Annotated in this window: 43 protein-coding genes and 1 pseudogene (1 of these 44 running past the window's edge); 24 read left to right on the top strand and 20 right to left on the bottom strand. The window is 70.2% G+C overall.

Annotation, left to right across the window (positions count from 1 at the left end):
• The first annotated feature begins 295 nt into the window (after positions 1-295).
• From ACFWHU_RS24890 to ACFWHU_RS24855, 8 genes are read left to right on the top strand one after another with little or no spacing between them, the layout of a single operon-like run.
• Positions 296-619: a gas vesicle protein gene (locus ACFWHU_RS24890; RefSeq protein ID WP_387227265.1), complete on the top strand. Its 324-nt coding sequence runs from the start codon at positions 296-298 to the stop codon at positions 617-619.
• A gap of 41 nt (positions 620-660) precedes the next feature.
• Positions 661-1,119 carry a gas vesicle structural protein GvpA gene (locus ACFWHU_RS24885; RefSeq protein ID WP_387227263.1) on the top strand — a complete coding sequence of 153 codons (459 nt, stop codon included), beginning with the start codon at positions 661-663 and terminating at the stop codon, positions 1,117-1,119.
• Positions 1,120-1,122: 3 nt separating this feature from the next.
• Positions 1,123-1,863 (top strand): GvpL/GvpF family gas vesicle protein, encoded by a 741-nt coding sequence (locus ACFWHU_RS24880; protein ID WP_387227261.1) that lies wholly within the window; start codon positions 1,123-1,125, stop codon positions 1,861-1,863.
• A 1-nt stretch (position 1,864) separates the two neighbouring features.
• A complete protein-coding gene (locus ACFWHU_RS24875) occupies positions 1,865-2,119 on the top strand; it encodes a gas vesicle protein GvpG (RefSeq protein ID WP_387227259.1) in 255 nt (84 codons plus the stop codon).
• On the top strand, positions 2,116-2,487 hold the full coding sequence (locus tag ACFWHU_RS24870) for a gas vesicle protein (protein ID WP_387227257.1): 372 nt from the start codon (positions 2,116-2,118) through the stop codon (positions 2,485-2,487). Before ACFWHU_RS24875 ends, ACFWHU_RS24870 begins: the two co-directional genes overlap by 4 nt.
• Positions 2,484-3,383, top strand: coding sequence for a GvpL/GvpF family gas vesicle protein (locus ACFWHU_RS24865; RefSeq protein ID WP_387227255.1), 900 nt, complete (start codon positions 2,484-2,486; stop codon positions 3,381-3,383). Before ACFWHU_RS24870 ends, ACFWHU_RS24865 begins: the two co-directional genes overlap by 4 nt.
• The gene (locus ACFWHU_RS24860; protein ID WP_023536998.1) at positions 3,367-3,597 is read left to right on the top strand and encodes a gas vesicle protein; all 231 of its coding nucleotides are present in this window, start codon (positions 3,367-3,369) and stop codon (positions 3,595-3,597) included. The genes ACFWHU_RS24865 and ACFWHU_RS24860 overlap by 17 nt, the downstream gene beginning before the upstream one ends.
• A complete protein-coding gene (locus tag ACFWHU_RS24855) occupies positions 3,594-3,878 on the top strand; it encodes a gas vesicle protein K (protein WP_242573490.1) in 285 nt (94 codons plus the stop codon). Before ACFWHU_RS24860 ends, ACFWHU_RS24855 begins: the two co-directional genes overlap by 4 nt.
• Positions 3,879-3,915: 37 nt before the next feature.
• Here the strand turns inward: ACFWHU_RS24855 and ACFWHU_RS24850 are convergent, their stop codons facing one another.
• A complete protein-coding gene (locus ACFWHU_RS24850) occupies positions 3,916-5,457 on the bottom strand; it encodes an FAD-dependent oxidoreductase (RefSeq protein WP_387227252.1) in 1,542 nt (513 codons plus the stop codon).
• Positions 5,458-5,667: 210 nt separating this feature from the next.
• Here ACFWHU_RS24850 and ACFWHU_RS24845 point away from each other — a divergent pair, with 210 nt between their 5' ends.
• The gene (locus ACFWHU_RS24845; protein ID WP_387227250.1) at positions 5,668-5,820 is read left to right on the top strand and encodes a hypothetical protein; all 153 of its coding nucleotides are present in this window, start codon (positions 5,668-5,670) and stop codon (positions 5,818-5,820) included.
• Between the two features lie 49 nt (positions 5,821-5,869).
• On the opposite strand, the gene ACFWHU_RS24840 is transcribed toward ACFWHU_RS24845, so the two are convergent.
• From ACFWHU_RS24840 to ACFWHU_RS24825, 4 genes are all read right to left on the bottom strand, one after another.
• Positions 5,870-8,164: an FdhF/YdeP family oxidoreductase gene (locus tag ACFWHU_RS24840; protein ID WP_387227248.1), complete on the bottom strand. Its 2,295-nt coding sequence runs from the start codon at positions 8,162-8,164 to the stop codon at positions 5,870-5,872.
• A gap of 45 nt (positions 8,165-8,209) precedes the next feature.
• Positions 8,210-8,722, bottom strand: a complete 513-nt coding sequence (locus ACFWHU_RS24835) for an SRPBCC family protein (protein ID WP_385792648.1) — start codon at positions 8,720-8,722, stop codon at positions 8,210-8,212.
• A 275-nt stretch (positions 8,723-8,997) separates the two neighbouring features.
• Positions 8,998-10,245, bottom strand: a complete 1,248-nt coding sequence (locus tag ACFWHU_RS24830; RefSeq protein WP_387227246.1) for an aromatic acid exporter family protein — start codon at positions 10,243-10,245, stop codon at positions 8,998-9,000.
• 276 nt (positions 10,246-10,521) lie between these two features.
• A complete protein-coding gene (locus tag ACFWHU_RS24825; RefSeq protein WP_387227244.1) occupies positions 10,522-10,977 on the bottom strand; it encodes an SRPBCC family protein in 456 nt (151 codons plus the stop codon).
• A gap of 389 nt (positions 10,978-11,366) precedes the next feature.
• Here ACFWHU_RS24825 and ACFWHU_RS24820 point away from each other — a divergent pair, with 389 nt between their 5' ends.
• Positions 11,367-11,720 carry a PRC-barrel domain-containing protein gene (locus ACFWHU_RS24820; RefSeq protein WP_385792652.1) on the top strand — a complete coding sequence of 118 codons (354 nt, stop codon included), beginning with the start codon at positions 11,367-11,369 and terminating at the stop codon, positions 11,718-11,720.
• 657 nt (positions 11,721-12,377) lie between these two features.
• Positions 12,378-12,713 (top strand): DNA-binding response regulator, encoded by a 336-nt coding sequence (locus ACFWHU_RS24815; RefSeq protein ID WP_385792653.1) that lies wholly within the window; start codon positions 12,378-12,380, stop codon positions 12,711-12,713.
• 28 nt (positions 12,714-12,741) lie between these two features.
• On the opposite strand, the gene ACFWHU_RS24810 is transcribed toward ACFWHU_RS24815, so the two are convergent.
• From ACFWHU_RS24810 to ACFWHU_RS24790, 5 genes are all read right to left on the bottom strand, one after another.
• Positions 12,742-14,616: an ATP-binding cassette domain-containing protein gene (locus ACFWHU_RS24810; protein ID WP_387227242.1), complete on the bottom strand. Its 1,875-nt coding sequence runs from the start codon at positions 14,614-14,616 to the stop codon at positions 12,742-12,744.
• A complete protein-coding gene (locus tag ACFWHU_RS24805; RefSeq protein WP_387227239.1) occupies positions 14,613-16,496 on the bottom strand; it encodes an ABC transporter ATP-binding protein in 1,884 nt (627 codons plus the stop codon). The genes ACFWHU_RS24810 and ACFWHU_RS24805 overlap by 4 nt, the downstream gene beginning before the upstream one ends.
• A 220-nt stretch (positions 16,497-16,716) precedes the next feature.
• Positions 16,717-16,845, bottom strand: a complete 129-nt coding sequence (locus ACFWHU_RS24800) for a SapB/AmfS family lanthipeptide (protein ID WP_023536623.1) — start codon at positions 16,843-16,845, stop codon at positions 16,717-16,719.
• A 35-nt stretch (positions 16,846-16,880) separates the two neighbouring features.
• Complete coding sequence (lanKC, locus tag ACFWHU_RS24795; protein ID WP_387227236.1) at positions 16,881-19,655, bottom strand: class III lanthionine synthetase LanKC; 2,775 nt, start codon at positions 19,653-19,655, stop codon at positions 16,881-16,883.
• Between the two features lie 298 nt (positions 19,656-19,953).
• The gene (locus tag ACFWHU_RS24790) at positions 19,954-20,502 is read right to left on the bottom strand and encodes a TetR/AcrR family transcriptional regulator (RefSeq protein ID WP_387227235.1); all 549 of its coding nucleotides are present in this window, start codon (positions 20,500-20,502) and stop codon (positions 19,954-19,956) included.
• 116 nt (positions 20,503-20,618) lie between these two features.
• Between ACFWHU_RS24790 and ACFWHU_RS24785 the strand changes: the two genes are divergently transcribed.
• Positions 20,619-21,344, top strand: coding sequence for an alpha/beta fold hydrolase (locus tag ACFWHU_RS24785; protein WP_387227232.1), 726 nt, complete (start codon positions 20,619-20,621; stop codon positions 21,342-21,344).
• Positions 21,345-21,561: 217 nt separating this feature from the next.
• Entirely contained in the window at positions 21,562-22,923 is a 1,362-nt protein-coding gene (locus ACFWHU_RS24780; RefSeq protein ID WP_387227230.1) for a glycoside hydrolase family 18 protein, read from the top strand.
• A 99-nt stretch (positions 22,924-23,022) separates the two neighbouring features.
• Here the strand turns inward: ACFWHU_RS24780 and ACFWHU_RS24775 are convergent, their stop codons facing one another.
• Positions 23,023-23,286, bottom strand: coding sequence for a GlsB/YeaQ/YmgE family stress response membrane protein (locus ACFWHU_RS24775; protein WP_385792660.1), 264 nt, complete (start codon positions 23,284-23,286; stop codon positions 23,023-23,025).
• Between the two features lie 238 nt (positions 23,287-23,524).
• Between ACFWHU_RS24775 and ACFWHU_RS24770 the strand changes: the two genes are divergently transcribed.
• On the top strand, positions 23,525-24,559 hold the full coding sequence (locus ACFWHU_RS24770) for a sporulation protein (RefSeq protein ID WP_385792661.1): 1,035 nt from the start codon (positions 23,525-23,527) through the stop codon (positions 24,557-24,559).
• A gap of 92 nt (positions 24,560-24,651) precedes the next feature.
• Here the strand turns inward: ACFWHU_RS24770 and ACFWHU_RS24765 are convergent, their stop codons facing one another.
• Positions 24,652-24,888 carry an RNA polymerase sigma factor gene (locus ACFWHU_RS24765; protein WP_387227227.1) on the bottom strand — a complete coding sequence of 79 codons (237 nt, stop codon included), beginning with the start codon at positions 24,886-24,888 and terminating at the stop codon, positions 24,652-24,654.
• A 341-nt stretch (positions 24,889-25,229) separates the two neighbouring features.
• Here ACFWHU_RS24765 and ACFWHU_RS24760 point away from each other — a divergent pair, with 341 nt between their 5' ends.
• A complete protein-coding gene (locus tag ACFWHU_RS24760; RefSeq protein WP_385792663.1) occupies positions 25,230-25,676 on the top strand; it encodes a nitroreductase family deazaflavin-dependent oxidoreductase in 447 nt (148 codons plus the stop codon).
• A 169-nt stretch (positions 25,677-25,845) separates the two neighbouring features.
• On the opposite strand, the gene ACFWHU_RS24755 is transcribed toward ACFWHU_RS24760, so the two are convergent.
• Together ACFWHU_RS24755 and ACFWHU_RS24750 are read right to left on the bottom strand one after the other, a co-directional pair.
• Positions 25,846-26,937 (bottom strand): Gfo/Idh/MocA family protein, encoded by a 1,092-nt coding sequence (locus ACFWHU_RS24755; protein WP_387227226.1) that lies wholly within the window; start codon positions 26,935-26,937, stop codon positions 25,846-25,848.
• A gap of 86 nt (positions 26,938-27,023) precedes the next feature.
• A complete protein-coding gene (locus ACFWHU_RS24750; protein WP_387227223.1) occupies positions 27,024-28,004 on the bottom strand; it encodes an aldo/keto reductase in 981 nt (326 codons plus the stop codon).
• A 251-nt stretch (positions 28,005-28,255) separates the two neighbouring features.
• Here ACFWHU_RS24750 and ACFWHU_RS24745 point away from each other — a divergent pair, with 251 nt between their 5' ends.
• Positions 28,256-28,963, top strand: a complete 708-nt coding sequence (locus ACFWHU_RS24745; protein ID WP_387227221.1) for a MarR family winged helix-turn-helix transcriptional regulator — start codon at positions 28,256-28,258, stop codon at positions 28,961-28,963.
• A gap of 132 nt (positions 28,964-29,095) precedes the next feature.
• On the opposite strand, the gene ACFWHU_RS24740 is transcribed toward ACFWHU_RS24745, so the two are convergent.
• The 4 genes from ACFWHU_RS24740 to ACFWHU_RS24725 all read right to left on the bottom strand — a co-directional run bounded on the left by ACFWHU_RS24740 (position 29,096) and on the right by ACFWHU_RS24725 (position 35,684).
• Positions 29,096-33,388, bottom strand: a complete 4,293-nt coding sequence (locus ACFWHU_RS24740; protein WP_387227219.1) for a trypsin-like peptidase domain-containing protein — start codon at positions 33,386-33,388, stop codon at positions 29,096-29,098.
• A gap of 20 nt (positions 33,389-33,408) precedes the next feature.
• Positions 33,409-33,783, bottom strand: a complete 375-nt coding sequence (locus tag ACFWHU_RS24735; RefSeq protein WP_387227217.1) for a CU044_2847 family protein — start codon at positions 33,781-33,783, stop codon at positions 33,409-33,411.
• 392 nt (positions 33,784-34,175) lie between these two features.
• Entirely contained in the window at positions 34,176-35,171 is a 996-nt protein-coding gene (locus ACFWHU_RS24730; RefSeq protein ID WP_385792670.1) for an aldo/keto reductase, read from the bottom strand.
• 141 nt (positions 35,172-35,312) lie between these two features.
• Positions 35,313-35,684 carry a VOC family protein gene (locus tag ACFWHU_RS24725; protein ID WP_387227214.1) on the bottom strand — a complete coding sequence of 124 codons (372 nt, stop codon included), beginning with the start codon at positions 35,682-35,684 and terminating at the stop codon, positions 35,313-35,315.
• Between the two features lie 308 nt (positions 35,685-35,992).
• On the opposite strand from ACFWHU_RS24725, the gene ACFWHU_RS24720 reads away from it, so the two are divergent.
• From ACFWHU_RS24720 to ACFWHU_RS24700, 5 genes are all read left to right on the top strand, one after another.
• Positions 35,993-36,397 carry a PGPGW domain-containing protein gene (locus ACFWHU_RS24720; protein WP_385792673.1) on the top strand — a complete coding sequence of 135 codons (405 nt, stop codon included), beginning with the start codon at positions 35,993-35,995 and terminating at the stop codon, positions 36,395-36,397.
• 302 nt (positions 36,398-36,699) lie between these two features.
• Entirely contained in the window at positions 36,700-37,494 is a 795-nt protein-coding gene (locus ACFWHU_RS24715) for an SDR family NAD(P)-dependent oxidoreductase (protein WP_385792674.1), read from the top strand.
• A 122-nt stretch (positions 37,495-37,616) separates the two neighbouring features.
• On the top strand, positions 37,617-37,934 hold the full coding sequence (locus ACFWHU_RS24710; RefSeq protein WP_387227211.1) for a hypothetical protein: 318 nt from the start codon (positions 37,617-37,619) through the stop codon (positions 37,932-37,934).
• 31 nt (positions 37,935-37,965) lie between these two features.
• The gene (locus ACFWHU_RS24705; protein WP_385792676.1) at positions 37,966-38,253 is read left to right on the top strand and encodes a hypothetical protein; all 288 of its coding nucleotides are present in this window, start codon (positions 37,966-37,968) and stop codon (positions 38,251-38,253) included.
• Positions 38,254-38,476: 223 nt separating this feature from the next.
• Positions 38,477-39,700 carry a Clp protease N-terminal domain-containing protein gene (locus ACFWHU_RS24700; RefSeq protein WP_387227209.1) on the top strand — a complete coding sequence of 408 codons (1,224 nt, stop codon included), beginning with the start codon at positions 38,477-38,479 and terminating at the stop codon, positions 39,698-39,700.
• Between the two features lie 531 nt (positions 39,701-40,231).
• Here the strand turns inward: ACFWHU_RS24700 and ACFWHU_RS24695 are convergent.
• Positions 40,232-40,384 (bottom strand): hypothetical protein, encoded by a 153-nt coding sequence (locus tag ACFWHU_RS24695; protein ID WP_385792679.1) that lies wholly within the window; start codon positions 40,382-40,384, stop codon positions 40,232-40,234.
• Between the two features lie 293 nt (positions 40,385-40,677).
• Between ACFWHU_RS24695 and ACFWHU_RS24690 the strand changes: the two genes are divergently transcribed.
• A complete protein-coding gene (locus ACFWHU_RS24690) occupies positions 40,678-41,688 on the top strand; it encodes a MerR family transcriptional regulator (protein WP_387227284.1) in 1,011 nt (336 codons plus the stop codon).
• 173 nt (positions 41,689-41,861) lie between these two features.
• Positions 41,862-42,868, top strand: a pseudogene (locus ACFWHU_RS24685) (serine hydrolase domain-containing protein).
• Positions 42,869-42,897: 29 nt separating this feature from the next.
• On the opposite strand, the gene ACFWHU_RS24680 reads toward ACFWHU_RS24685, so the two are convergent.
• A complete protein-coding gene (locus tag ACFWHU_RS24680; RefSeq protein ID WP_385792680.1) occupies positions 42,898-43,485 on the bottom strand; it encodes a TetR/AcrR family transcriptional regulator in 588 nt (195 codons plus the stop codon).
• A gap of 72 nt (positions 43,486-43,557) precedes the next feature.
• Here ACFWHU_RS24680 and ACFWHU_RS24675 point away from each other — a divergent pair, with 72 nt between their 5' ends.
• Positions 43,558-43,937, top strand: partial view of an SDR family NAD(P)-dependent oxidoreductase gene (locus ACFWHU_RS24675; RefSeq protein WP_387227207.1) — the start only. The gene runs 466 nt beyond the window's last position; only the first 380 of its 846 coding nucleotides appear in the window; its start codon is at positions 43,558-43,560; its stop codon lies off the right edge, out of view.

Raw genomic sequence — 43,937 nt, 5'->3', positions numbered from 1 at the left:
CCACGTTGTCGGCGATCGTGGTCGTGCCGCCCGGTCCCCCGTTTTTGGCGCTTGTACCGGTAGAGGTGCTGCTGGCGGTGTCGGTGCTGGCCATCTGATCCTCCAGAACGAAGAGGGGAAATGTCTGTGAGTGGCCCGGCGACGTGGCAGCGAGCGCTGCCCGCATCGCGGTGGGCACTCCCTCATCCACTGTCCTCCGGACCTCGCAAAGCCGCCATTCGTGTGGTTTCCGGTGGCCGCCCGTTCGGTCCATCACCGCATGCGGAGCCGCCACGGGGTCGGGAGGCTGGGGAACATGTCAGAGCAGCGTGCCGGGCATGCCCGGACCTCCCGATCCACCCGTTCCTCCGCGGGCAAGCAGCGCCTGAGGGGAGCGGAGGAGGCGGCCGAACGCGCGTGCCAGAGTCTGGGAAAGCTGATCAGGCACCGGCCCGAAGGCGTCTCCGCGGTCTCGCGGAACGACGACGGCTGGCACGTCGACGTCGATGTGCTGGAGCTCCCGCGCATCCCCGACACCACCAGCCTGCTCGCCACCTACGAGGTGGACATCGATGAGGACGGCTCACTGCTTCAGTACCGCAGAGTCCGTCGCTACCGCCGCGGCCAGGCGGACACGTGAGCGCTCAGAACTGGACCCAGATCCCGAGAGACGGTCATTCCTTGAGCACATACAGCGAGGAGGTTGTCCGCGTTCCCCGCGCCGGCACCCTCTACGACGTCCTGGAACTCATCCTCGACCGCGGCATGGTCATCGACATCTTCGTACGGGTGTCTCTGGTCGGCATCGAAATCCTGAAGATCGACGCGCGGATCGTCGTCGCCAGTGTCGACACCTACCTTCGCTTCGCCGAAGCCTGCAACCGGCTGGACCTGGAGAACGATTCGACCAGCAGGACGGTGCCGGAGCTGTTCGGCGGCGGTATGACGAAGAGCGTCGGCAAGGCCGGGGCGAAGAAGGCCGCGCGTTCCGTGGGCGAGAAGGTCAAGAAGGCCGTGGGCCCCGGCGGCGACGATGACGAGGACGAGGACGAGCCGGAGGAAGAGGAACGCCCCCGCAGGTCCAGGACATCCCGCTCCAGGAGCTCCGAACGAACCCGACGCCGCAAGGAAGAGCGCTGACCCATGACCGCTTCAGGTATCTACGTGTACGGCATCGTGGGCCGCTCCCATCCTCTTCCCCCCACCACCGACGGCATCGGCGAGCCGCCCGCACCGGTGCGGCTGCTGCCGGTCGGGGACCTCGCTGTCGTGGTCAGCGCCGCGCACCCGGGGCTCAGGGCCCGGCGACGCGATCTGATGGCACATCAGAGTGTCCTCCTGGCGCTGGCCGAAGCCGGCCCCGTGCTGCCGATGCGCTTCGGCATGGTGGCGCCCGACGAGGCGGCGGTAGTGGCGGGCGTCGCCGCACGCCGCGACGAGCACGCCGCCGTTCTGGAGCGGCTGGACTCCCGCGTCGAGATGAACGTCAAGATCATGCCGGTGCAGGACAACCTGGCCGCACTGATCCGTGAGGACCCGGTGGTCCGGGGAATTCGCGAGGAGACGCGCCGCCACCCCGGTTACGAGGCCAACGTCCGGCTCGGCGAGGCGGTGGCGGCGGGTCTGCGGCGCAGGGCCGCGGAGGCGGCGGCCCTGCTGCCGCCCCAATTCGCCGGGATCGCCGACGACATGTGTCCGGGGCCGGACGTGGAGGGGTGCGTCCTGAACGCGTCCTTCCTCGTGCCCCGGCGCGAAGAAGGACGTTTCCGCGGTGTCGCCGAGCGGTTCGCCGCGGACCATCCGGACCGTCTCGAACTGCGGGTGACCGGCCCGCTGCCCTGCTACAGCTTCGTGGCCCGCGAACCCGTCCCGGCCAGGGCCTGACATGGGTCTGCTCTCCGGTGTGCTCCTTCTCCCCCTGGCGCCGGTACGCGGCGTGGTCTGGATCTCCGACCGGCTCATCGACGCGGCGGAGGCGGAGCTCTACGACCCGGCGGTGATCCGCGTGCGGCTCTCCGAACTGAACCGCGCCCTGGACGACGGTGAGATCGACCTCGCGCGCTTCGAGGCCGAGGAGGAGCGCCTGCTGGACATTCTCGACAGGAAAACCCCGGTACCCGTATCTGGAGTGAGACCGTGACGGAACTGGACAGCTGGACCACGGAGTCCCGGTCGCACCCGCCCGCCACGGCCAACCTGGCCGAGATCCTGGAGCGGGTGCTGGACAAAGGCATCGTCATCGCCGGTGACATCAAGATCGACCTGCTGGACATCGAACTGCTGACCATTCGCCTGCGGCTGTTCATCTCGTCCGTGGAGACGGCGAAGAAGGCGGGCATCGACTGGTGGGAGACCGATCCCGCGCTGTCGTCGCGAGCCGCCCACGACGCGCTGTACGAGGAGAACAAGCAGCTGCGCGAGCGGATCGAGGCTCTGGAGGGCGACGACTCCCAGGAAGCCGACGGCATCCCGCGGGCCGGTGGCAGAAGGGAGCTGCGCCGCCGATGAACGCCGTCCCGCACCCCACGTCAGCGGCCACGTCAACGGCGACGACCTCGGCATCGGCCTCGGTCGAGGGCATCGGCTCTCACGCCACGTACGTCTTCGCCGTCTGCCGATCGGACCACCCCGGGGCCTTCTCCTCCGCCGACGGGCACCCAGGTGGCGGGCCGCTACGCCTCCTGGCAGTCGGCTCGCTGTCCGCCGTGGTCCAGGACGTACCGGCGGCGGAGTTCTCCGAATCGGCGCTGCGCGAGCGGCTCGGCGACGCAGCCGAACTCGAACGCTGCGCACGCGCCCACCACGGCGTCGTCACCGCCGCCTCCGCCTGCGGCCCCACCGTGCCGATGCCGCTGGCCACCCTCTACCTCGGCGACGAGCGGGTGCGCGCGGCCCTCGGGGAGAACCGGGAACGCTTCCGCCTGGCGCTGGACCGCATCGCGGGCCGGGCCGAATGGGCAGTCAAGGTCCACCTGACACACGCCGGCACGACGGCCACGTCCGCCGCGCCCGGCACTTGGGAGCCCGCCGCCCCCGGCGCGGACCCCGAACCTCGACGTGTCTCGGGCCGTGACTACCTGGAGCGTCTGCGCAGCCGCCGGCACCTGCGCGAGCAGCACCGGGAGAACGCAATGGCCGCGGCCGAGCAGGTGGACGTAGCCGTACGGAAACTGGCGGTCGGCACGGTCCCCCGCCGGCCGCACGGCCCCGGGGTCACCGGCAAGGACCGCACCCAGATCATGAACACGGCCTATCTGATCGCCGAGGACAGGAGCGAGGAACTGACGGCCACGATCGCCGGGCTCCGCGCGTCCCCGGAATTCGACGGCATCGAGATCGACGTCTCAGGGCCCTGGGCCCCTTACTCGTTCACGGACGGAGGAGATCTTGCAGGGCACCCGTAACCCCGTTCCGTGGCAGGGCCCGGAAGCCACGGCCCCCATCGGCGTCCCCCTGGTCGACCTGCTCGACAGAGTGCTCGGTACCGGTGTCGTCATCAGTGGGGATCTTGTGATCGCCATCGCGGACGTTCCGCTGGTCCGGCTCTCCCTGCACGCCCTGCTGGCATCCGTCAGCGAGCGCGTTCCCGCGCCGTGGGCCGACAGCGGGCCCCTGTGAGCGACACCCGTGTGGACATCGATCCGCACAGCGCGGGCCGCGATCTGGCCTCTCTGGTACTGACCGTCGTGGAACTGCTCAGACAGCTGATGGAACGCCAGGCGATCCGCCGCTTCGACAGCGGAGAGCTGACGGAGGAACAGGAAGAGCGCGTGGGGACCACCCTGATGCTCCTCGACGAGCGCATGACGGAACTCTGCGAACTGCACGGTCTGCGCCGCGAGGACCTCAACCTGGACCTCGGCCCGCTCGGAAATCTGCTCTCCCACGAAACGCGCTGACGGACCGCCGTCCCGGCCTCCCCGCGCGGGGGCGGTGTCAGCCGCCCGATACGTCCCGCGTCTCCAGCGGGCGGACGGCCGGCCCCTGGAGGACCGAGCCGTCGACGCCGAAACGCGAGCCGTGGCACGGACACTCCCACGCCGTCTCGGCACCGTTGAAGGCCACCAGGCACCCCAGATGCGTACACCGCGCGGATACGGCTTGAGCCACGCCATCCACGTCCCGGTAGACGGCGCAGCGCTGTCCGTTGACACGTACCACCGCTCCGGTGCCCGGCGGGACCTGCGCGACCGAGTCCACGTGCGTGGTGCGCAGCCGGTCGCCGACGAAGTGCCTGGCGACATCGGCCTGTTGCTTGAGCAGGGCGGGCGCTTCGCGGATGGTGCTCGCCAGCCGGCGCGGGTCGTAAAGGGCTGCCCACGGCGGCTCCTCGCCCCGGACGAGGTCGGTCAGCAGCCGACCTGCCATGACGCCGCCGCTCATCCCCCATCCGCCGAACCCGGTGGCCACGTACGTGTGGCGGGAGCCGACGTGGAAGGGGCCGACGAGGGGGACGGTGTCGGTGGAGTCGTTGTCCTGGGCGGCCCAGCGGTAGGCGGTGGCACCGACAGGGAATCTGGCGCGCATCCAGGCGTCCAGCCGCCGGAACCCCTCGCGGGGGTCGCCCGTGCCGGGCGTGAAGCTCTCGCCGGTGACGATGAGCAGGCGGCGGTCGTCGTCTAGCGGTGCGGTGCGCACCGACCGCTTGCCGTCCTCCCGCGTGATGTACATGCCGGTCGGCGCGATTCCGGCGGCGATCGGGGCGGCGACCACCAGTTCCCTGCGCGGGGAGAGCCGCGCGAAGGTCAGGGCCCTGTCGAAGACGGGGAAGTGAGTGGCGATCACCACGTCGCGCGCCGTGACGGTGTGGCCGGACTCGACGGTGACCCGGCAGGGGGTGCCTTCCGAGAGGCCGGTGGCGCGCGAGCGTTCGAAGATCAGACCGCCCTTGGCCCGGAGGTCGGCGGCAAGGGCGAGCAGGTACTTACGGGGGTGGAACTGCGCCTGCGCGTCCGCCCGGACGGCGCCGCTCACCTCGTAGGGCAGATCGGTGCGGTCCACGTACGCCGCCGCGAGCCCGGCCTCCGCGGCCGCTTCGGCCTCGGCCCGCAGTTCGGGAACGGCGGCGGGTTCGGTGGCGTAGGTGTAGGCGGGGGCGCGCTCCAGGTCGCAGGCGATGCCGAGCGTGGCGACGATCTCGGCCACCCGTTCCACCGCGCCCTGCTGCGAGCGCGCGTACAGCCGCGCGGCGTCCTGGTCACGTGTCCGGCGCAGCCGGTCGTATACCAAGGTGTGCAACGCCGAGACCTTCGCGGTGGTGTATCCGCTGACCCCGGCCGCGATCCGGTCGGCCTCCAGCACGGCGACCGTCCTGCCGGTGCCGGCCAGCTCCCACGCCGTGCTCAGCCCCGCGATGCCGCCACCCACCACGACCACGTCAACGGTGACGTTCTCGTCCAGCGCCGGGTGATCGGTGGCACCGGCGGTCGCCATCCAGAAGGATTCGGCCTGTCCGGGCAGGGGCTGTGACTCGGTCATGTCAGCCTTTCAGAACGTGCTTCCGATCGGTCGCGAGGCGTCCGCGACGGGCCATCCAGGTACCCGGCGCCCGGGTACCGACACACCGTAGGTCGTGGCCTCGCGCTGCTCCGGGACGCCGGGGCGTGGTGCCGGCGGATTGCCCCGCGGGAACGCGACCGCCCGGACGCGGCACGCGGGGGCCTGGAACCTGGATGGACCGACACGGACATGATCCGCGACGCCGACCAGCACTCCGTACTCCGCGAACTGCCGACCCTCGTCTCCAGGTTCGCGCGCCGGGAACTGACGCGCTCGGAGTTCTCGGCGACGGGCCTGCTCGGGCCCGGCGGCCGTGCGGCGGAAGCGCGCCGCGCCTCGTGAGGGCGGTGGGCCGCCCGGGCTCCCCGTACGCGAGCGGCTCGGACGGGTGTCATCCCCGTGGTTCCAGGCGGACGACGATGCCTTTGGAGGTCGGTGTGTTGCTGGTGTCGGCCACGCTGTCCAGCGGTACGAGGACGTTAGCCTCCGGGTAGTAGGCGGCGGCGCAGCCGGGGGCCGTGGGGTAGGAGACGAGGCGGAAGTCCTCGGCGCGGCGTTCGGTGCCGTCCTGCCAGACACTGACCACGTCCACCTGAGCACCGTCCTCGAATCCGAGGGCGCTCAGGTCGGCGGGGTGGACGAGCACGATCCGGCGGGATCCCTGGATGCCCCGGTACCGGTCGTCGGTGGTGTAGGGCACGGTGTTCCACTGGTCGTGCGAGCGCAGCGTCTGGAGCAGGAGATGGCCTTCCGGGGCGCTCAGCGCCTCGAATTCGTTGCGGGTGAACAGCGCTTTACCGCTGGGAGTGGGAAAAACGCCCTCGTTCACCGGGTTGGGAAGTTCGAAGCCGCCCGGCTTGCGGACCTTGGTGTTGAAGTTGTCGAAGCCGGGCACGACCCGCGCGATGCGGTCCCGGATGTTGCCGTAGTCCGCCTCGAAGTCCTCCCAGGGCACGGGCACTTTGTCGCCGAGTGTCCGGCGGGCCAGCCTGCTGAGGATCGCGACCTCGCTGAGCAGATGGCTGGACGCCGGTTCCAGGCGCCCGGACGAGGCGTGGACCTGGCTCATGGAGTCCTCGACGGTGATGAACTGCTCCTCGCCGTTCTGGCAGTCCTTCTCGCTGCGCCCGAGGGTCGGGAGGATCAGTGCGGTGTCGCCGCAGACCGTGTGGGAGCGGTTCAGTTTGGTGGAGATGTGCGCGGTGAGACGGCACCGGCGCATCGCCTTCTCGGTGAGGTCGCTGTCGGGGGCGGCCCGTACGAAGTTGCCCGCGAGTCCGAGGAAGACCCTGGCCCGGCCCTCCAGCATGGCCCGGATGGAGTCGACCGTGTCCAGCCCGTGGTGGGCGGGCGGGGTGAAGGAGAACTCGCGTTCCAGCGCGTCCAGGAACGCCTGGGGCATCTGCTCCCAGATGCCCATGGTCCGGTCGCCCTGGACGTTGCTGTGTCCGCGCACGGGGCAGACTCCCGCGCCGGGCCTGCCGATGTTCCCCCGCAGGAGCTGGAAGTTCACCAGCTCGCGGATGGTGGGCACGCCGTGCTTCTGCTGGGTGAGTCCCATCGCCCAGCAGACGATGACGCGCTCGCTGGCCAGGACGCGGTCCCGCAGCTCCTCGATCTGGTCCCGTGCCAGGCCGGTGGCCGCCAGGACGTCCGGCCAGGAGACGGTGGAGCGGATGTGCGCGGCGAACTCCTCGAATCCGGTGGTGTGCCGGTCGATGAAGTCCCGGTTCAGGACCGTCCCCGGCGCGGCGTCCTCGGCCTCCAGCAGGAGCAGGTTCAGTGCCTGGAAGAGGGCCAGGTCGCCGCCGAGCCGGATCTGGAGGAACTGGTCGGCGATGTTGGTGCCCCGGCCGACCACCCCGCGCGGTTTCTGCGGGTTCTTGAAGCGCATGAGGCCCGCTTCGGGCAGGGGATTGACGGCGACGATCCGCCCGCCCCCGCGCTTGGTCTCCTCCAGTGCGGAGAGCATCCGGGGGTGGTTGCTGCCCGGGTTCTGACCCACCGTCAGCACCAGATCGGCGTGGTGGATGTCCAGCAGGCTCACGTCGCCCTTGCCGATGCCCAGCGTCTCGTGCAGCGCCGCGCCGCTCGACTCGTGGCACATGTTGGAGCAGTCCGGCAGGTTGTTGGTCCCCAGGGCACGGGCGAAGAGCTGGAGCACGAAGGCGGGTTCGTTGCCGGCCCGGCCCGACGTGTAGAAGATCGCCTCGTCCGGGGAGTCCATGGACCGCAGCTCGTCGGCGATCAGGCCCAGGGCGTCGTGCCAGCTGATCGGCTCGTAGTGGTCCGCGCCCGGCCGCTTGACCATGGGCCGGGTGAGCCGGCCCTGCTGGTTCAGCCACCGGTCCGAGGCGCGCGCCAGCTCGGAGACGGAATGCCGCCGGAAGAACTCGGGGGTCACGCGTCGCGTCGTGGCGTCGTCGTTCGCGTGCTTGGCGCCGTTCTCGCAGTACTCGTTTCTGTGGCGCTGCCCCGGCGCGGGGTCGGGCCAGGCGCAGCCGGGGCAGTCGAAGCCCTTGGTCTGGTTGATGTCGAGCAGGTTCAGCGCCGTACGGCGGGCCGACGTCTCCCCGAGGGAGTACTGGACGGCGTGGGCGACCGCCGGGACACCGGCGGCCCATGTCTTCGGCGGGGTGATCTTCGCCTTTTCGCCGCCCGGGTCACCGTTCGATGATTCCCTCAACGCCTCAACCTTCCGTTTCGGCACTTCACTCTCGTACGGGGTGTCTCAGCCGGTCGGCCAGTCCGGCACCTGCGGCGGCGGATGGTCCGAGTCCGGTTTCACATGGCCGTCGCTGATGGTTCCCCGCCACTGCCCGGTCTCCCGGCCCTGGCCCTCGATGTACTCCTTGAAGCGCCGGAGATCGTCGTACACCTGCCTGCGGATCACGCCGAGGGCGTCCCCGACCCGCTCGGCGGGGCCGCGCGGAGTGAAATCGATGCGGAAATCGACCCGGCAGCGGGTGTCGCCCAGCGACCGGAAGCGCACCGAACCGGTCAGGTGGGGCGTGCCGACCGTGCGCCACACCACGCGGTCGTCGGGACGCTGCTCGGTGATCTCCGCGTCGAACTCACGGGTCACGCCGCCGAATCTGGTCACCCAGTGCGTCATGGAGGAGCGTGAGCGCTCCACCCGCCGTACGCCACGCATGAACTGGGGGAAGCACTCGAACTGAGTCCACTGGTTGTAGGCCATACGGACCGGGACATCGACGTCGACAGCGCCTTCGATGACGCTCATAGCTGCCCTGCCTCTCCACGACGGACCTGGGACGCGGTACACCCGGCCGTACACCACGCGACCGGGTGCCCGATCCGGGGACTCTCAACCGGGCGATGCCGTTCCGCGGCCGACGGCCAGCGACGAGGATTCCCCTCCGCGGCCGTCTCACCTCCTGAACTCGCCGAACACGGGCACCGTGACCGTCCGTCTGGTCGTACGGGCCGCCGGGTGGAACGGGCCGTACGGGCCGGCCTCCGGGCGGCGGACCGGAGCGTGTGGGGCACCGGAGCACATCAGCGCTCCACGTACTCCCAGTGCTCCCCCAGGACGTCCGTCGTGTGCTCCAGTTCCTCCATCAGGCGGGTCGCCTCGACCACCAGCACCCCGTAGGGGCGCGCCGGGTCCATCAGCGGGAGGGACCGGTGTTCGGCCTCCTCGGTCATCTCGCGCCGACGGCGCCGCGCCCGGGCGACGAGTCCGTAGAGCTGCTGTCCCTGGCCGTCCAGGGCGTCCTCGTCGAGACTCCCCAGAAGCCGGGTGATCTCCGCGAGCGCGTCGAGGAAAGCGCCGTAACGTGTCAGGAAGGGGCCGTAGTGGTATTCGTGCTCCTCCTTGCGCCACTGGTCCAAGCTCCGTGTCAGCGAGGCCAGTTGGTACAGAGCGCGCTCCAGCGCCGACAGCACGGCGGCGTACCCGTGGAAGGTGGCACGGGTGTGCTTGCGGGTCCGGCGGCTGCCGAACAGCCGCAGTGGGTTGTAGAGCAGGCTCTCCTCGGCGGTCCGCAGGTCGGTCCGGGCCTGGTCGATGCTGGCTCCGATCCCCTCGGCGCGCGAGCGCCATCGCGCCGTGTGCTCCCGGTCGGCCCGCCCGTCGCCGAGTACGGGTCCGATGTCTTCGAGGAGGTCGCTCATGGCGTCCGCGAGCAGGTGGATGCCGTACTCGGCGCCTCGGTAACGAAGGGGCGGCACGATCGTGCCGTTGACGACGACGGCCACGACGGCGCCGATGAACACCAGCAGGATGATCTGTCCGAGCTGGAGAGCGGTGTCGCGTTCGTCACCCGCGCTGGTGTAGGTGGAGAAGGCGAAGAACGCCGCCGTGGCGACCTGGTTGCCCTGAGGGCCGAGCGCGGGCCACCGCCCGATGAACAGGGCGATCAGAGCCACCAGGACGAAGGTGAAGAGGTCGGGGCCGGCGAGATACACGAGTCCCGCCTGCACCAGTACACCCGCGGTGACGGCCCCCACGTAACGCAGCGCCTGCGCCAGCGACCGGTAGATGGTCACGTGCATGAGCAGGACCGCAGAGAACGGGGCGAACGCCGGCGACGTCGCGTCCAGCAGGTAGTAGGCGATCACCCACGCCACGGTGGCCGCCAGGACACTCTTGGCGGTCAGCAGCAGCGACCGCCGCTCGTCACCCGCCCCGTCCCGAGCGCGCCGGAGCCACTGGCTAGCGCGCCGTACGACGCCCTTCCCCCGGTCCGCGATCCGCGCGCGGCGCTCCGGGGAGCGCCGCCCGTCCCGTACGCCCGCCGTCAATTCGGACCCTCGAAGGGGACGGGGGCCGGGGGTTTCGTGTCGTCCATGTCCCCCGAGTACCCGTACGCGTCGGTGCAAACGTCCGTTGGATTCACTCAGCGGCAGCACGTCCGCCCACCCCGGCCCCGCAGTGCGGCGCGGGCAGCGGATGCGCCAGGACTCGCGGTGCGTGCTCCCGGTCGAGCCCCTCCCGCTGAAGCCATGGTCGGGATGGACACCCCGATCGCTGCGGACCGCCCCCGCGCGATCGCTGCGGACCGCCCCCGCGCGGTCGCTTCAGACGGCCCCGCGCGCGTGCGACGGAGCGCTCTCCACCGCTTCCGCCAACCGGGCGAGCATGCTCCGGTGACGCAGCTGGATCAAGGCGTCCACGGCCGTGTTGTGGAGCAGCCCGCCCGGCCCGCGCAGCGGGTGTTCGTCAATGATCACCAGGGCGTTCTCGCCCCAGGGCCGGACCTCGACCGCGATCCGCGCCGTGCCGAGCCGGCCGCTGTCGGCCTCCAGCTCCAGCACACCGGGCTCCTCGCACCGCCGCACGACAGTGCTGCCCGACGCCGACCACCGCCCCAGCCGGATCGTGTACGTGATGCTGGAGCCGACCTCCGGCCACGCCCCTTCCTCCGGGCGCGACTCGGACGTGCCGACCACCCAGTCGCCGTAGCGCGAACCGTCGGCGAGCACCGCCCACACATCCGCCACGGGCCGCTCGATCAATCGATGTCGTACGGCCATCGGCCCTCCAGCCCTGGACAACGGCCCCGAGTGGGCCGGCCGCCAGGTACCCGGCGCGCTCGACCGCATGTCTCCCACTGTCCCAGGGGTTCGGGAAACCCGCCGCCCGTCGGATACCGAACGTACGGGTCCCGCGGGCAATCCGGAGGCCATAGCGTTGCAGACAGTTGCCTCGGGGAAATTTTCGGCATCTCACCTGCGAAGACGGGGCGGATCGTTGTGGCCGGGACCGAATTCATTCCGTGGAGCGCGTGTGTGAGACCTGAATCGCCGGGCACGTGACGGCCAGGAGAAAGCGTCACCGCCCCGAACGGCGGAGCGTGAATCTCGCCCGGTCCATAGCGCTTTTGGTGCCGGGAAAGCATTTCTATGCATGAGGGAGACGTTTCATGAGTGACGACATCTGGGGTTACCAGCCGACCACCGGCCACACCGCGGGAACCGACCTGATCGGATACAAGGTCGAGGCGACCGACGGCAGCGTCGGCAAGGTCGACAAGCACTCCGACGACGTCAACTCCTCGTACCTCGTGGTGGACACGGGCGTCTGGATCTTCGGCAAGCACGTTCTGCTGCCGGCCGGCGTCGTACGGGCGGTCGACGAGGCCACGCGTACGGTCTTCGTCGACCTCACCAAGGAGCGGATCAAGGGCTCCCCGGAGTTCGACAAGGACAAGCACGTCGGCGACGTGGGCTATCACCAGCAGCTCGGCGGCTACTACGAAGGCCACCGCCCTCGCTGACGCGGCACACCATGACGGGCACGACACGAGTGGGGCGGACCGGGTACCTTCCGGTCCGCCCCACTCGCATGTCGTCCCGCGTTACCCGGCGGGCATATGCGGTTCACCGGCGAGGATTGGCCATGTCCTTAATTTCGACTTGATTCAATCGCCGATTGACCGGAAGTCTCTTTTCCTTTCCGTCCGCCGGGTCGATGTGACAGCTTTTCCGAGAGAGGACAGGGACCGGATATAACCAGGGGGGCGTACTGGGGAGCACGAGCGCATGCCGGGGGCTCACGGCAATCTGAAAAGTGCCTCAGCTTCCGGTCGGCAAGGAGTTCCCGTCGGCGTATGACGGGCAGTGGATGTGATGCCGACCGGCGACCCACCACCTACAAGGGGACGTGCATGATCCATGTTCAAGTCGTACACAGGGTCGGACTGTTCCGTTCAGCTCTTGTGGCGCTGTTGCGCTGCGAGGAGACACTCCATGTGTCGGCGTCCCACAAGCGCCCGGCCCATCAGGAGGCGCTCTGTCCATCACCGCATGTATGGGTGAGCGATATCGACTGTCTCGATGACCCGGCGCGCACGGGAATGCCCGGACCCGGCAACGGGCAGGGCGGCATGGGGGCGTTATTGGTGCTCACGTCGGAGAGAAAGCCCGGAGCGCTGATGAGGGCATTCGAGGCGGGGGCGCTGGGGTATGTCAACAGAGACGGGGACCCCAGCCGGTTGATCGAGGGGATTCACCGGGTGGCGCGCGGTGAGCGGTATGTCGACGACTCCCTCGCCTGTGATTTCCTCCAGGCGACCAAACTGCCCCTGACGCCAAGGGAGTTGAGCGTTCTGGCGCTCGCGGCGCAGGGCTCGCCGATCGGCGACATCGCGGCCTCGCTGCATCTGTCGAGCGGGACGATACGCAACTACCTGGCCTCCGCGATACGCAAGGTCGGCGGGCGCAACCGCATGGACGCGATACGCATCTCCCAGGACGCGGGGTGGCTGTAGCTCCCGCCGGGCTCCCGCCCTCGGCCGTTCAGCGGCCGACGGGCGGCGGTGTGTGCTGCCAGTGGCCAAACAGGTCGCGGTAGAGCGCCGAGCTCGTCAGCAGTTCCTCGTGCGTGCCGAACCGCGGCGTGGTGCCGTCCAGTACGAGCACCCGGTCCGCCCGGCGCGCGGACGACAGCCGGTGGGCCACGACGATCAGGGCGCCGTCACGGGCGCGGATCCCGTCGGTGAAGGCCCGCTCGGCGAAGGCGCGTTCGGCGCGAGCTTCCGCGGCCGGGTCCAGATGGCAGGTGGCCTCGTCGAGCAGGACGAGTGGCGCGCAGGAGAGATACGCGCGGCACAGCGCCAGGAGTTGGCGCTCACCTTGGGACAGGCCCCGGGGGTCGAGTACGGCGTCCGGGCCGCCGAGCCGGTGGACGAGTGGCCCGGCGCCCAACGTCCGTACCGCGTGCGCCAGTTCGCCGCTCGTGGCGTCCGGCCGCAGATGCAGGAGGTTGTCGCGGACACTGCCGGTGAAGACGTACGCCTGCTGCGGGATGAGGACGCGCCGGTCCGCGAGGTCCTGAGCGGTCCTGCCGGTCACCGGTTCCCCGCCGAGCAGCACCGTTCCGCTGTCGGGGGCGACGAGCCCGGAGACGACACCCGCCAGCGTCGACTTGCCGATACCGCTCGGGCCGACGACGGCGATGTGCTCACCGCGGCGGACGGTGAGGTGGAGGCGTTCCAGCACGGGAGGTGAGTCGGGGCCGTAGGCGTGGGTGACGGCGCGGACCTCGACCGCCGGCGCGGTGCGCGAGGGGCGTCGGCCGCTCGGGCGGTCGGCGTCGGCGGCCGGGGCCGGGTTCGGGGCCGGAGCCTTCGGGGGCACGGGAACGGCAGTGGCGTCGTGGAAACGGTCGACCACGACCAGCAGCCTCGTCCCCGCCGCTCCCAGCGCGGTCATCATGCTGTGCAGCGCGGGAAGCAGCGCCTGAAGCAGATACGTGAGCGCCCCCGCCAGCGCGCCAGTCGTCACCCCCTGCCGCAGCAGCCACGGAGTGGCGACGAGCAGGAGGAGTACGGGCAGTTGGCCCGCGACGCCGAGCGCCACCGTACGCAGCGCGGCCCACCGCGCGAGCACGCGCGACGTCCTCTCCGCGGTGTCGATGAGCCGCCCCGTACGCTCCGCCGCGTCCGCCTGCGCGCCGCAGGCCACGAGGTCACGATGGCCGGCCGACACCGCGCCCACGCCTTCGGCCACCGCCTCGTCCGCGTCCAGGAAGGAGCGCTGGGCCGAGGCCATCGGGAGCAGCGTGGCGAGGAAGAGCGCGATGCCCAGGACGAGCGGGGGCAATACGACGAGGAGCAGTTCGGGGGCGAGGGCCAGCAGGCCGACCAGTGCGCCGACGGCGTTGAAGACGAACGCCCTTACGGTGAGGACGAGTCCGGCGAAGCTGTCGCGGACGATCTCGGTCTGATGGGTGAGCCTGGAGACGGCGCCGGTGTCCGAGCGGTCGTCGGTGCGGGCCGGATCGGTGACCGCCCGGCGCAACGCCTGGCGGACCGCGCGCCGTACGAGCGCGTCCCGCAACGGCTCGGTCAGCTCGGCGAGTTGGGCGAAGACGCCGCGCATCGGAGGTCCGGCGCCGAGGATCGACACGGCGGCGACGGCGAGCCAGAGAAGACCTGTCCCCGTCTGTCCGGCGAGGAACCCGCGGTCGAGGGCCTGGGCGAGGCAGTACCCGCCGAGGAACGTCTGCGCGGACTCCAGCAGCGACCACCCGCCGAGCCGTAGGAGGACCCGCTTCCTGGCCGCCAGGAACCGCCGCGCCGGAGGCAGGTTCCGGCGCAGCGCCCCCCTGCCGGGGGAGGTGTCGGCGGTCGGCGGCTCGGCGGCGACCGGTGACTTGGCGGCGGCGCTCACCGGTCGGCCCGTTCGGCGGCGGTGTGTCCGGGGGCGGGTACGGGTGCGCGGTGCGCGTACTCGTCCGTCTGCGAGGCCGCCGCCGGCACGAGATCCGGAGCGGCGGGTTCCGTGGGTGCACCGTGCGGGGGTGCGAGTTCCGGAGACGCCAGTTCCGGAGACGTCAGTTCCGGTGGCGCGAACAGGGCGCGGTACTCCTCGGAGCGCCACAACTCCTCGTGCGGGCCCGTCGCCCGCACCCGGCCCTCCTCCAGCCAGATCACCAGGTCACAGCGGGCAGCCGAGGAGAGGCGGTGGGCGACGATCAGCCGGGTGCCGTGCCGGACGTCCCGTGCCAGTGCGCGCTCCACCTGATGCTCCGTCACGGTGTCCAGGCTGGACGTCGCGTCGTCGAGCACCAGCAGCCGTCCGGCCCGCGCGAACGCCCTTGCCAGGCCCAGGCGTTGAAGCTCTCCCCCGGAGAGCGGCGCGGCATGCGGCGCGGTCGCGTAACCCCGCGGCAGGAGCCGTACGAACGAGTCCGCGCTCGCCGCGCGTGCCGCCGCACGGACACGTTCCTCCGTCATCGGCGAACCGCCTGCCAGCGCCTCGCCGAGCGTGGCACCGAAGAGGACGGGGCGCTCGAAGGCATGGCCGACCTCGCGGCGCAGCTCGTCCCGCCGGAGGGCGCCGAGCGGGACGCCGTCCAGCAGGACCGTCCCCCCGTCCGGTTCCGTGAGCCGCCCGGCCACCGCCGCCAGCGTGGACTTCCCCGCCCCCGAGCGGCCGACCACCGCCACGGACGTGCCGCCGGGAATCGTCAGATCCACCCCGGCGAGGACGGTGCGGTCCTCGCGCCGCACGCTCACTCCGCGCAGCTCCAGCGTCCCGCGCCCCTCGGGCGGCAGTGTCCGGGCTCCGTACGTCATGGCGGGCAGCGCCATCAGTTCGGCCGCCCGGCGGGCCGCCGAGCGGCTGCGGATCAGGGAGCCGAGCAGGCCGGCGGCCGTACCGACGCCGGCGGCGAGCGCCGCGTACCGGCCGACGGCCAGCAGCTCACCGACGCTCATGTCGCCGGACGCGAGCCTGATGCCACCGACCGCCAGGACCGCGACCGTGAGCAACGGCATGAGCACACCGCTGCGAGCGACGGCCGCGCCGTGGATCCGCCACATCCGGCTGCCCTGTGCGGCCAGTTCGGGCAGCGGGGCGAGGACGCGGTCGCGGTCGCGTGCCTCCGTTCCGGCGGCGGCGATCGTACGGGCCCCGGCCAGCGCCTCCACCAGACGAGTGGCGATGTCGGCCTGGACGCGCTGGTAGCTCGCGACGCTGTCGGAGGAGCCGCGGGCGAAGGCCCGCAGGACCAGCACCAGCAGCGGAAGCCCCGCGAGGAACGTGAGAGCGGTCCACGGGTCGATCAGGAACAGCGCGACGACCGCTCCCGCGGGCGCGAGTATCGATGCCCCGAGCGTCGCGGCGGAGACGGGCGCGGTGGACGCCTCGGTGGCGTTCGCCGTGAGCCGGACGGCCACGTCGCCGGGCGGGAAGCGGGAGGCGTGGCCGGGCCACGCGGCGAGCAGACGGCCCACGCCGCGGGCGCGGAGCCAGGCGGCGGAGCGGGCGCTGGTCGTACCGCCGAGCAGGGCCACCGCGGCGTCCAGCAAAACTTCGGCGATGATCACGGCGGCGCAGGCGAGCAGCCAGGGGTCGGCGTCCGGGCTCCGCCGGAGCAGGAGGTCGAGTGTGCGGCCGAGGACGGCCGGCAGCGCGAGGGACGCGACGGCGGAGGCGGCGGAACAGAGGAAGACCGCCGTGGTCCGGCCCGCGCTGTGGCGCGCGGCGCCCAGCAGGAGACCGGCGGCTGTCGCTTCACGGTCCTCCGGGACGGACGGCGTCTTCAAGAAGGGGTCCCCTCGGTTCGGGCGGCGGCCGGTGCTGATGTCCCCGGTGGGTGAAGCGGGCAACGCGCGTGCGGTGCGTGGTGCGCGCCGCGTGTACGTGCGAGATGTGCGCGCGTCGCGCAGGACGTACGTGTACGGACGGACGCCCGCGAGCGCCGGACGGGCTCGGAAGCCCGTCCGGCGCTGCAACAGGTCATCGGCCTGCCGACGACCAGCGGTGTCAGTTACAGGTGGTGATGCTCAGGCTGCTGTCACCGCAGAGCAGCAGGCTCGCCCGGCTGCCGGTGGCGACGTCGCCCGTGGCCTCTTCCTTCGGGGTCTCCATCGACTGCAGGTCAAGAAGGTTCATGACAGTGCCTCTCTTTTTTGGGGACGGTGTGCTGGTCACGACTCCAGGAGGAGCCGGTTCATGGGCCGCTTCTTCAGCGGCGGGAGGAACGGCAGTCGCGCGGGTTCGTCCGCGTGGGCGGCGGCGACTGCCAGCAGACAACCGGCGGTGCCGGTCGCGAGGTCCATGGAGAGCCGCATCATCTGCTCTCCGGGGAAGGCGAGATGCCCCTGGTAGGGCAGGGCGTGCCAGGCGAGCGCGTCCATCTGCCGTGCGATGTCGGCCGGTTCGGTGCCTGGGCCCGTCGCCGACGTACGGCTGAGGTGGAGCACCATGCCGGCCGCGCCGCGGAAGAGTCCGGGCTGCGCGTAGAAGGTCGCCTGCGCCGCCCACACGATGTCGCCGCGCGCCCGCGCGAATCGCTCGTCGGCGCGGTGGACGAGATAGTCGTCGAGGACCATCCCGATACCGACGCTGCCCGCGCCCAGGTAGGGCATGGTGCGCCAGCCCTCGTCCACCTGGAGCGTGCCGCCCGCGCTCTGCACGCACCGGTCGAGGTCGTTGTGGAGCGCCTTGGCCGCGAGGTCGAGCAGCGCGGTGTCGCCGGTGCGTTCGTACAGGCGGATGAAGAGGAGGGCCGTGCCCGCGCCGCCGTACAGCAGCCCGGCCCGGCGCGTGCCGTCGGCGGCCGTGTCTCCGGGAGCCGCGTCCATGGCACGGGCGGCGAGCTGTGCGCAGCGCATGGCCCCGTCGGCCAGTCCGCTCTCGCCGGTCGCCGCGCCGAGAGAGTCGAGCGCGAGTCCCAGGCCGGCGGCGCCGCCGTGCAGATCGGCGGGCAGCTCGTCCCAGGATTGACGGAGCGTCAGTTCGGCGAGTTCCAGGGCACGGTGGGGATGGCCGAGTCGGTGCAGAGTCCAACTGAGGCCCGCGAGACCGTCGTAGAAGCCCAGCGGGGTGCCCGACTCGGGCTGCTTGGTCCGCTCCAGCAGCCATTCCTCGGCGTGCGGGCAGGGGTCGGCGCCGCTCTCGGCGAGGGCGTAGAGGACACCGGCCGCGCCGTATCCGAAGGAGAGACCCCCGCCGGTGGTGGCGAACTGGGCGATGTCACCCGGGAAGTAGCGGTCGTCACGTTCGGGGGTCGCGGAGGCCAGGATCGCGCGGACCATGGAGTCGCGGCTGTACGGCCAGTCGGCCGGCTCGGCCGGCAGATAGGGGCCGGACGTGGCGGGTACCGGGATACGGAGCCCGGTCGCCACGGTCGTACCGATGCCGGTACCGATACCGGTGCTGGTGTCGCGGCCCGGCTCGCGCACGATCTCCGCCACCGCCGCGTCCAGGAAGCCACGGTCGACGGGGAACTCCCGTGCCACCACCTCCGCCAGATGCGCCGCCTTGCCACGGTCGATGGCGAAGAGGCTGGTCAGCGGTATGAAGAGGGCCAGGCGCAGACAGGCGAGGGCGTAGCGGTCGACGTCGAATCCGCGTCGGCCGGCAGGAGCGACGAACGCCGGATTGGCGACGGTCTGCCGCCCGTTGTCGGCGGCGGGCGCCGCGGCCTCGAAGTCCAGCAGCACGACGGAGGTCTCGTCCTCGGAGACCATGATGTTGAACAGGTGCAGGTCGTTGAAGACGATCCCGCGTGCGTGCACCGCCTGGACGGCCTCTTCCACCAGCCCGTACACGCGCAGCGCCCACTCGGTGTATTCGGCGAGCCGCTCCGCGCCGGGGTCCGCGTCGATCAGCGGATGTCTGCGGGCGAAGAAGGTGTTGAGGGGTCTGCCCTCGATGAACTCCAGCACCAGGAAGTGGTGGCCACCGAGCTCGAACGCGTCGAGGACCTCCGGGGTGCAGGCGAGCCCCGACAGCTGTTCCAGCGCGTACCGCTCCCGGGCGAGCCGGGTCACCGCGTCGGCGCCGTCCGCCGCCAGACCGGCGTGCGGCCTGGCCTCCTTGAGGACCACCTTCGCGCCGGTCCTGCTGTCGCGGCCGACGTACACACCACCGCCGTTGGAGAAGTGCAGGGCCTGTTCGACGACGTACGGCGACGCCTCGACGGTCGTCGCGGCGCGCGCTTCGAGATGGGGCCGCAGGACGTCGGGCGGGGTGATCCAGTCGGGCGTCCGGAAGACGGGGCCGCGGGGATCGGGTACAAGCTTGCCCTCGGCGTTCTCGATCGCCGGGCGCAGCATGCCGCCGGCGTAGCAGTCCCGACGCGTGAAGCTGCCGTAGCGGACGTGGACGGGGCCGGCGTTCCACCGGAGGTCGCTCAGGATGTACGGGCCGGGCTCGCCGGCCAGCAGTGCGTCGAGTTCACCGGCAATGCGCCCGAACTGCTCGTCGTCCGCCGGGTAGATGGTGATGAATTTTCCGCTGGCGCCGCGGTCGGCGTATTTGGCGTTCCGCGTATGCAGCAGATATCTGCTCGGCACGAATTTGAAAGCGATGCGACGGTCGACGCAGTAGGCCATCGTCCGGTCGAGAATCGACTCGGCGTTGTCCAGACAGGCTGAGACATGAATCTTCCAGCCCTGGGCCGGGAGTTCGTGCTCCACCGGACGGAAAGCCAGCCAGTCACCGCTGTGATGACGCTGCCATCCGTCGGGCACGGGGCGCCGGGCGGCCTCGTACCACTCGCCCGTCCTGGGCGAGGAGGTGCCCGCAGATTCGGCGGCGCCCGGTGCTTTGGCATTGCCTGTCGATATGGCGGTGCCCGTTGATTCGGAGGCCGCCGATTCGGCGGTTCCGGTCGGTTCATCAGCCGGGGAAAGGTGGTGCGGCGAGTCGTAGAATTGCCGGTCCGCATCGCAGAACACGGCGTAACCCTTGTTCACACACCCTCCCTCGTCGGCGACAACGCCAACGTTGCCACGGTGCCGAGGGCGGCCCATAGTCGCCGATGTCACCGACACGGCGTGCATTACGCACGAGTAACAAGGGTGTTTCGTCGAGCGTCCTTCCGGCACCGCGAAGGCGGCCACACCCGAACGCCCGCTCCGCCTCCGGCGGCCCGACCCCTCCGATCACGCCCGCGAACGCGCCGCCCGCACGAACGACGGGCCGACGGGCAGCACAGGGACAATGCCGCCCAACACGGCGCGCGCGAACCGGAGTCCAGCATTTCCGTCGCGCCTACGAGGCCGGGCTGGATGTGAGGCCGGCCCGGAGGATGCCGAGGTAGGCGTCGATCGCGGCGGGCTGTCGGCCCGCCGGGTGTTCGTTGATGGCGTGGATCAGTCCGCACAGGAGTTTCAGCAGGTTCTCGCCGGTGAGGGCGGGGGCCGGGCGGATGCGGCCAAGCAAGCGGGAGGTGACAGCGGCCAGTTCGGCCTTCGCCTGGCGCAAGGAGTCCGTCTCGTCGGTCGCGGTGATCAGGACGTCGATGAGGCCGGGCCGGGCGAGCGCGGCCAGCAGTGCCGTGTGGAGCACGTCGACGAGGGCCTGGACGGGCTCCGGGCGGTGCTCCGCCTCGGTCGCCGCGGCGCTGAGGTCGCGTACCGAGTCCTCCAGGACGGCCTCGAGCATCGCGCGCCGGGTCGGGAAGAGGCGGTAGACCGTGCCGACCCCCACGTCGGACCGGCGCGCCAGTTCGTTGAGGGTGAGCGTGATCTCCCCCGCCCTGACGGCACGTTGGGCCTCGTCGAAGATCCTCTGCCTGTTCCGCACGGCGTCGACCCGCACATTCCCTCCCTCACGATGCGATGTGGATAGGTTATCAGTTTGGGTGCTACGGTGAAGTCGATAGCTTATCCACTTCTCCCCCGGGGGCAGCCCTGACCGTCGCGTTCGCGCACGGAGTGCCGGAGACACCGACCATCTGGAACGACATCCGGGAACGGATCGAGCAGCCGAGCGTGGCCCTTCGGCTGCCCGGCTTCGGCAGTCCTCGCCCGGCCGGCCTACGGGACAAGGAAACGTACGCGGCCTGGCTCGCCGACCAACTGCGCGCCGTCGACGGGCCGGTCGACATCGTCGGCCACGACTGGGGCGGCCACCTCGCGATGCGGGTCGTCTCCGCGTACGACGTACCCGTACGCAGCTGGGTGTCCGACGTCGCCCACGGCTGGCACCCCGACTACCAGTGGCACGAGGCGGCCACCCTGTGGCAGCGGAGCCCTGAGGGCGAGGAGTCGCTCGCCGGACTGCGCAAGTCGCCCACCGGCGGCGGATACACCTTCGGCGACATGCTCCAGCCGCGGGGCATGAGCCCCCAACTGGCAAAGGAGGTCGACGACATCCACGACGAGGAGATGAGCGCGGCCATCCTGGCGCTCTACCGCTCGACCTGGCCCAACTTCCACGCCGACTGGGGCCGAGACTTCGACCGCCCCGTCACGGCCCGGGGACTGATCCTGACCCCGGCCGGCGACCCCGGGGCCCAACCCGCACGGGACCGCGACATGACCGCCCGGCTCAGGACCCAACTGACGGAACTGGACGGCCTCACCCACTACTGGATGCTCCAGGACCCCGAACGCGGCGCCGGCGCACTGCGCCACTTCTGGGCATCACTCCCCGACTGAGAACCGCGGCGCTTGGGGGCGTTGCCGCGTATGAGGCGGCGCGGGGTCCGCCCCTTGCGCGCGAGCACGGGGCGGAGTTCCGCCAGGAATGGCGGTTTGGCTCCGTACGCACACTTACCCGCGGTAGAACTGCCGCACATCTTGACGTTAATGGTCCAGACCAATACGTTCCTGTGCGCACCGCTCCCTTCCGGCACGCGCACAGGAAACGAGCCTCATGCCTCGAAAGAACCTTTCCCGGCTGGCCATCGCCGCCCTCTCCCTCGGCCTTGTGGCCACCCTCGCCCCCTCCGCGGGCGCCGACCCCGCCTCGCGCGGCGACAAGCACGGCTCGCACCCCTCACACGGCTCGTACAAGCAGGTCGGCTACTTCGCCCAATGGGGTGTCTACGGGCGGAACTACCAGGTCAAGGACATGGACACCAGTGGGGCGGCAGCAAGGCTGACCCACATCAACTACGCCTTCGGGAACGTGAGCGCCGAAGGCAAGTGCTTCACCGGCAACACCCCGGGAGAGGCGGACGCCTGGGCCGACTACGCGCGCCCGCTGGACGCGGCCGGCTCCGTCGACGGCGTGGCCGACACCGACGACCAGCGCCTCGCCGGCAACTTCAATCAGCTGCGCGAGCTGAAGGCGAAGCATCCCGGTCTCAAGGTCCTGATCTCGTTGGGAGGTTGGAGCTGGTCGAAGCACTTCTCGGACGCGGCACTCACTCCCGCCTCCCGCCGTGCGCTGGTCTCCTCCTGCATCGACCTCTACATCAAGGGCAATCTGCCCGTCGACGGCACTCGCGGCGGCGCGGGAGCCGCTGCGGGTCTCTTCGACGGAATCGACCTCGACTGGGAGTGGCCCGGTTCCGCCGGCGATGTCGGCACCGTGTTCCGCCCCGAGGACAAGAAGAACTTCACAGCGCTCGTGCGGGAGTTCCGCAAGCAACTCGACATGTACGCCAAGTCCCGGAAGGGCCACGCGAAGCGCAAGCACTACGAGCTGACCGCGTTCGTCCCCACGGCCCCGGCCAAGATCGACGCGGGTTTCGAAGTCTCAAAGATCATGCGGGACTTCGACTTCGTGAACCTCCAGGGATACGACTTCCACGGCACCTGGGAGCCCACGACCGCCCAGCAGTCCGCGCTCTTCGCCGAGCCCGACGACTTCAGCGTCAGCCAGACGGTCAACGACTGGCTGCGGCGCGGCGCGCCGGCGCGCAAGCTCGTGGTCGGCATGCCCTTCTACGGCCAGGGCTGGACCGGCGTCTCGGGCGGCGGCACCGGCATGGGCCAGCCCGCGACCGGCCCCGCCCCGGGCACCTGGGCGAACGGGAACGAGGACTACAAGGCACTGAAGAAGCTCGCGGACTCGGGGGCGTACACCGTGCACCGCGACGCGAAGAACGGCCACGCCTGGCTGTTCGACGGCAAGACGCTGTGGACGTACGACGACCCGCAGGTACTGCGAACCAAGTCGGCGTATGTCCGGGCCAAGGGACTCGGCGGCGCGATGTTCTGGTCGCTGGACGGGGACACCCCCGACGGCGAGCTGATCAAGGCCGTCGACCGCACCCTCGGTCGCCGCTGATGGTCTGAGTATCGAAGAATCCCCAACTCGGTTCACTGGCAAGGGATCCCCGGTTACCGCAACCGGGGATCCCTCGCGCACTCCTCGCGAACCCCGGCCTCAGCGGCGTGCCTTGGCGCGATCGAGAGCGACGACGCCGACCGCGGCGAGGCCGATCTGGATGAGCCATTCGATCCAGTCGGGACCGTCCGTGTCGCCGACGCCGAGAGCCGAGGCGAGAGCCGTACCGATCAGAGCGGCCACGATGCCGACCGCGATGGTCCAGAGAACACCGATGCGCTGGCGCCCGGGGACGACGAGCCGCCCCAGGACGCCGATGATGATGCCGATGATGACCGCGGTGATGATGCCTGAGATCTCCACGTCGTCTCTCCCGTCGCACGCGAGTTATGTGTCGGTTCGTCTTCCCGCCGCACCGCTGTTCAGTCAAGGGCAGAGGCTTTTCGGACTTTTCCCGGCGACCCGGCGGGATGCGAGGTCCACGCGAGGTGCCACCTCTATTGTTCTACAGACTTGTAGAGGTGCCCAGACCTTGGTCGCACCCGGACTCGGCGGTTCGCGCTGCCACGAATCGCGCGTATGTGAAGGAGTGAACGCCACGATGGTGTTCAAACGGCTACTCGGCTCACTCGGTGTCGGCGGTCCCACGGTGGACACGGTCCTGGACCCCGGTGTGGCGGTGCCAGGTGGGACCCTGCGAGGCCAGGTACACCTCAAGGGTGGAAGCTCCAGCTTCGACATCGAGCAGATCACCCTCGAACTCGTCGCCCGGGTCGAGGCGGAGACCGAGGACACGGAACACGAGGGCACCGTCGTCTTCGACCGGTTCACGGTCGGCGGCGGCTTCCGGCTCGCCGAGGGCGAGCAGCACAGCGTCCTCTTCTCCGTGACGCTGCCGTGGGAGACACCGGTCACGGAGCTGTACGGCCAGCCGCTCGGGGTCGTGCTCGGACTGCGTACCGAACTGGCGGTGGCCGGCGCGAAGGACAAGGGCGATCTGGATCCGCTCGCGGTGGGGCCGCTGCCGGCCCAGGAGGCGATCCTGGAGGCACTGGGGCAGCTCGGTTTCGACTTCAGGTCGGCGGATCTGGAGTACGGCCGAATCGGCGGCACGGGTCAGCAACTGCCGTTCTACCAGGAGATCGAGCTCTCACCGGCCGCGCGGTACGCGCACGCCGTGAATGAGATCGAGGTGACCTTCCTCGCCCATCCCGGCGGCATGGAGGTGGTGTTGGAGGCCGACAAGCGCGGCGGTCTCTTCTTGGGCGGCCATGACGCGCTCACCAGCCACACCGTGAGCCACAGTGACGTCACTCAGCAGGACTGGAACACGGAAGTCGACGCGTGGGTGCGCCAACTCGTCGAGCACCGGGCCTCGTACGGCACCCACAGCGGGTTCGGCCACGGCGACGCCCACGGCGGGTACGCGGACAAGGATGACCACGGACACGGCGGGCACGGGCACGGCGAACACGGCGGTCACCGCTCCGGTCCTGGTATGGGCACCGTCGTCGCCGCGGGCGCCGCGGGCCTCGCGGTGGGAGTCGTCGGTGGGATGGTCGCCGCCGAAGTGGTAGACGAAGTGGGCGACTTCTTCGAGGGGGACGAGGAGGAGGAAGAGGGCGACGAGGGCTGAGGTGGGGCGGCGGCGGGCGTACCGGGCTCGCGCGTCCACCGGTGGGGTGCGGGGGCCATGGAGCCGCCCGCGCCCCGTCCGGGCGCCGGTGTTCAGCTCGCCGGAGTGGGCATCTGCTTGATGCCGTCCGGCCGCGGCGCGGTAACGCCAGCTGCTGCGCGTGTGGTTGCGGGCGCCACGTTGGTGGCGACGCCCAGCAGCCACGGACGCAGCGACCCACCGTCCGCGTCCGTCCTCTCCCGCGTACGCCAAGCCGCCACGAACGTCCCCGACATGACGTCCTCCTCGACGGACCAGTCAGCCGTCAGCCGGAAGGTGCGGTTGTACACGACGCGCGCGTGGCGTCGAACAGCTCCGCGAAGGCGTCTGGGTCGCCGCACGCGGCTGCGGCCGGCCCGTCCCCACGCCGCGCCGCACCCGGCGGGAGATGCGACCGTCGTCACAGAGGTCGTTGTGTCGAGAACGTCGCGCCCGCTCCGTCCCGGGGGCACGAGCGGCCACGGCCGGCCGCGTGACACGGGAGGCACTTCGCCGTTGGTGACATCCCCGGTACTGCACGTCCGCGGCCCCGACGGCATCATCATCGGACTGGTCGAGAAGCTCAACTGAAGTGGATCGCCGGTCAGCACGTTCCGAATCCAGACTTCCCTTCCAGAAAGGACCGCCTGTCATGGCTGTCGCCGATGACCTTGACCACGCCACCGATTCGCAGTGGGACTGGGTCGCTGAGCAGACCCGTACGTATCTGGCCTCGGGTGGCACCGAGGGACACGAATCGAACGGCGTCTACACGCTCGTGCTCGCCACGACCGGACGCAGGACCGGCACCGCGCGCCGCACGTGCCTGATCTACGGCACCGCGGGCGAGGACTTCGTCGTCGTCGCCTCCAAAGGTGGTGCCGACGAGGACCCTGCGTGGTTCAAGAACCTCCAGGCGGAGCCGAGCGTCGGGGTGCAGGTCGGCGGCCGTCGGTTCACCGCTCGCGCCCGGGTCGCGTCCCCGGCCGAACGTGAGCCGCTCTGGCTCCAGATGGCGGGCATCTTCCCGTTGTACGACGAGTACGCGCAGAAGACCGACCGCGAAATCCCGATCGTCCTGCTCACTCCCCAGGACTGACCCCGACAACCGCCCCGCCGCCTGTCGTTCCCTCCCACCGCCCGCTCCTGCGCGCCGCCCGGCCGGGAGGGCACCACAGGCGGCTCCTTCAACTCCCCCGGCGCCGGATCGACTTGGCGGGACATCGAGGACCGGGCCGACGGCCGCCGACGGGGTCTTCGCCGGTGAGTCACTGACGGACACCGGTCTGCGCGGCCCGGCCGACCCGGGCGATCAGGCGGCTGTTGTGGGCGGCGTGCTTGAACCCCGGGGTGTGGTGGGTCCCGTTCGCGATGTCGCGGGCAAGACTGGAGTACACCTCGCCCACATTGATGGACGCACCCGTCCAGATCTCGGCGGCAGTGGGTCCGGTGCCGGTGGCGACGGGGCTGTCCGGTACCGCGAAGTCCACGCTCGACGACAGCACGAGGTCGCCGACCTGAACGCCCGCGGGGTGACTGCCGGTCAGCTTCAGCCAGCCGTCCGATCCACGGACCTCCATACTGAATCGGGCGTCCGGCACAGGCACGCCGGCCAGGATCTGCACTCCCACCGGGGCGCCCGACGAGGTCTTCATGATGGCGTCGAGGTGATCCGGGACCTCCCGGACGGTCGTCGTGCCGGTGTCGACCAGCTTGACCTCCGGCCACAGGAGTTCCGTGCGGGCATCGATTTCGGTGATGTCACCGAGCACCGCCTCGATCACATCCAGAACGTGGCCGACCGCGATCGTCAGGAAGCCGGCACCGGCCGCCGCCTTGTCGAAGTACTCGTAGGTGCTCACCGACTCCGGGCCGTTTCCGAATGTCGTCGCGGTGACCCGCGCCGAGAGCGGTCGCCCGAGCCGGCCCTGCGCGATGATCTCCGCCGCGCGACGTACCGACGGATTGAGCCGGCCCTGCAGACCGATCGCGGTGTGCAGCGAACCGGCCGCGTCGGCCATCTCCTCCGCCTCCGCCACGGTCGTGCCCAGCGGGGACTCCGAGTACACGGCCTTGTCCGCCGCCAGGGCGGCGAGCACGAGTTCGCGGTGGGCCGGGACCTTCACCGCGACCGTGACGAGGTCGATCGAAGGGTCGCCGATGAGCTCGTAGGGGTCCGCGAACCACCTCTTGGCACCGAAGGTCTCGGCGGCGCGGCGTGCGCTCTCTTCGTGCCGGGTCGCCACGGCCTCCAGGGAGAACTGCGGCTGCGCCGCGAGTGCGGGAATGTGGGATGCCCCCGCCCAGCTCGCTTTCGTATCGGCTCCGATGATGCCGACACGAATCATGTTGCTCCGCACGCTGTCCAGCTCCATTCATTGGTCTTCGATCGCGGCACGGCCGATCCGTGCCGCGAGGGTCGTCACTGAGTCACCGGGTCACCGGGTCACTGGGTCACTGGTTCGATCACGGCCATGTCGGGCTCCGCGTGGCGAGCGCCGGACGCCGGCGCCAGATCCTTCAGACGGGCGAGGTGGCCGGGGGTGAGCCGGATGCTGTCGGCGGCGCTGTTCTCCTCGAGCCGGTCGACACGCTTCGTTCCCGGAATGGGCGCGATGCCTTCTCCTTGTGCGAGCAGCCAGGCCAGAGCGACCTGGGCGGGCGTCGCTCCGACGTCGGCGGCGATCTCGCTCACCTCGTCGACGATGCGCAGGTTGCGCGTGAGGTTGTCCCCGGTGAAACGGGGATTGGTGCGCCGCCAGTCGGCGGCGTCCAGGCCGTCGAGGGTGCGGATGTCACCGGTGAGGAAGCCGTGCCCCAGCGGCGAGTAGGGAACCAGTCCGATCCCGAGTTCACGCAGTGTGGGGAGCACGTCCGCTTCAGGGTCGCGGGTCCACAGCGAGTATTCGCTCTGGACGGCGGACACCGGATGAACGGCGTGCGCCCGGCGGATCGTCGCCGCGGACGCCTCCGACAGTCCGATGTGGCGCACCTTGCCCGCCGCCACCAACTCACTCAACGCTCCCACCGTCTCCTCGATGGGGGTGCCGGGGTCGACCCGGTGCTGGTAGTACAGGTCGATGTGACCGGTTCCCAGCCGCCGCAGCGAGCCCTCGACGGCGGCTCGGACGTTGGCGGGGGTGCTGTCCGGGCCCGGTCGCCCGGTGTGGGAGACGAGGCCGAACTTGGTGGCGAGCACGACCTCGTCCCGGCGGTCCTTGATCGCGCGACCCACCAGTTCCTCGTTCACGTAGGGCCCGTACACCTCTGCGGTGTCCAGGTGCGTGACGCCGAGGTCCAGAGCGCGATGAATCGTGCGGATCGACTCGGCGTCCTCACGTCCGGCGCCCGTGTAGAACGCCGACATACCCATCGCCCCGAGTCCGATGCGTGAGACCTCGAGCCCGCCCAGCGACGTGACCTGCATTCGACAGTCCTTTCCTGGATTTTGTGTGCCGGTCGGCACATCGATGCGCGGACCGGCTTTGAGACGGCCGAACCATGGCTTTCAGTCGTGGTGCCGCGTCGGTGGCGTACCGCATCCCCAGTGCGCGGACGGCGCCGGATACCGGGCGAACTGTCTAGGCATGTCGGGTGCTCCTGAGATCGACGCGAACTTGATGCGTCAACATCTACACCCTTCGACTTGAAGCGTCAACAACTTGCTACTGTTGACCCATGTCAGACACCACAGCGGGAGGCAAGGGGCGACGCCGCGGCCGGGCGCGGGAAGAGCCGGCAGCCGGCGAGCCCGCACCTGCCGTAGAAGCAGAAGGGGCTGGTGCGGCGGAGCCCACCGGACCGGCTGCCGCGACGCGATGGCTGAGCAGCGAGGAGCGGGAGGCGTGGCTCGCCAACTCCGCGATCATGATCAGCTTGCCGGCCGCCCTGGACGCACGGATGCAGCGCGAGACCCGGCTGACCTTCTTCGAGTACATGGTGCTCTCGGTCCTGTCCGAGGAGCCGGCGCGCACCCTCCAGATGAGCGATCTGGCGGCGCGAACGTCGGCATCGCTGTCACGCTTGTCGCATGTCGTCGGCCGGTTGGAGAAGCGCGGGCTGCTCGCACGGGCCCGGATCCCCGGCCCCGGCAGACGCACCAACACGACACTGACCGAGGCCGGTTTCGAGGAGGTCGTGGCAGCGGCACCAGGACACGTCGCCGCGGTCCGCGAGTATCTGATGGACGAGCTCGAGCCTCACGAACTGTCGACACTGCGCCGCATCGGCGCCGCGGTCGATGCCGCGATCAAGCGAGGGAAACTCGACGCGGCCTCTGCGGCGCCGACCACTCCCGAGACATTAGCCCCGACTCGCACGCCCCCGGACACGGAAGCCGGTGGGCCGACAACTGACAGCCCCCCAGGAGACGTCCACGGTCCATGACGCACCCGAGCCCCGCTCCGGGCCCGCCCGACCGGTCGTAGTACGGCCGCGACGCCTGGTTCGCGGCGGCGGCGGTCATCGCGGTCGATGTGCGGTGCTCGGACCCCGACGACCCGCCTTTCATATGCCGGATCAGTCGCAGACCTGATCCGTCCTGCTTCCCGGCGGAGCCAGAGACTTCTCCCCCGGCGAGAGGCCACGCCCCGCCACCACGCACAGTTTCTCCAGCCATTTCTCCGGATCCAGTTCGAGGATGTGGCCTGCCGACCCGTCCACCAGACCCATGAACTCGCCGTCCTCGGTCAGATCGGCGGTGGCGTCGTACCCCGGTGTGAAGTGATAGCGCTCGATGCCACTGCGAACATCCCAGGTGGTGTACTCGTTCAGCGTGCTCTGGGTGCTCAGGGTGGACTCCGAGGCGAAGGCGCCGAGCCACTGGACACCCTGATACGCCAGCGGCTCGAGCCACCTCTCCTCGCCCTCCTTGTCCATGTCCCACACCCGTACGCCGCCGTCATAGGTCAGCACCGCAAGGAGCCGTCCCGTCGGGTCGAAGCCCAACTGCTTGACGGCGCCGGGCCCCTTGAGGTCGATCGAATCGGCCTCCCGGCCTTCTTCGAAGTCCCAGATCACGATGTCGTATTTCCCGGCGGGTGTGCGTACCGCCGCCTGCCCGTGACCCGGGCGCGCCACCGCCCATGTGCCGGCGGCCGCGAACGAGACCTCGACCGACTCCTGGGCCCTGGGCCGGTAGGCCGTACCCGCTTCCCGGCCCCGCGCAAGGTCCCATCGCACGACGTACGACAATGCCGAGATCACCACATGGTCCGGGCCGTCGAAGGTGATGTTGACCCACGCCGGTGTGCGCCCGGAGCGCGGGTCCGGGCCTGTGGGGTCGATGTTCGGCGGTCGTGGCAGATCGATCCGGTCCAGCTCTTTCAGCGTGCTCCCGCCCATCTCCCAGACGAGGACGGTGCGGCCGTCCTCCGCCGGCGTGAGGACCCGTCTGCCGTCCGGGCTGTAGGCGCTGTACAGGCCGGCCAGCGGACGGGACGGCCGCACCGCCGCCAGCATTTTGTGCGTACGCAGGTCCCACAGCCGCAGCCCTTTGCCGTCGGCGTCGACGCTGATGACGCGGTTGTGGTCTGCGTCCACGGTCCTGATCCGGGCGGTGAGCATCGCGCCGTCGAACGTGGACGGTTCCGGAACACGCGCCACCATCACCGTCGCCCCGACACCGACCGCGGCCCGGAGCTTCTCAGGCGGCCCGGTGAGTGCCACGGCGGGCATCTGCGAGCTGCCGGTGAATGTCTCGTCCTGCTGTGCGGGCGCGGGCAGGTCAAGGGTGGCAGGGCGCCCCTCGACCAGGTCCAGGACCAGGAACCGGAACCTGCCGAACGAGGTACCGAAGCGCTGCACCGGGTTGATGAGGAAGCGACCGGACCGGTCCAGGCGTGGCACGAACAGCGGGCAGACGAGGCCCAGTTCCCGCGTGCTGTACTGATGGCGCACTTTCGGCCCACCGGTCAGGTCCCAGGACTCCAGGAGCCCTTCCGGGGTGCACCGCACGAGCGTCCGGCCGTCGCCGCTCACCGTGACGGCGCCGGTCCGGTCCGTTCCCCACACGGCAGAGTCCGGTCGGCCGTTGCCGAGGCTCCAGCGAACCAGGCGACCCTCGGCCCCTTCGGCCGCGCCTTCCTGAGTGATCCGGCCGATCACTGTTCCCTCGGGACCGAACCACGCCTCGGCCGTCTCCCATCCCTCCGGTGCGCGCAGCGTCTTGCCCACGCGCCGGCCGCTCTCGGACTCCCAGGCCAGGACCCCTTCGCCGGGCAGTGCCGCGAGCACTCTGCGCCCGGTGCCGTCGAAGCGGAGGTCGACGGCGGCACGAGCGTTCTCCCGTACGGCGTCACCGTCCCGCAGGACCACCGTGCGCCAGTCGCCCCCGGCCCCGGCTTCCGTGGAGATTCCCAGGGACACCTTCCCGTTGACGGACGCCCGCGCGGAGATGCGCCCGTCAGGCGAGAGCGTGACGATCCTCGATCCTGTCGGCAGACCGCGCTCGTGCACCTCATCCGTGCCGAGCGTCAGACCGGCGGCGTCTCCGGAGGTCATGCCGACATTGATCCGCCTGCCGTCCTCGCTCATCGCGACATCACGGACGGGAGCGTGGTTGTCCCACACGACCCGCTCCACGTGCCGCAGCCGCAGATACTGCCTGATCAACGCGCTGCGGGCCTCCGGTTCCTGAGCCGTCCGATACGCCGCCCCCGAGAGCAGCGCCGACGTCACCATCGACACATCGTCGAGTTGCTCGGCTCGCACCGCCAATTGCTCGGACGCCGCCCGCCGCAGTTGCCCGTCCAGCTCCGCGTTACGCAACAAGAAGAGCCCGGAGGCGACCACCGCGAGCACCGTCAGGACTGCGAGTCCGCCGATGAACCACCGCTTCTGCCGCACCCGCCGCCGGACACGCTCCTCCTGCGCCGCCCGCCTCCTGGCCGAGCGGTCGATGAACTGCCGTTCCGTGTCGCTCAGTTCGGGCCCCCGAAGGGCCGCCCACTGTTCCGCCTCCGTGAGCCGCTCACGCTCCAGGAGCTGCCCACGCTCCACGTCGTGCCGCAGCTCCGCCCGCCAGGCCAGGAACTTCCGGTCCTGCCGTACCCGCGCCTCAAGCCGCTTCCAGGCGCCGATCAGTGCCTCGTGGGCGAGTTCGACGGTCGCGGCCTCCCCGTCACCGCCGCGCAGTACGAGCAGCCGCCGCTCGGCGAGCGCGGCCGCGATCCGCCACCGCCCCGCACCGGCCTCCTCCCGGCTCAGGGCGTTGCGTATCGGAGCCTCGCCGCCGGGCAGGAACCGGACGAGATCGGTGAGCAGCCGCATGGCCTCCGTCTCGTCGGCCTCGCGGACGCACTGCCGCCAGACGGTCTCGGCGTACCGCCCCAACGCACCCTGAACGCCGCCGACTTCACGGTACGTATCGAATCTCAGCCGTCCCGCGGCCTGCCCGTCCCACAGCTGCGCCAAGACGAAGCCGAGCAGTGGCAGCGCGCCGGGGCCGTCCCCCGCGTCGTCGAGCATCCGCTCAACGAGCCCGTCGTCGTACGTCACGGCAGGTGTGACCTCGAGCGGGCTGCGGATCACCTGCTCCAGCTGTGCACGGGACATCGGAGCGAGCAGCCGCACCTGGCCGCGGCCGAGTGCCGGGCCGAGCAGCGGATGATTGAGGGCCGTGTCCGTGAAGTCCGACCTGAGGGTGACGCACACCCGCAGTCCGTCAGGCTGGTGCGCGGGAAACAGCAGTCTGACGGCCTCCTCGACCTCGCGGTCCGGTCCGGCGAGCAGCTCCTCACCTTGATCGAGCAGGACGAGCAGCCGCCGCTCCCCCTCACCGCCGGTCATGCGCAGGGCGTCCATGAGACCGCGCTCCGCGAGGAGATCCTCCAGCTGCCGCACCTCCTGTGCCCTCGCGGCTCCGCGCAGCCGGGGACGTACGGCGGTAACGAGCTCCGAGGCGAGCGCCGCCCGCAGAGAGGTGCCCTCACCGGGGCGCACCACCAGGACGACATGGCCCCGCTCGCGCATCTGCGGCGCCACGCCCGCGCGGACGAGTGAGGACTTGCCGCAGCCGGAGGGACCGACGAGGGTGACACATGGGTGAGAGCCGACGAGCAGGGCGGTGACGTCGTCGATGTCGTCCTGCCGCCCGAAGTAGACGTCCGCGTCGGCCTCTTGGAAGGTGGACAGGCCGCGGAACGGCGACGCGGGGCGGACCACAGGCGCCAGTTCGGGCAGTTCGGCGACCAGCGTGCGGGTGGGTATCAGAAAGCTCTGCTGGACCCCGCCGGGCTGGACCACGACGACCATGCCGGTCACGGCCCGCAACTGTTCGTCCCAGACCGGGCTGCCGCTGAACCCCTTCTCGACGGGTATGCCGTGCGGATCCGCCTGCGACAGCTGGACCCAGCCCTCGGCGGTGCCACCGCGCAGCCGTCCGTGGTGCCAGACCCCGCCCGGGGAACGGCGCGGGAAGCCCGGCACGCGTACGTCGTGGCCCCACACCCGTTCGGTGTCGGCCATGTTCACCGGGCGGGCCCCGGGGATCGCCGTACGCAGCCGGAGGACCGCGATATCGCCGGTCTGGTCCGCCCTTACCGGCACCCAGCGCTCGACCTCCGCCGCGCCGCCGCCCTCGGCGAAGGGCAGATCGACGAAGACCTCGGTGCCCGCCGCCACCTCCTCCTCGCGGGGCCGGTCGAGGGCGTCGTTCACCACGTGGGCGCAGGTCAACACCATTTGCGGGGCGACGAGAAACCCGGCGCCCGCGAGTTCACCGTCGAGGCCCTTGACCCGGACCACGGCAGCGGCCAGTGCCTCCTCGGGGCTCCGTGACCCGGCCCCCGCGCCCCTCCCCGCAGCCGTCACCCCGTCCTCCGCCCCTTGGGTCAACTCACCTGCCCAGTATTGCCGTTGGCGTCCGCGCGGTCACTTCTGTTCCAGGTCAGGGTGACGGCGAAGTTGGCCGCTGTCGCGGTGCTGGCGATCACGACATCCGCCTCGGCGGACAGGGAGACGCCGAATTCGAGAGTCAGCTCGTCCGGCGGGTTCACCATCCCGCGGAACCGCCCCACGAAGCTCTCCGCCACGGGCCGCACCGTGTCCAGCATCTGCCCAAGCGACCGCTCGGCCCGCGCCACGGTCCGGCCACCGCGACCGACCCGGATGAGACTCTCGTCCACCTCGCGAATCTGCACCCGCACCACATCGTCGCCACCATCGTTCAACGGCACTTCAACGGTGTGCACAGGACGATTGGTCATGACAGTTCTCCTTCACTCCGGCACAGGGTGCGGTGATCGTAACGGGCCCTGCGTGAAGGCAGGTTGAGAAGGGCGCGAACCGCCTCTCCCCAACTCCGGTACCACCGCGTCAACTTGCCCGGCCGCTCGGCGGGACCTGGAGCCGATACGCACCCGGGGATCACCAATGGGGAAGCACGGGTACTCACGCCAGGTCCGCTGAGCCTCGCCTGTCTTCAACGTGGACGACGTGAAGTTCAGTGCCGTCCAGGTGGCGCTTGGAGCGTCCGAGCAACCCGACAGCGATCTCCGACTGATCCTGAGGCTCGTCAGGGCCGACACAGGGTGTTGGCCAGCAGTCGGCCGGGGCGACCATCCGTCGGGTCCGGGATTGCTCTGCGAGCGTCAGGTGGTCACAGGTCGGCCGGGTGCCAGGAAGCCGGAATCACGTCCGCTTCTCTCAGGTCCGACCACAGCCGGGCGGGGATGGGGCGTGCGAGCAGGGTGGCCGACTCCTCGATCTCTTCCGGTGAGCGGGCTCCCACGACGATGGCGGTCACGGCGGGGTGTCCGAAAGGGAATTGCAGCGCGGCCGCCCTCGGGGGGACTCCGTGGCGTGCGCACACCTCGTGGATGGTTCTCAGCCGGGCCGCCAACGCCGGCGCGAGGTTCTCCTGCCCGTGCGGTGCGCCCGGCCCGGGGTCGGCGAGTAGTCCGCCCTGAAGGACACCGGCGGCCAGGACCGCCACGCCGCGTTCTTGGCACAGGGGCAGCAGTTCGTTGAGGCCTGACTGGTCGAGAAGGGTCCATCGCCCGGCAAGCATCACACAGTCGAGGCCGGGCGCGGGAACCTCGCGGAGGAAACGCGCGGCGACGTCGGCGTGGTTCACGCCGAGCGACACGGCGCGGATGACACCGGCGCGACGCAGGTCGTCCAGTGCGTGGTAGGCGTCGCCGACGGAGCGGGGGAAGTCCTGCTCGGGGTCGTGGATGTGGAGCACGTCGACTCTGTCCAGGCCCAGCCGCTCCAGGCTCTCCTTCAGCGAACGGACGACGCCCTTGTGGGAGTAGTCCAGGCGTACGCCGAGGCCCGGGGGCGGATCGGCCCAGATCGGCTGAGTGTCCGGTCCGCCCGGTTCGACGAGCCGCCCGACCTTGGTGCACAGCACATACGCGTCGCGCGGTTCGTCGCGCAGGGCTGTGCCGGTACGGGTTTCGGAGAGCCCGTACCCGTAGACGGGCGCGGTGTCGAACAGCCGTACGCCGAGCTCTCTCGCACGGCGGACGGTCGCCAGAGCCTGTTCCTGGGGCACGGACCGGAAGAGTCCCCCGATGGAGGCCAGCCCGAGACCGAGCCGGCTGACCGTCAGACCGGTCCGGCCCAGCGGAACCAAGTCCTCAGCACGCATGAAACTCCTCACTGGTCGGCACCGGCCTTGCAGTTCAAGCCGTACGGAGGCTGGAAAGGCCCCGCTGAAGAGAGACGTCCGGGGTCTGTCGGCACGTGCGGCTGGGGCCGGATCATGTGTCGGCAAGTCCCCTGCCCCCGGTCAGTCTCGGCAAATGCAGAAGGGATGACCAGCCGGATCAGTGAGAACGCGCGCCTTGGTCGCGTCATGAGGCTGGTGGTCCGGCTTGCCCGCGCCCAGCTCCAGTAGCCGGGCCTCGGCCTCGTCGAGATCCAGGACATCGAAGCAGAGGTGCAGCTGTTGGGGAACCGTCTGCTCGGGCCAGCGCGGAGCCCGGTAGCCGTCGACGCGCTGAAAACCGATGAAGACGCCGTCTTCACGGTTGAGAGCCGCGAAGTCGCCGTCCGACTTCAAGTGGGGTTCGAGGCCGGTGGCCTGCTGATAGAACGCCGCCAGGGCCAACGGATCAGGGCAGTCGAGTGTTATCGCGCTCAGCTTCATCTGCAGGGGCATGACACCTCCGGGGTCGGCGACCGGACTTCCACAATGAACATCCTAGAGACGGCTGCCCACGGATGAGTGGGGCAGAGGCCGCCACAGTGGCTCCTCAGGCGTACAGATCGACGGGACGCCGCCGGCACGCTGGTATGTGCCACCAACAATTCCTGCAAGGCAGGTCATCAACGACGTCAACCTCTTCAGTGCCAAGCTCCAGGAGTGGGAGGACCACTTCGATTACGATCACCCTCGCCGGCCGGACACTCTACGAACGACTCCGACAGAAAGCGTTTTGGGACCGGAGAGACCAGAAGGTGAGTGAGGTGCACAGACAAACCCCTCTACGCCGAGCGCTCGCGCTCGTAGCAGGAGTGGCGCTGGTACTCATCGGTATCGCACTGCTCGTTCTGCCCGGGCCGGGCCTGCTGCTCGTACTCGCTGGGCTGCTGGTCCTCTCTGATCAGTTCCCTGCCGCGGCTCGCTACGTCGACCCGGTACGGGAGCGCGCCATGCGCGCGGCCAGGGAAAGCGTCGCCTCCGCGCTTCGGATCACCGGAGCCGCCCTCACCGCGGCGGCCCTCCTGGCGGCCGGCCTGTTCTGGGGCCTGATGCCTGAATTGCCCTTCGGTGGCTGGCCCACCGGTGCCGGGTTGATTCTGTCGAGTCTGCTCCTCGTCGCCCTGTTGGTGTACAGCTACCGCACGACGCGTGGCAGCCGCCGCAGTTAGCAGCCGGCGGAGGGGGCGGCCACGGCGGCGACGGGCCGGCACCGTGCAGGCGGCTTGTCGGGGCTTCCCCCGGCAGGCATGGCGAAGCCGGGAACGGAACGGTGACCGTCCTTGTGCGAGAGATGCGCCGGTAGGCCAAGCGTCAGGTGCGCCTCTTGCGGAACTTGTCCGGAGAAGCCCCGTCAGCCGACATGCGCGGCCGCCCGGCTTGAGCTATCACCCCTCTGGCTGCGGAGCAGGGGCCAACTTCGGAGTCTTCCCATACGTTCGCCATAGTTGATCATTCCGGGGAAGGATGCCTGATGGATCTCCAGTTGAGCGGTAAGGTCGCCGTCGTCACCGGGGCCAGCAAGGGCATCGGCCTGGCCATCGTCGAGGCGTTCGGTCGTGAAGGCGTACGCGTCATTGCCGGCAGTCGCACCACCACATCCGAGCTCGAAGCCCTGCGTGGCACCTACGACGTCACCGTCGTCAACGTCGACCTGTCTCAGCCAGAGGGGCCGGCCTCACTCGTGCAGCATGCTGTCGACCAGCACGGGACGATCGACATTCTGGTCAACAACGTAGGAGTCGGCGGTCCCCGTTCCGGCTTCCTGGACGTGGACGATGCCGAGTGGCAGCACGTCTTCGACCTCAACCTGTTCTGCGCAGTCCGTGCCAGCCGGGCAGCACTGCCCCATCTGCTCAAAACCGGCAATGGCTCAATCGTCAACATCACCTCCATCAACGCCCGTCTCCCGTTCCCCATGGTCGTGGACTACTCGGCGGCCAAGGCCGGCCTGGCCTGTCTGACCAAGTGCCTTTCCGAGGAGTTCGCACCCCGCGGCGTACGCGTCAACGCTGTCGCTCCCGGCCCTGTCCGCACTCCTTTCTGGACTGCCCCGGGCGGTTTCGCCGATGCCGCAGCGTCCGCGGCCGGCACCACTGCTCAGGAAGCCGTCGACGAGGTCGTGCCCCGCAACATGGGCATCTCCACCGGGCGCTTCACCGAGGCCCGCGAAGTCGCCGACCTGACCGCCTTCCTCGCCTCACCGCGAGCCGCGAACATCACCGGCTCCGAATTCGCTGTCAACGGCGGCCAGCTCAAGACCGTCTGAACCTCACGGCCATAACAGCGAGTCACGCCCCAGGGACACCTCCGGCTTCGCCGGCCCGCCGTACGCGAGCACTATGCCGGTCCCTCTCGACGGGACGGCGGGCTTACTCCATCATGACTGTCATGGCCACGACACGAAGCTTGGGTATCGCGCTGTCCCTGACCGCTGCCCTCGCCCTGATCTCCACCGGCTCCGCCCAGGCGGAGCCGACCGTGCCGGAACACGCCGTCATCGTCTGCGACAGCGCCAGCTTCTACGCGAACTACGACAGCTCCTCCGGACCGGTCGGACTCAAACGGACCCTCCCGCGCGGCGACAAGGTCGGACACACCCGCGGCGCCCACCCCGTCTACAACGGGTGGGCTGCCACCTTCGACTTCGGCCCCAACGACTGGGGCTTCGTCAGGCAGGAATGCCTGGGCGGTTTCGGATCCTGGTGACCCCGCAACTCACACCCGCGAAGGACCGCCCATGACCCGCACCAGCAGGCGCATCACCCTCATCCTGGCCCTGACCGCCGCCATGGCCGCCCTGACCACCAACCCCGCCACCGCGGCCAACGGCACCGCGGGGCAACGCGAAACCGTCTGCGCCCAAGACCTCGCAGTCCGGGTCACCGCCCCCCACGGAGCCTGGATGGGCACCCTGTTCCGCGGTCAGACCTTCCTCGTCGAACAGGCGGGCGGAGAGTGGGTCTACGGCTTCGCCTACGGCGACATCAACCGCCGGGGCTGGGTCCAGAACGGCTGGTTCTGCTGACTCCGCCACCCTGGCGCTCCGGAGAGGACTCGGTCCGCCGGAGCGCTGTGTGCTGACAGCATGTCCGCCAGAGCTATCCCGTTGGGCCTCCAAAGCCTCGTCCGGCAGACGGAAAAAACTGAGCCATTCGGACCGGAAGCAAGATCGGTCGGCCGAAGCGGAGCCGGAGAGCCCTCGCTGGCGTCCTTCTCAGCAGGTACCACCACGCAGAGAGGGAGGCCCGATGGATCAGCGAACGTCCGACCGGAACGCCGGCGCGACCACCGAGTTCGAGAGGGACGTCGTCCAGCTGTTGCTGGAGACGATGAGCAAGGTGGCCAAGGAGGAACGCGAGGACGTCGGTACGGAGAGCCTGCTGAACGCGCTCGTGTCGGGTGACTCGGCCGCGGGTTCCGCGATCGCCCCCGGAATGAGGGCCTCAGGCTCGCTCGCTGGTTCGATCGGGTGCCGGGGGACATCCGTGTGGGTCAGTGACGACGCGGGTGACGGCGCAGAGGGAGCCCCGGACGACGAGCGGGAGATCGACGCGTTGTGGCGGGAGGTCAGGCAGGAGGAGGCCAAGAGGCTGCGCTGGAAGAATCGGAAGAAGAAGGACGAGGAGCAGGAAAGCATTGAACTCCCGCCGATGACCGGTGCGTTGCGATCCTGCCTGGGCAAGGCGCTGGAGGCCGCACGGGAGGAGGGCACCCTTTCGGTGCGTGTCAGCCATGTGGCGCGCGCACTGGTCGAGCTGCCTGATACGCGTGCCCGCGAGGCCATGCAGGTGGAGAAGCTGGACGTCCCCGCCGCCGCGACCGCGCTCGACGCGTTGCGGGGCAGCGACGAAGCACCTGAGTCCGGCACGGTGTTGGTGCTGCGCAAGGCGGGGACGTTCGGGAAGAGCGGTAATCCGCTGACCCGGAAGTTCACCGCCTGGGTCTTCGGGGGCGGCGCGGGGTTCGGCTCCGCGGTCGTGGGTGTGGTGCGCTCGGAGGCACAACGGAGTGCGGTACGGCGCGGGGCGCCGAAGACGGAACCCGTCGATGTGCTGCTGGGCATCCTGGCGCTGGACCGGTCGTTGAGCGTGTCGCGGCGTGAGCTGCCCGAGCAGTTGACGGGAGCGAACCGGGGGGCGGAACTCCTGCGCCGATACGGCGCACGGCAGGATGCTGTCGCCCGAGTGCTGCTTCCCTCCACCGGGGTCGCCGAGGAGGAGCCCGCGGAGGTCGACGGCACCGCCGACTTCGACCGGCGTCTCCTGCACGTCACTCAGCTCACCGCCTCCGCCCAGGACTCGCCCACGGTCGGCACGACCCACCTGCTGGCCGCGCTGTTGGACAAGACCGGGACGAACGCGGAGTCCGCGGCGGAGATCGAGCGTGTTCTGACCGAGAGCGGTGTGGACGTCGCCGGGCTGCGGGCGGAGCCGGAGCTCCAGGTCCCAGGAGGAGCGGCACGAGCTGCCTGAGGCCGCAGCGGTCCCCCATCACAGAGGAGACCATGAGCCCGGCGGCGTGACCGCGAAGGCGGATGCGCCGCGAGACCGCTGACGCCGTGGACCACGGCCGCTGGCCCTGCTGCCTGTGCCCCTCGTTCCGTGCGGGCACGGCGCAGGGCCGCCTCTCGGACGGTGTCGGCGTCGCGGCGGCGCATCGCACGGGTCTGCCGCTCCACCGCCGCCGACCCGCCGTACGGGTGTGCCGGCCGGGCGCGCCCTTCAACTGCGCCAACACGAGGTTGGGGCGGATCCGCCCCAAGCCGCTCCGCTCCGCGCCGCGCCGCGCCGACCAGGCCCCCCGTATGCGAATCACGCCGGTCACCGGCCCCGAGGGGCGGGCATCCGTGCGGCCGACTCGTCAACGCGCCCCCCTCAAGGCACCCCGTGCGTATCCGCTCGGCACAGCGACGACCATGGTGGCGGATCGGAGCGGGCACACCGGGCGACGCTGTCGAGCCCCAACCGAGTGAACCGCTGGTGAGCCCGCCCCGAGCCGCCTCCTCATCTCTGTCTCGGCGTCCTGGAGCCGGTCATCTGTCGCTCCACGAGCACCTGGAGGGTGAGGACCAGGGTCGTGATCCGCGTGCCGGGCAGCGTTCCGCAGCTGTCGTGCCCGGCGCGCACAGCTTCCTCGATGCCGGAGTCGGCACTCAAGAAGCCGGTTAGGCAGATCTCGCACTGCGTTTCGGCAACCCGGACCAGCCGGAGTTGGGCGCAGGCGGCGAGACCGCCCTGGAGGCGTTCTGCCGGGCCGCCGTCAACGGGGCCACCGCACCGCCGTTGCCCCTCGTAGGCGCGTCGGCGAGCGCTACGCGCCGGGCGACTCCGCCCGCCCGACCCCTAACGGTGCGGCAGGTGACCAGCTGGCCGGGCGCGACTATCCGATCCGGCTACTGATCGGGCTTGAATCTCAAGCCGCTTGAGATCGCATAGTGTGCGTCGTGGACATGAACGAGCTGTACCCCATCGGAGATGTCGCCCGGCGGACCGGCCTGAACGTCAGCGCCGTCCGGTACTACGCGGACGCCGGCGTCGTCACACCGGCCGCCAGCACCGCGGCCGGCCACCGTCTGTACGACGTGTCGGCCATCGCCCGGCTGGAACTGGTCCGGACGCTACGGGAACTCGACGCCGGCCTGGACGAGATCCGGCGGGTGCTGGCCGGCGAGGCGACGCTGCGCGAGCTGGCCGCCACCCACCTGGCCCTGCTGGCACGGCAGGAGGCGCGGCTGCGCAGCCGTCGCGCGGTGTTGTCGGCCATTCTGCGGCAGGACTCCACGGCCGAGCAGGTCACGCTCATGCACAAGCTGGCAGGCATGTCGGACGAGGAGCGTGACCGGCTGATCGACGAGTTCTGGACCGAGGTCTCCACCGGCTGGGAGCCGCCGGAGCGGATGGTCGAGTGGTGGCGGGCTGCCCGGCCGGAGCTGCCCGAAAATCCCACCGCGGCCCAGTTGGAGGCGTGGATCGAGCTGGCCGAGCTCATCCGGGACACCGAGGTCCGGCAGGCGGTGCGCCGTGAGCTGTACGAGGCGTGCACCACCGGGGCCGGGCCGCTGATGGGGCTTTCGCCGATGCTGGACGCCCTGGAGGCGGCCACGCCGATCGGCCAGGCGGTGATGGACGCGGCGCGGGAGCAGGTGCCGCCGGACTCGCCGCGGGGACGGGAGAACGCCGACCGGTGGATCGGGTGGCTGACCGGCATATTCGCGACACCGGACAGCCCCGGGATCCCGGACACGCCCGAGTTCCGGATCGAGACGGCCGACCACATGCTGGCGGGCGCGGAGTGGGACCGCACACCACCGGATCCGGAGGGACCGTTCGACCGGTACATGACGCTTGTCACCGCCGTGAACGACCTGCCGCCGGAACGGTTCCCATACGAGTGGCTGGCCGCGGCACTGCGTGCGTCCGCCCAACCGGTTCGCCAGGTGCCTGGTCCGAAATCCCTCTAAGACGTGACCACAGGCCGCAACACAGCCGGCCTCGCCGGCACCCTGGTGACGTCGTTGGTCCTCGGCCCCGACGGCCACACCCTCGCGACCGCGAGCCGTCCAAGGTGCGCTTCGGAAGACGCGACGCCTACGGGGGCAACCCCACAACACCCGCTCCCGGCAGGTCGGTTGACTTGGGGCACCTCGGGGTCGGGCACCTCCTCGCCGATGATCCGCGGGTGACGCGCACTCGGCACGATGAACTCCGTACGCAGCACAACGTCCACACCACAGCACACCACGGAGCATCCTTTGAGTACCCGCACCCGTACCCGCATGCGCACACGTCCCGCCGTCGGCCCGCCGCGCCCGCGGTGGCCGACGTGCCCGGCCCGCATGCCACGGCGGGCCGACCGGACGTGCCGAACGAGAAGGCACTGCGCGGGCTCCCCGGCAAGGACGCGACCGCCGCCCTCGTACGCGTCGGTGGCAGCGGCTCCTGGCACGGAAGCGCGTGGCGTACGCGACCTCCGCAGCGGCAGCAAGGCCCTGGAAAACGCCCGGTTCCGGGCAGGGTCCACCACCAAGGTGGTCACGTCCGCGCTCGTGTTGCAACTCGCGGCGGAGAGACGGGTGGACCTGGACGCCACCCTTCAGGAGTATCTGCCCGGTCTGCTGACCGAGGCCTTCGAGCCCATCACCGTAGGGCAGTTACTCACCTACACCAGCGGGCTCCAGGCCGGTTCCCTCTCGGCCCGGAGAATGCCGAGGGTTACGACAACCGGTTCAGGACGCTCACGCCCGAGGCCGTCGTCGCGGCCTCCGTCGACAAAGGCCCCGACCCGCGTATCCACGGCCCCCACAATCGTGGCTACCAGAAGCTGGCGGACGGCAGGCTCGTGGACGCCACCGCGTGGAACATGTCGGACCGGTGGGCGGCGGGCGACCTGATCTCCACCACCGAGGATCTGGAGAAGTTCCTCTTCGCGCTGTTCAGGGGCGAACTGGTGCCCCAACCCCTCCTGGACGCCGAGATGTTCACCATCCCGGACATCGAAGGGGCCGGGACCTCTCCCGTACGCTCGTCCACTCCGTCAACGCGACCGACGCCAAGGCCCAGAGTGTGAATCCGGTCGCCGAACGCATCCTGCACGCCACCTTTCTGGCCCCCGCCGACGAGAACCCCGCCGACACCCCGTAGGGCCTGTCGTTTGGATCAGGCCCTGGCCCTCAGGCGCGGAGCGCCTCGACCGCGTCGTCGAAGAGCCGCACGGGGTCGGCCGCTCCGTCGGATTCGCACCATGCGTCGACCGCCGCGTCGAGGCAGGCGAGTGCCGCCGCGACGAAGGCGCGGGCCCGGGGGTCCGGCGAGGCCGAGTCGGGCAGGCCGAGGCGGCGCTGGACGTCGGGGGCGAGCAGGACCTGCCAGCGCAGGTGCTTCTCCAGATGCCTCGCCCGCAACGAGGGCGCTTCGTGGTACATCCGGGCGACCGTGAGCCCGTCCGTCCCCATCTCCTTCTCCGTCCGGAGAGCGAGGAACGCCGCCCGGATCGCCGCCCAGGCCGACTCCTCCTCCGGACGCGCCTCCAACGCGGCGCGAACCGTCTCGCCGAGGGCCTCGGTGTCGCCGAGAACGAGGTCTTCCTTGCTGCCGAAGTAGTGGAAGAACGAGCGACGGGAGATGCCCGACGCCGTGGCGATCTGGTCGACCGTCGTCGCGTCGAAGCCGTTCTCCGCGAAGAGGCTCATCGCTGTTTCCGTGATCTCCGCCCGCACCGCACGTCGTGTGCGCTCACGAAGACTGAGTGATTCGGCCATTCGCCCAGCGTACGTCATTCGCACTTGGTTCGATTCTTGCACTCGGTGCAAGTACTTGCTTATGGTGCAGCCATGACTGCTATCAACTACGCGCACCAGACCACCGTCGTCACCGGCGCGAGTTCCGGTATAGGCGCGGCCTTCGCCCGCGAGGTCGCACGCCGCGGCTCCCACGTCGTGCTGGTGGCCCGGCGACTCGACCGCCTGGAGACGCTCGCCGCCGAACTCCGCGAGGCGCACGGCATCCGGGCCACCCCGATCGCCGTCGACCTCAGCGAGCCGAGGGCTGGCCGGGCACTCGCCGCCGCTCTGGCGGAGCGGAAGATATCCGCCACCGGCCTGGTGAACAACGCCGGATTCGCCACCGACAACGCCTTCCACAGCGAAGACCCCGAGCGCCTCACCGACGAGATCAACGTGAACGTGGCGAACCTCGTCGACATCACGCGCGC

Source organism: Streptomyces sp. NPDC060366 (genome assembly GCF_042725135.1).
GTDB lineage: Bacteria > Actinomycetota > Actinomycetes > Streptomycetales > Streptomycetaceae > Streptomyces.
Note: the sequence above shows the minus strand (reverse complement) of the source record. Positions and strands in the feature narration are given on the sequence as shown.

Excerpts from the sequence above, each read along its gene's own strand:
- ACFWHU_RS24715 (WP_385792674.1), top strand. The coding sequence starts at position 36,700 with ATGGATCTCCAGTTGAGCGGTAAGGTCGCCGTCGTCACCGGGGCCAGC.
- ACFWHU_RS24750 (WP_387227223.1), bottom strand. The coding sequence starts at position 28,004 with ATGCAGGTCACGTCGCTGGGCGGGCTCGAGGTCTCACGCATCGGACTC.
- ACFWHU_RS24835 (WP_385792648.1), bottom strand. The coding sequence starts at position 8,722 with ATGAGCGTCATCGAAGGCGCTGTCGACGTCGATGTCCCGGTCCGTATG.
- ACFWHU_RS24845 (WP_387227250.1), top strand. The coding sequence starts at position 5,668 with ATGATCCGCGACGCCGACCAGCACTCCGTACTCCGCGAACTGCCGACC.
- ACFWHU_RS24700 (WP_387227209.1), top strand. The coding sequence starts at position 38,477 with ATGGATCAGCGAACGTCCGACCGGAACGCCGGCGCGACCACCGAGTTC.
- ACFWHU_RS24865 (WP_387227255.1), top strand. The coding sequence starts at position 2,484 with ATGAACGCCGTCCCGCACCCCACGTCAGCGGCCACGTCAACGGCGACG.
- ACFWHU_RS24820 (WP_385792652.1), top strand. The coding sequence starts at position 11,367 with ATGAGTGACGACATCTGGGGTTACCAGCCGACCACCGGCCACACCGCG.
- ACFWHU_RS24770 (WP_385792661.1), top strand. The coding sequence starts at position 23,525 with ATGGTGTTCAAACGGCTACTCGGCTCACTCGGTGTCGGCGGTCCCACG.
- ACFWHU_RS24825 (WP_387227244.1), bottom strand. The coding sequence starts at position 10,977 with ATGGCCGTACGACATCGATTGATCGAGCGGCCCGTGGCGGATGTGTGG.
- ACFWHU_RS24730 (WP_385792670.1), bottom strand. The coding sequence starts at position 35,171 with ATGCGTGCTGAGGACTTGGTTCCGCTGGGCCGGACCGGTCTGACGGTC.
- ACFWHU_RS24690 (WP_387227284.1), top strand. The coding sequence starts at position 40,678 with ATGAACGAGCTGTACCCCATCGGAGATGTCGCCCGGCGGACCGGCCTG.
- ACFWHU_RS24710 (WP_387227211.1), top strand. The coding sequence starts at position 37,617 with ATGGCCACGACACGAAGCTTGGGTATCGCGCTGTCCCTGACCGCTGCC.
- ACFWHU_RS24735 (WP_387227217.1), bottom strand. The coding sequence starts at position 33,783 with ATGACCAATCGTCCTGTGCACACCGTTGAAGTGCCGTTGAACGATGGT.
- ACFWHU_RS24815 (WP_385792653.1), top strand. The coding sequence starts at position 12,378 with ATGAGGGCATTCGAGGCGGGGGCGCTGGGGTATGTCAACAGAGACGGG.
- ACFWHU_RS24875 (WP_387227259.1), top strand. The coding sequence starts at position 1,865 with ATGGGTCTGCTCTCCGGTGTGCTCCTTCTCCCCCTGGCGCCGGTACGC.
- ACFWHU_RS24890 (WP_387227265.1), top strand. The coding sequence starts at position 296 with ATGTCAGAGCAGCGTGCCGGGCATGCCCGGACCTCCCGATCCACCCGT.
- ACFWHU_RS24780 (WP_387227230.1), top strand. The coding sequence starts at position 21,562 with ATGCCTCGAAAGAACCTTTCCCGGCTGGCCATCGCCGCCCTCTCCCTC.
- ACFWHU_RS24680 (WP_385792680.1), bottom strand. The coding sequence starts at position 43,485 with ATGGCCGAATCACTCAGTCTTCGTGAGCGCACACGACGTGCGGTGCGG.
- ACFWHU_RS24800 (WP_023536623.1), bottom strand. The coding sequence starts at position 16,845 with ATGAACCTTCTTGACCTGCAGTCGATGGAGACCCCGAAGGAAGAGGCC.
- ACFWHU_RS24880 (WP_387227261.1), top strand. The coding sequence starts at position 1,123 with ATGACCGCTTCAGGTATCTACGTGTACGGCATCGTGGGCCGCTCCCAT.
- ACFWHU_RS24705 (WP_385792676.1), top strand. The coding sequence starts at position 37,966 with ATGACCCGCACCAGCAGGCGCATCACCCTCATCCTGGCCCTGACCGCC.
- ACFWHU_RS24760 (WP_385792663.1), top strand. The coding sequence starts at position 25,230 with ATGGCTGTCGCCGATGACCTTGACCACGCCACCGATTCGCAGTGGGAC.
- ACFWHU_RS24850 (WP_387227252.1), bottom strand. The coding sequence starts at position 5,457 with ATGACCGAGTCACAGCCCCTGCCCGGACAGGCCGAATCCTTCTGGATG.
- ACFWHU_RS24745 (WP_387227221.1), top strand. The coding sequence starts at position 28,256 with ATGTCAGACACCACAGCGGGAGGCAAGGGGCGACGCCGCGGCCGGGCG.
- ACFWHU_RS24725 (WP_387227214.1), bottom strand. The coding sequence starts at position 35,684 with ATGCCCCTGCAGATGAAGCTGAGCGCGATAACACTCGACTGCCCTGAT.